This window comes from Nocardia sp. NPDC049935 (assembly GCF_055586645.1).
Window position 1 is genome coordinate 285062 of sequence record NZ_JBVJHV010000005.1, and the last position, 57671, is coordinate 342732.

Below are 57671 nucleotides of genomic sequence, written 5' to 3' on the forward strand. Positions count from 1 at the left end.
CACCCTCGGCCACCGGCTGCTCACCCTCGGCCACCGGCTGCTCACCCTCGGCCACCGGCTGCTCACCCTCGGCCACCGGCTGCTCACCCTCGGCCACCGGCTGCTCACCCTCGGCCTCGGGCTTACGGCCCTTGCCTTCGGAATCGAGCCTGTCGGGTGCGGGGTCCGCGGCCGGGTCGTTCTCGGCGACGGGGTCGGCGGGGTCGGGACCCGGTCCGTTTTCGGAGTCGGTATCGGAATCGGGATCCGCTTCGGGGCGGGCGGACTCGGGCCCGGTATCGGAGTCGGGGCCGGAATCATCCGGCGGCGAACCCGCGGGGTTGTCGTCGTCGCCGGGACCGTCCAGCATCTCGTGCCACCAGCGGGCCCGGTCCTCGGCCATCCGCGCGACCCAGTCGGCCAGCTCGGCGCGCTGCCCTGCCAGCCAGTTAGCCGGTTCCATATCGGCCAGGAACCGGGCGCTGTCGGCGTCCATGCGGGCCCGCCAGGCGGCTCGGTCCACCTGGGTCAGCCGGAGCCGGTCGAGGCGTTCGCGGGCGTAGCCGAGTTGCCGTTCCGCCTGTTCGGCCCGGAACCGCAGCAGTCCGTCATCGGGCCGGTCGGCCGCCTGCCGGCGCGCCCACGCCAGTTCGTCACGCGCCGCGTCGACGGCGATCTCGGCCCGGCGCAGTTCGATCCAGTCCATGAGTTCGGCATGCGAATTCGGCAGCTCGGGTCCGGGGTCGCCCGGATCTCCCGGCGCGGCCGGTGGCGGGCCGGGCGGAGTACCGCGCCCGTCTCCGCCGGCACCGGGCTCCGGTGTCCCGGAAGGGGTTCCCTGCTCCGCGGGCGCGGCCGGAGCCTCTTCCCCGGCGCCGAGGTTGCCGGGGCCCGCGGTGTCCGGGAGCTCCCCGCCATCTCCGGGGCCGGGAACCGGCGGTTCACCGGGTTCTGCCGGGCCGCCGGCACCGTTCTCCAGTTGCCCGTTCGCGGCAGACGGCATCCCCGGCCGCTCGGCCCGCGCGAACTCGTCGAACAGCCGTACCAGCGATCTGATCCGCTCGGCCCGATCCCGGACCTCGCGGCGCAGCCGGTCGAGTTCGGCGGCCAGTTCGCGGGGGTTCAGGCCTTCGTGGTTCTCGATCCGGCCGTCCCGATAGGCCTCGTAGATCTTGACGAAGGTCGCGTCGTCGGCGTCGGTGAGGTCGACACCGACCAGCCGGGCCCAGTCCCGGTTCGCGGTGGGCCGCTGATCCGGATCGTCGTCGGGAATCCGGTGGCTGTCGGGCCGGGCGGCGGCGTCGGCGACCGCGCGCGCGAAATCGTCGGCGCCGAAGGCCCGGACGGCTCCGGCGATGAGATCGCGCAACCCGCGCATCGCCTCGCGGTCGTGCATCGGGAAACGCCCGTCGGCGACGCGTGGGTCGGCGGTGCGGTCGCCGCGGGGGATATCGGCGAAGGGATCGATATCGAACAGGGCCTGCGCGAATTCGCCGAGGGCGTCACGCACCAGCTCGCTCCGGCCGTCGCGTTCGAGCCGCCGGATCACCTGGAACAGCTTCTTCGGGTCCAGGCCGCCGGGGTCCACGGCGAATACCCGGCGGCCGTTGGGTCCGTCGACGTATCCGGGCGGCAGCAGAGCCGCGATCCGGCGATCGACCCCGGCCCGCTCGGCGGCCCGCCGGCTGGACATCTTCTGCCCCAGCTCCTCGGAGACCAGTCGCCGGGCCAGCCGGTCACGCGCCGCGTCGACCGCGGCCGCGTCGATCTCGCGCAACCGTTTCGCGTAATCGGTGAGATCGCCGAAGCGCTGGGCGCGCAGGGCCCGGCGGCGGCCCCGATCGGCCAGACCGTCGGCGAGGGTCTCCGGTGTGAGCGTCCGCTCCGGCGCGTCCGGGTCCGGCACCAGGTCCAGGCCGAGACGCGTCGCGAGCCGACTGCGCGCATCGGTGAGTTCGTTGAAGAGTTCGATATCGGTGGCCGAGCGGATGAAATCGGCCAGCGCCTCGAGCTGCACCGCCCGGACCGCGTTGTCCAGCAGCAGGTCGGCCACGATCCGGTGCACGTTCTCCGGCGTCACATCGCCGGGCCCGAAGCCGAATTCGCGCAGCACCCCGGCGATCTCGGCGGCCACCTGCGGCAGCGGTCGCGGCGGTGGATCGCCGAGCGCGGCCCGATGGGCCTCCGGCGAGCCGATGACCTGACGCCACGAACCGTCCTCGTCCCGGACCAGCAGCACTTCGAGTTCGCGGCCCAGGATCGTCTCCCGCAGATACCGCATCGGGGGGATCGGCGCGGGATCGAGAACGGTGTCTCCGGTCCAGTCCTGCCGGACGGTCCGGTAGTCGAGAACCAGTTCCCCGGTATCGAGTCGGCGCTGCAGGGTGCGGTCGGCGGCGAGGGCGTCGGCCAGTACCTGGTCGCGGTCGCGCGGCCCGTCCACCACGACCAGCCGGTCCGGCTGCCCGTCCCCGCCCGGGATCCGCACGAGCTGCCGGCCGAGCAGATCACCCACCGGATCCCCGAGTTCGGGATCGGGCAGCGTCCGCCGGGCCAGGTCGACGAATTCGGCGACCCGTTGCGAGCGGGCCACGTTCTCGGCCCGCAACCGGTCGAGCAGGCGCTCCGGATCGTTCAGCAGATCCTCGAGCGAGAGGTCCCGCATGGCGGCCCAGCTCGCCAGTTCGTCGCGGATCTGGTCGCGCCGCAGCGCGTTCTCGAAGAACCGGCGCAGCCCTTGGTCGCGACCCAGTTCGTAGCCGTCACCCCACATGGGGAGCTGGTCGGCGCCGTTCTCCACCGGCAGCAGGCCGAGCAGGCCCGGTTCGTGCCCGAACGCGGCGAGTATTTCGAGCAGGAACCGGCCCATCGGGTTCTGGTCGATGAAGCTGACCTCGTCGAGGAACGGGACCGGCCTGCCGTCCGGGTCGGGGTCGGTGAACCGGCGTGAGCGCGGCCGCGGGCCGGGGTCGTCGAGATCGTCGTCGAAGAAGTCGTCGGGATCTTCTTCGGAGGGCCGGCGGGGCCCCTCGACTTCGTCCGGCGATACCGGGCGCGGCAGTCCCCGTTCGGTATCGGCCCCCGGCTCCGGGTCCCGCATGGTGTACGGGAGGTCCTGTTCGATGCGGTACCGCCGCAGCGCTCCGGCGAGTCCCTCGATGGCACCGGTGGCACGTGCCACCCGGTACTGCTGTTCGTCGATGACCCGGGCCAGCGTCTCCGGACTGTCGTCGGGCAGGTCGATATCGAGCAGCCGCCGGGCCGCGTCCAGCAGGCTCTCCCCGTCGACCGGCGGGCCGACCGGCAGGTCCGCGCCCCGCAGCGCCTGTTCCTCGGCCAATGCGTCGGCGAGCGCGTCGGCCTCGTCGCCGGAGATCACGCCGCGGTCGCGCAGCTCGTCGAGAATCCGCTGCTGCTGTGCGGGATCGGCGTCGGGACGGCCGGCCACCGTCAGCAGATCCCGCAGGGCCTGCCCGGCCGTGATCCGCCCCGAATCGAGATCGGCGAGCAACTGATCGCGCGCCGCGTCGAGCGTGCCGTCGGTGAGCCACGGCTGGTATTCCGCGCCGTCGCCCGGATGCAGCGGGAGGAATTCGCCGGCCGAATCGCGCATCCGTGCCGACAACCGGCCGAAGAGCGGGATGTGTTCGCGGTTGCTGATCCACACCGGTGTCTGCTGGGCGATCCGCAGCAGCGTGGGATCGGGTGGACCGGATTCCGGTGCGGGGCCGATCACCGGGTGGTCGGGATCGGGCGGAGGTGTGGCGGGCGGCGGTGGCGGAGCCGGATTCACCACATCGGGGATACCGGCGACTCCGTCGGCGATCGCCGCCTGCCCGCGACTGTCCCATCCGGACCCGGACGGGTACTTGACCTGCACCTCGCGTTCCGGCCACATCCGCCGGATCGCTTCCAGTTCCCGGCGCAGCGCGGCCAGCCGATCCGGTGTCGCGGAGGGAAGTTCGCCCTGCGGGACGAGCTGCCAGCGGTCCGGCCCGTCGGGCACCAGGTCGAACGCGATGCGCTCGCCGTCGATATCGATCTCGAGCGGCGGGATGATCGTATCGGGATCGACCGGACCGTCCTGCTCGCCGGGATCCTTGTTCTCGGGGCTGTCACCGTCCGGGTCCGGTGGGGGCGCCGTGGAATCCGGTGGCCCGGCCGGGGGTTTCTTCGCGCCGCCGCCCGCGCTCGCCTCGGGCCCGTCACGCGCCGGGTCCTCGTCGCCGGGTTTACGTCCGGCGTCCATGGCATGGCGAGATCCGTCCGGCGCGGGGCCGGTGGTCCGGGTCTGCTCGTCGGCGTGCCGGAGGAGCAGTTCGACCAGTTCCCGGATCGGAGTGATCGACGCCTGATCACGCGATGCCCGGTCGGTGCCGCCCATGATGTATTCGGCGAACGCCTCCGGCACCGCCTCGTGACCGCGCAGCAGACCGTCGTCGTCCAGGCTGTAGCCACTGAGCTGCCGCAGCCATTCGCCGAAGTTGCCGTCGGGAACCTCGGTGGCGCGCAGCAGCAGATGCCGTTCCGCGGTCTTGCTCGCCCGCATCCCGCCCGCGTAGTCGAGGGCGTGCCCGTATTCGTGCACGGCCATCGCGTATACCGGCCGCCGCAGCATGGTCGGCGAGAACTGATGGTTGTCCACCCCTCGGCGCACCTGTCCGACGAAATCGTCGACGCTGGTGGCGTGCCGATAGTTGAGGGTGATGTCCTCGGTGTAGATGGTGCCGGTCTCGCGGTCCAGAGCCGGACCGGCGTCGGCGAGCACACCCTCGGGCCGGTTACCGATACCGAGAGCGCGGATATCGGCCTGCGGGAACTCGCGGTACATATCGGTGATCGCCCGGGCGTATTCGCGCACGATCTCGGGATTCAGATCGGGAAGATCGAATCCGAACACCCGGAATTCGGGATTCCCGGTCGCCTCGCGCATCTGGTCGCGCAGCTTCTCCCCGACCTCTTCCGGACTCAGATCCGACCATTCGTCGCTGTCCGGTGCGCCGAGGAGCTCGGTATCGGACAGGTCCGGTCCGCCGTCGTCCGTATCGTCGCTGTCCGAAACCGGATCGTCGGTATCCGGATCGTCCACGGCCATCCGGCCCCGCTCCCCCGGATCGGGACCGTCCCCCGCCGGCGGTGTGCTCTCACCGGAGTCGTCGCGCGTACCGTCGGTCGGCAGCACTTCCTCCGGCCGGGTGCCGTAATCCGGGATGTCCCGTGGCCCGGTATCGTCCACGGCCGGTCCGTTCTCCGGCGGCGTGCCGTAGTCCGGATCCCGCGCGGGCTCGGCCGGTGGCGCCTCACCCAGCTGCGGGGGAACCGGTGCGGGCCGGTCGAGCACCCGCCACATCGCCTCGTACGCGGCGGTCTCCAGCCCGACGTTCGCGAACCGGATCTGGTCCAGGAACCGCCCGACCGCCGCGCGCGGCGAATTCCGGTCCGCCGCCCGGACCAAGAGATCGTGCAGGCGGACCATATGTGCGCCCGCACCGTCGCGGCCATGGGTCACGACCTGATCGAACGCCTCCTCCAGCGCCCACCCGTGGTCCAGTTCGCCGGAGGTGGTCTCGAAAACGTGCTCGCTGAACTCCGATTTCAACCAGTTGACGTAGCCTTCTTCGCTCGCGTCCCCGAGATTCCGGCTGGAATAGTGCACCCGCAGCGCGTTGTCGACCAGTTTGTGCACCGACTCCCGGCCGGTGATGTCCAGTGCGCGTGCCCACTGCTGTACCGCGTTCGTATACGCCGGCCGCGTCCGCGCACCCGAATCCGGCGCGTGGTAGTACTCGACGGATATCGGCGGCATCGCGAACGCGCCGATATCCTGCGCCGACCGGTCGTCGAACGTGATCACCGCCGGACGTCGCGTCCCGGCGCCCGAATCCGATTCGGGCAAGGTGATCGACAAGTGGTAGCCGTCCCCGAACCCGACGCGCTGGATATCGGCCATCGGATAGCGCCGGGCCATATCCGTCAACCCGCGGGCGATCTCGCGCACAACCGCCGGATGCAATCCGTCGCTGTCGAACCCGAACACCGCCAACTCCGGATTGCCCAGCGCTTCTCGCAGCTCGGCCTGCAGCTTGTCCCCCACCTCGGCGGGTGTGAGCGCGGACCACTCGTCGTTGCGGGGCGCGCCCAGCACCCACTCGGGATGGTCCATCATGACCACGCGACTCAGGTTCACGTCGGGATCGAAGCCACCGGCCCGCGCCTCGATACCGTCCTGGGCCACGAGCAGATCGTGCAGTAGGACGAAAGGCTCGCCTGCCTGGTCTCGGCCGCGAACCATGACCTCGGCGAACGCGTCGATCAGGATCGTATCCGGCTCCCAGCCGGTCCTGCGCCGCGAGACACTGGACGTCTCGAAGATGTCCACCGTGCTCTGCATCCAGTCGAGGAATGCCAGCCGGTGCTGGTCACCCAGCCTGTTGTACGAGTAGTGCTGCGCGAGGGCTTCCCCGACCGAACCTTCGGCGAGCCCGCCGGTGGTGCTGTTCATCACCTCGGCGAACGCACGCGCGGTGCCCCGGTAGGTCGAATGCGGATCGGTCCGGTCACCGGAATCGGCGCGACCGGAGTGCAACCGCAGTGTCCCGTCGACGGGCGCGATCGAGTCGCTTCGATATGAGGGTCCCGGAACTACTTCCACTCCGCGCAAGGCCACCCCCGGATGGCGCGCGGTCAGATCCGCTATCGCGCGGGCGAACTCGCGCACCTGCGCGATATCCACCGATTCCGGCGGACGGGCGGGGTAGCCGTCCATCACCCGGTGGGGCCGGGAGTCGGGTGCAGGCGCCCAGTCGAATCCGCGTACCTCGAAATCCGGGTTCCCGGTTACCGCACGAACATGGTCACGAAGCCTGTCGCCGATCTCCGCCAGTCCCAGCTCCGACCATTGGTCGGTGTCCGGGGTGCCGCGCAATCCGGCCGGATCGGTGTCCCCCGTGTCCTCACCGGGCCGCCCCGGTGAACCGGGCTCCGTTTCGCGGCCGCCGACGCCGGGTTCCAGGCCCAGATCACTCGGCCGCAGCAGGCCCGCCCCGGTATCGAACGCGTCGTAATAGTTGTCCAGCGCCTCCCGCAGCAACGCGCCGTAGATGATCCGTGCGGGTTCGGTGGCGTCGTCGCCGTTGAGGACCACATCCAGAACCGCGTCCGCCAGCATCTCCGTCCGGTTCAGTTCACCGTCGGCGGTGAAGCTGTAGCCGCCGAGCTGGTTCAGCCACACGCTGAACTCGTCCGGATCGAAGCCACCGGTCTTCTCCGTGTAGTACTCGATCAGCAGACGCTCGACCGATCCGAGGGCTTCCGAGCCGTCCGGGAAAACCTCGAGCCCCCGAGCTCGCATACCACCCGCGAAATCAAGCCCGTGGCCCAGTTCGTGAATCGTGGTGGCGAATGCGGGCCGCGCCGCCGAGTTACGCGGCGAATGCATGTTGTGCTCGGACCGCTGCCGCGACGCATAGAACTCCGCCGGGTTCCGTAGCAGCCGCTCGTTGAGCGTGATCGTATCGGTGACGTACCGGCCGATATCGCCGGCATCGAAGCCGTAGTGCGCGAGTCCCCGCACATGCTCCCTGTCGGTAACGGGAGCGATGCGCAGGTTGTGCAGTTCCAGCATCGGGAACCGCGACATCATCAGATCGACGGCACGGGCGATCTCGCGTACCAGCGGGAGATCCAGCGGCGGCACCGCGGGGTCGTCCGGATCGCTGAAGCCGCTGATCTCCCGGAGCGGATACCGCTCGCGGAGGGTGGCGACGATCTCGTCGAGACCCATATCCGACCATTCGTCGTCGATCTCGCCGGCGCGGTCGCGGAAACCCGGAGAATCGGCGCCGTCGCCCGATCTACCATCGGCGGGCGGAATCTCACCGTCCTCGCCGCCCAGGAACCCCGGTCCGTTGTCGCGGCCGCTGTCCTCGTCCCCGGCCGGCAACTGGTTCTCGTTCTGCCGGTCCCCTCCGAGGCCCATGCGGTCCATGAGGCGACCCATCCGCCCCCGGGGCCGTCCTTCGGCGGTGAGCGCGGCGGTGGGATCGTTCAGAACCCCCACGATCCGCTTGACCAGGGCTTCCCGCGTATCCGCGGTCATACCCTCGAAGTACCGGGACAGGACGTTCTGGCTGCCTTCGACACCGAGCGGCGGGGGAACCCGCCAGCCTCCGTGCCCGTCGGGCTCCAGTGACACCGCCAGATGCCCGGCGCCGTAGGGGAAGACCTCCAACCGGTGATGGTTCGGATGCATCCCGTCGCCGAAGACCACGGGAACCTGCCGGGTGTACACATTATGGGCGACATGGGCCGGATGTTCCGGAGGAAGGGACCGGCCCGAGGCCTCCATCCGCCGGTGACCGATCGACAGGAAATCGTCGCGCAGGTCACCGACCGTCCGGGGCCGATGGGTGTTGCGCTGGTCTTCTTTCGTATAGAAGGCGTCGGGACCGAGTTGCTTCAGCCAGTCGCCGAACCCGAGATCCACCTTCCCCTCGGCGCGGAAGCGCAGATAGTGGGCGAGCATCTGGTCCCGCTCGCCCAGCAGGTCGCGCCGGCGGTACGGCCCCTCGGCCGTCGCGCGATTGATGGGCGTGACGACCGGTTCGCCGTTCTCGTCCGCCGTCACCTGCTGATAGTCGAGTCCGTTGGGATGCTTCCAGATCACGTCGCTGTATTCGGGATGCAGCAGCCCGAGTTCGTGCAGCGCGTCGACGTGTTCGCCCGGCCGGGCATAGATCACCAGACGCGGGTGTGGATCGAGGACCCGCAGTACCCGGTCGGTGAGCCGCTCCGGGCGGTCACCCAGGCGCGCGGGCTGGGCGAAGCGGTCCAGTTCACGGTCGACCACCCGCCGCGGCAGATCCGGGTCGGGCTCCGATCCCGAGTTCCGTGCCCGCTCCGCGGGGCCGGCTTCGTGTCGCGCGAAGACTTCTTTCGGGTGCCCCCACGGCACGCCGCCACCCTCGGTGATCGCGCGCACGACATCCTGGGCGATCTCGGCGTCGGCGAGGCCGGTCTTGCGCAGGTAACGCTCCAGCGCCTCGACTCCGGCGCGCCGCGCGGCCTGGTCGGGAGATTCGTCTGCCCCGGTGCGCCGCTGGGCGCGGGCGAGTTCCTTGTCGAAGGCCTTCTTATAGGCGGTTTCGGCCGGGCCCTCCGGCACATACCGGCCGAGATCGCGCAGGGTCCGCAGGTCTTCGATCTCGTCGGCGAGGCGGCGGGCCCGGCGCGACCGATCCTCCGGTGTGTCCTCCGGAATCCGGCGCGGGGTCGGCGGTTCGGCGCCGTCGGCGGTCGAGATCCCGTGCGCGCGATCCCAGACTCCGGCGAAATGTTCCCCCAGTGGGACCCCGCCGACCAGCGGCCCCTGCGCGTCCAGGTGCGCCCGCACGGCCCGGAACCCGGCCCGGTGACCGGCGGAGTAGAACCAGCCGCGTTCACCGCCGAGCGTTCTGCGGGATCCGTAGGCGGATTCGGCGGTCCGGTATCCGTCGACGAACGCATCGGCGTAGATCCGGGCCAATGGATCTGCGGGAGCCGGTTTCGGCGGCCGGACCCGGAGATCGATCAAGTCCCGGAAGGCGAGCGCGTGGGCTTCCGCGACCCGGTCCAGCATCAAGGCGCTGTATTCGTCCCGAGACAGGTTGAGTCGCTCGGCGGCGGGGTCGGCGTCCGCGAACTGATCCGCCATCCGCGCGGCGTAGACGAGTTGCCGCGCGTGCTCGGCGGGTTTGTCACCGGGATGCAGAGTGAGAGTGCGGGTCACCGGGTCGTACCCGGACTCGGCGCCGAGGCGGGGCCGGGACCCCGGGGCACGGTGCACGTCGGCCTCCGGCCCGGAGCCGAGGACGATATCCACACCGTGCCGGTCGAGGGTCCGCTTCACCCAGCCCTCGGTGCCCGTGCCGCCGGTCCGCCACGCGGCTTCGTGCAGTTCGGTGAAGGCCTTCTTCGTGGCCTCGTCCGCGGCGCGCGACAGTTCGGACCCGTCCGGATCGACGCCGGCGCGCGGCGGCGCGGGTGTATCCGGGCCCGGCGCCGGCCGGTCGGCGCCGTGATCGCGCCCGACCGACACCACCCCGGATTCGTCGATATGGATCCGGATCCGCTCCGGTGGGGCGCCGTCGGCGCGCGCGGTGGCGTCGACGGTGTCCCGGGCGACCGTCGCCCGGATCTGCTCCAGCAGGCGGTCCCGCTCACCCGTCACCCGGGTGTGCTCTTCTGTCAGCCCTCCGAGCAGCCGGATATCGGCGGCGGTCGAGGGCAACGACGACAGCCCCGGTCGCGTCGCCAATTCATCGAGAAGCGCACGGTACGAGAGGTTTTCGTACTCCGGACCCAGAGCGAAGACCCGGCTTAGCGATTCCGCGGACCGCGCCCGGGCCGCATCGATACGACCCAGTTCGCGGGCCCGGTCCGCCTGCGCCCGGACCAGCCCCTCCACCTCGCGTGCCGCGGTCAGCGACGACGGAACGTATTCGTCCATATCCGGCGGCCGCGGCGGCGATCGCCGAGGATCCCCGTCCTGCGGGATGGAGCCGGGGTCCGGGATCAGCGGGGAATCGAACAACGGGTGCAGCATCAGCCGGGTCACGGCCTCGGTGACTGCGAATCGGTGCAGGAGTCCGGCATCCGCGTCCGGATCCAGGCGCTGGGTCAGCGCGTCCGGTCCACCGGCGGCCGCGATCTCCCTATCCGCCCGGTGCAACCGGTCGTCCAGACCGGACACCGACTCCACCGCCGCTTTCAGCGCTTCGACGCGTTCGGCGTGCTCGGCGACCCGGTCGGCCCGCATGGTCCGGTCGAGAAGCCGGTCGACCGTCCGGTCCGTATCCGCCGGAGTCGCCACGTCCCCGGGATCGACGCTCAGCGCCGCCAGCAGAGCATCGCGGTCGGCGACGGCAGCATCGCGGATCGCGGCGATCTCGTCCCGGCGCGCGGTGAGGCGGTCGGCCTCGGCTGCCCGGGTATCCGCTGGGACGCCGGTGGAGTCGTAGGGAACGCCGTCGGTGGCGTACCGGACCGCGGCGTCGTAGGCGTCGAGGTACGCGTCGTCGAGCAGGCGCCGGTATTCGGCATCGATCGGATCGGCCAGGCCGGGGGCGGAGATTTCGTACCCGGCCCGGCTCATATCCCGCCGGAACTCGGCCTGCCGGCCGAACGCCTCGCCCTCGACACGGGCCCAGGCGGCCGCGTGTTCGGTCCCGGACAGCTCCCGGATTCTGGAAGGTGTCACCTCCACCCGGCCCTGCAGGACGGCTTCGGCGAGCGTCGCCGCCCGGACCACCGCGGCCGCCTGCCCGATTTCGCCGCGTCCACCGGATCCGATGAACACCTCCATCGTCCGGCCGTCGAACTCGTCCGCGCGACCCGAATCGGTGCCCGGCTCCTCGAACCGGACGGTCGCCCCCGCCTCCCGCAGCACCCGGAGTGCGTGCCGGCCGACTTCACTGTGCGTGAGGACCTCCCGCACCTGCGCGGCCGCCGAATCGCGGGAGAACTGCCAGCCGTCGAGCCTGCCGTCCGGTGAGCGCGTCAGGTCCAAGGCGGTTCGGTCCGGCGCGGGCGCACCCCGGTCCGCGTCGTCTCCGGTCTCCGGGTCCGCATCGTTGTTCCGGCCGGCGTCGACTCCGGTCGGATCGGGTGGTCCCGGTCCTTGCGTCGCCGGGCCCGGGGTGCCGAGCTCGGGACTATCGAACCAGCCGAAAGTGGTCCGCGGCGTCTCTTCGGCCGACCCGACCAACAGGTCGTAGATGATCCGTACCGGGCTGTCGGGAGCGGGTGCCCCGGATCCGTCCGGGTCGAACCGGTTCATCGTCACGGCGAGGAAGGCTTCCGCCAGCGCCTCGGCGGGGTTGAGATGGGGGCTTCGGGGATGGAAGCTGTAGCCGCTGAGCGATTCCCGCAACCAGGTGAAATAGTCGTCGACGCTCGTGGCGTCCGGATGGCGCCGGAAGAACTCCCGCAGCAGGTGACCGTTGAGTTCACGACGCGCGGCGTGGTCGCCGGCGGCATCGAGGACATGGCCGAACTCGTGCACCGCGCGCGCATAGGCCGGACGGTGCCGTACCGCGTCGGGAAACCACTTGGTATCGGCGTTGTAGTCGGTGGCACGGCGGACCTCGGCGGGGTCACCGGCCATGAAGGCGTTGAACTCGATCGCGTCGGCACGCCGGACACCGCCGTCGAGTGTCCAGCGGGTGTGGCCGAACACGCCCATCCGCATCCCGCCCCGGAAACCCACCGAGTTCAGTTGCGCCGACGGGTGCGCGGTGAACATATCGACCAGCGCCCGGGCGTATTCGCGGGCCACCTCCGGATGTACTTCCGGCCGGTCGAACCCGTACACCTCGAAGCGAGGGTTACCGGTGATCGCGCGCAGTTCGTCCCGCAACCGCGCGCCGACCTCGTCCGCGGACAGGCCGGACCAGGCATCGTTGTCGGGGGCGCCGAGCAGTTCGGTATCCGACGGGCGATCGGCCCCGTCCACGATCGGCAGTTCCTGGGTATCGGCGCCGGACAGCGGCGGCGTGTCCTCCGTACGCGGTGCGGGCCGGGTGCTGTCCCGGTTCTCCCCTCCGCTCGTATTCGGCTCGTCCGCGCCGCCGAGATACCGGGGCCGGAGCAGGGGCGGTTCCGCACCCGAACCGTCGGGAACGAAATGCACGAGCAGATTGTGGATCAGCCTCGCCGCGTCATCGGGGTCGACCGGCCCGTCCGCTTCGTCCGGGCGGCGCATCGTCACATCCGCGAACGCCTCCGCCAACGCCTCCGCCGGGTCCAGTTCGCCGCCGTCCGGCGGGAAGCTGTACTTGCCGAGCGCGCGCCGCAACCAGGCATCGAAATCATCGTGCAGGTTGGCATCCGGATGGTGCATCCGGAAATGCTCCATGAGGTAGCGGTCGACGTATCTGGCCCGGAACCCGCCGGCGGCATCGAGGACATGCCCGAATTCGTGGACCGCCGTGGCGTAGGCGGGTCGGGCGCCCACCCCCTTCGGAAACCAGCCGGACGTCACGTCATGGTCCGCGTCGGCGCGGATCGCGGCCGGGTCGGTGGCATGGAGCACATTGAATTCGATCGACTCCGCGCGCCGGACACCGTTGTCCATCACATATCTGGTGTGACCGTATGTGCCGGGGTCGGCGTCCACGAATCCCACCGAATTCAGGTGTGCCGTGGGGTAGGCGCCGAACATATCGACCATAGCCCGCGCGTATTCGCGTACCACCTCCGGGTGCAGCTCCGGCCGGTCGAACCCGAAAACGTCGAAGTCGGGGTTTCCCGTGATCGCGCGCAACTCGTCGCGCAGCCGCGCACCGACCTCGGCGGGGTCCAGCGCGGACCAGACATCGTCGTCCGGTGCGCCCAGCAGATCGGCGTCGGAACGGGGGTCGAGCAGATCGTCGGGCGATTGCGCATCCGGCAGATCATCCGGTGACCGCGAGACTTCCGGATCCTGCCGGTCGCCCGGAGTCGGCCAGACCGGTCGATCGGCTCCCGGTTCCGGCTCCCGTCCCTGATCGCGGTTCGCGCCGTCCTCGGCGTGTCTTCCGACCCCGCCGATGGTGTCGATCGGGACGGGCTCGCCGTCGCGGGTGAGATCGAAGTGGCGCACCGTGATATCGCCGTTCACCGCGGTCCGCACCTGGTGGTACTCGATCTCCAGGGTTCCGTCGAGGTGGGCTGCCAGCAGATCGTCGCGGGCGCCGCGGAGCGCGCGACCCGCCTCGCTGTCCGGATCCACGCCGCGGGCGCGCATCTGTTCGGGGCTCTCGGTGAGCAGGGTGGCGAGATTCCGGTCCATGGCGAGGGTGCGCCGCAGATACTCCGGTGCGCCCTGCTGCGCGTCGGCGAGCCTCGATCCGCCCAGTGTCGAGCCGACGCCCTTGGCCTCTACCACCAGCAACTTCGGTGGCCGCCCGGGTATCAGGACCGCGACATCGACGACGTTCGCCGCGGTACTCCCACCCTCGAACGGTGTGAGCTGGACAGCGCCGGGATGCAGGGCCGGATCGAGCGCGTAGGCGAGACCGCCGATCTCACCGAGCCGCTGCGAGGTGACGACCTCCTGCCGGACCAGATCCCGGTACTGTTCGGCGCGCTCGTGCAGATCGTCGATCAGGGCCAGCCGCTCGGACCGCTCGCTGTCGGTGAGGCCCTCGTCGTGCTGGATCTGCTGCTCTTCGTAGGCGATCTCGTCGAGAATCTTGTTCGGTGTCAGATACCGCAGATCGGCCAGATCGAGCCGGGCGACGAGCCCCACCTCGACCGCCAGCGCCTGCAGATCCGCCGCGACCCGGTCGTGTTCGGCCTGCAGCGCCATCCGTTCGGCCGATACCGCCGCGAGATCGGCGGCCGCGTCGGGATCGACCGGCCGGTACGGCGCGGACTCGCCCGGCTGCGCCCGATACTGATAACCGCTGCCCTCGGCCAGCGGGTCCGGCACCCAGCCGTGCCGGTCCCGCAGGCGGAAATCGCTGTCCCGCCAGGTTCCGGGCGGGTCGTCACGATGATGCAGCCGCCCGTCGGAGTCGCGGTAGGTGGGATCACCGTCCTCGTCGGACCGATCGCGGCCGGAATCGGTCCCGGATTCCGGCGGTGCCCGCCGTCCGGCCTCCGCCTCGTCATCCCGGCGACCGGCACCCTCCTCATCGTCCCGACGACCGGCACCCTCCTCATCGTCGCGACGATCCTCGTCGTCTCCGCGACGCCCTTCGTTGTCGTCCGGCGAATCCTCGTCGGGCGTGGGCGGATCGGAATCATCGACCGGCAGGTCCGAGATCCGGGTCTTCGGTGTGCGCCGGGCGTTGTCCCAGTGCTCGTCCGCGTCGGCCCGGTGCCCGTCGGCCCTGCGATCGGCGTCGTCGGCGCGATCACGGAAGAGATCGGCGAGGGGCGAGGGACCGTCCTCGCCTGCCCGGTCCGCCATCGCGCGCAGGTACTGCGCACTCAGGCGATCCAGCCGGGACCGCAGATCGGCCGCCTCCGCGTCCCGGCGCGCTGTGTACTGTTCCTCGGATTCCCGGCGCTGCCGGTTCTCGTCGTAGTCGGACTGTCCGTGGCGCAGGTACTCCTCGGACGACGGCCGGACACGGCCGTCGTGGCCGGTGGGACGCAGGATGCGGCCGTTGCCGTCCAGCAGGGTCGCCGAGACCCGGCGTACCTCGGCGGGGGCGTCCGGCGGGAAGCCACGCCGGCGCGACGCCGCGGGATCGGAGATCTCGATGCGGTATTCGCCGGTGAGCGGGTCCATCCGCACTGTCATCGAATAGGCGTGCGCGCCGACACCGTGTTCGTCGGCCGCACCCGCGTATTCGTCGATCACGAACGCGCGCGGCCCCTTACCTGCCGCCACCAGCCGAGGATCGGTGCGCGCGGCCTGCCGCAGCAGTTCGTCGGCGACCCCCTGATGCCGGGCCCGGTCCGGGCCCTGGTCGGGGTAGTCGTAGAGGTTCCCGCCCAGGGCGTCCTGGATATCGGCACGCGACATGCCCTCTGGCCCGCTGGGCTCATCAGGCGGCCTGATCCGGTCGCTATCGGTCTCGGCCCGCAATTCCGCAAGGGTGAGCCGGGCGCATTCGCCGCGATTGTCCGGGTTCTGGGCGCCTTCCGGCTCGTCCGGGTTCCGGTCCGCGGAATCGTCCGGATCGTCGGGCCCGTCGGGATCATCCGGGTCGTCCGGTGAGCGGTCGGCGTCGTCGTCGCGGCCGGTTCGTGCCTCGTCGTCGCGACGGGTGGTCCGGGATTCCGGGTCCCGGTTGCTGCCGCGGGATTCGTTGTCCCGGCGCGAGGAGGAGGTATCGGCGGGATCGCCCACGGGTGTGGGCAGCGGCGGAACCACATCCTCGGGCCCGATCCGGCCGTCCCCGACATCGCCCGGCAGACGTGGTGCGGCCTGGTCGTCGGTCTGCCGGTTGTTCGCGCCCGGGGCCTCGGAATCGGTGCGCCCGGCCCGGATCCGATTCCCTTCGGTTCCCGGGTATGGCGCCCGGTCGGCGGCGCCGGCCCGGTCGCCCGGCCGCGCACGCGACCCGCCATCGGAACTCGCCGACGAGCGGGAGTCACCGGGGGTTCCGGCCTGTGTCCGCGAATCACCGCTTCCACCAGGGGCATTGGTGGCGCCCGGCGCCGCCGGGCTCGAACCGCCCGGCGCCGAACCGGGAACGGACGGCGCCGAGCCGGGAGTGCCCGGGGTGGCGGGCGGGGTGGCACCGGCCGGCGGCGTCGGGCCACCCGCCACCGGCCCGGTCGCCGGGGCGCCCACGATCGGTGTCGGCGAATCGGAGCGCGGGGTCGTGCCGGGCGAACCGTCCGTACCGGATTCGCGCTCGGCCGAGGTCCGGTCGGAGTTCTGCGCGCCCTCGTTCGCACCGTCCTGCCGGCCGGTGGGAACGTCCTGGCTCTCGGACCGGTCCCGGGGCGCGTCCGACTCGGAATCGGCGGCCGCGCCGGTGCGATCCTCCGACCCGTTCCGGTCCGTGGCCGCGGCGCCGGAGTCGGACTGTTCGCCGCCACCGCTGCGATCGGATCCCCCGCTCGAAGCATCCGAATCGGCCGTCGGAGAATCCGACCGGCTGCTGCCGGAATCGCTGTTGTTCGTGGTGTTTCCGGTATCCGGGTCCGACCGGCTCGAACCCTCTCCGGTCCCGGTCTCGCCGTCGGCCCCGGGGCCGTCCTGATTTCCGGCCGGAGAGGTGCCCGGTTCCCCCGAACTCTCCGGATCCGGCCCGTTGTCGCCGGCCGGGTCGTTCACTTCTCCGTTGCCCGAATTCGTATCCAGCCCGGGTGCGCCGTGGTGCCCGTTCACCTGGGAGCCGTCGTCACCCAGACCCGCCCCGGGGCCGTTCCCGTTCCGGGCCGGACTGCTGGTCTGGGTCCCGCCGTCGCCGCCCGGTCCGCCCGAACCGTCACCGCCGCCGGGAAGTCCGCCCACCCGGGTGCCGGGCCCGTTGACCACCTCGTTGATGCGATCCATGAACGAGCGGTCACCGAATTCGTTGCGATAGCCCTCGCTGAACTGGCCGATGCCCCGGTTGCTGTAGAAGTGGTTGGCGCCCACTTTGCTCACACCGGAGGCCAGGCCGTTGGTGGCGCCGGACACCAGCGCCAGCGGGCCGAACTGCTGGGGCAGCGTGGACATGGTCTGTTCCATCGCCTTGTCCCAGCCCTCGGCGGTGAAACCCTCCTGCGCCCAGATCACGGCGAACTGGGTCGGGATGGCCGCCATGGTGCCCGCCAGACCACCGGTGAAACCCGCGACGGTGCCGGTGATCGCGCCGTTGACGTAGTTGCGCAGCATGCCGCCGGTCTGGTTCTGCAGCGCGTTGCCGAGCACATCACCCACCGGACCCGCCGCCGCGCCGCCGGCGGCGGAACTGACCACGGTGACCGCGATCTGGCCGAGGTTGAAATCCGGGCGATGCCCCGCCTCGACCTGGTAGGCCTGGATGCCGACTTCCTGGATGGTGCCCAGAATCGTGTCGATCGCGACGTGGCGGAGCATGAAGCTCACGAATTTGTTCGCGACGATGCGGAAGATCGCCTGCATCACGCGCTGCCCCAGGATGCGCACCGCCACCCGGGTGATCGCGACCGCCGCGGCCTGCACCGCGGGCGCGGTGGGCGGGAAGATCCAGGCCGCCGCGATCTCCGCCGCCAGCAACACCAGCGACGAGATGTACATCAGCTTGGTGTATTCGATCTCGGTGCCGGTCTCGTACGCCGAATCACCGAGTTGCCGGAAGTAGCCCGCCAGCTTCGGGACGGATTGATCGCTGTCGGAACCGTCACCGGAGATGAGGCTGTCGAAAGCCGCGAGCATCTCCTCGACGCCGTCCCCCTCCGGATACGCGTACAGCGACGCGCCTTTCGCGGAGATGATGTCGGAGACGATGTCCTCGAGCGAATCGGCGGCGGTACGCCAGTCGCCGCCGAGCCCCCACATCTCGTCTTCGTTGCCCTCGGGCCATTCCACGCCCGCCAGCCAGGACAGATGCTGCAGCGGCCCCCAGAGCTCGATCATCGCGGGCTACCCGGGCTCACCAGCTGGAGTCGGTAACCGACCCGCCCCGGCCCTTGTCGGTGGGCGCCGGCGCCGCGCTGCCGTCCTCGAAATCCCTGCGGCCCTGGGTCGCCGGCCGCGAAGTCGACGCCGGGACAACCCCGGGGATCTCGATATCGGTCAGGCCGGCGACGAGATCGGTGAGCTTCGGCATCCGGGTGCGCTGGGTGTCCAGCGGCGCCATCAGGTCGGTCGTTCGCTCGGCCACCTCTTTGCACGCACGCTGGGCGGCCTCGATCACCGCTTTGGCGATCTCCGAATAGGTCAGCTCGTCGATATCGTCGGCGAATTTCACATCGACCACGGTGTTGTCCGCGTTGACGGTAACGGTGACCTTCTTACCGCGTGCCGTCGCGCTGGCGCTGAGTTCGGCGCGCTGCTGCTGGATGCGCGCGATCGTGCGCATCTGCTCCTGGACACCGTCCATGATCGCGGCCAGATCGGCCTTGGCTTCTTCGTTTGTCATCGTCGCGCCATTCCCCCGGATCAGCGGAGGCCGTCGCGGTTGCCGTCTTCCATATCCTGCAGATAGTCGGCGCTTTCGACCTGGCCGTCGTGGAACTGCCCCATGGTGCCGGAGACATTGCGGGCGCTGTCGATGAGATTCTTCTTCGACGGCACGTATCCGTTGCCGTCCTGACCGTTGGCGAAGGACTGCCCCAGCGAATCCCCGCCCCACGGTTCACCGCGACCGTCGATGCTCGCGGTGAGCGTGCCGATCACGCCGTTGATCTTGTCGCGGACCCCGCCGGTTTTCCCGGCCGCACGACGAAATGCCTCGTCGTTGTAATCGACTCTGTCGCCCATGATCCCACTCCTCCCGGGCCCTCCCGCGCCGGCGAACCTCATCCGCCGTCGACGATGGCAGCCGGGGAAGAATCCGGTATGACGCGGATATGAACAGGATCTACCCCGCCGGTTTCGAAAAGGAGATGCGATTCCTGCACCAGGGTACGGGTTTTGAGCAGCAGAGGTCGAGCGAGCGACATCGGCCCGCTGGGACAGATGAACTGTAGGCGCGAAACCACAGCCGCGCCACCATGCCGTTTCCCAATTTTGGGAAGTCGTTCACCCCGGGCGACTCGCGGCTACGGGCGGACGGCATGATCGGGAATCATGCGAGCTCTGCTACAGCGAGTGACCTCGGCCCGGGTGACCGTGGACGGCGAGATCGTCGGACGGATCGATCCCGCCCGCAGTGGAATCCGGCACGGACTGCTCGCGCTGGTCGGGGTCACCCATACCGATACCGAGGCGACCGCGCGGGCGATGGCCGAGAAGATCTGGCGGTTGCGCATTCTCGACGGGGAGCGCAGTGCCGCGGACCTGTCGGCCCCCATCCTGGTGGTCAGTCAGTTCACGCTCTACGCCGATACCCGGAAGGGGCGCCGGCCCTCGTGGTCGGCGGCCGCCCCCGGCGCGACCGCCGAACCTCTGGTCGACGCACTCTCCGGCGCACTGGCCGAACTCGGCGCCACCGTCGCCGGCGGCCGATTCGGGGCCCATATGGAGGTCGAACTCGTCAACGACGGCCCGGTCACCGTGCTTCTGGAACTGTGATCCGGCGCCGAGGGCCCCGCCCGCCGGATCGGCCGGTCGTCACGGACGCAGGGTGAGGATCCGCGGTCCGTCCTCGGTCACCGCGACCGTATGCTCCCAGTGCGCCGCCCGCGAGCCGTCGGTGGTGACGACCGTCCAGTCGTCGTCGAGCACCTTGGTGTCGGAGGTGCCCAGGGTCAGCATCGGCTCGATCGCCAGGACCGACCCCACCACCAGCCGCGGACCCTTACCGGGATCGCCCTCATTGGGCAGGAAGGGGTCGAGGTGCATCTCCCGGCCGATCCCGTGGCCGCCGTAACCGTCGACGATGCCGTAGGGCCGGCCGTGCTCGGTCTCCGCGGCGCGGGTACCGAGTTCGATCGCGTGCGAGACATCGGTGAGCCGGTTCTCCGGCAGCATCGCGGCGATACCGGCGACCATCGACTTCTCGGTGGCCTCGCTCAGCAGCCGGTCGGCCTCCGAGAGTTCGCCGACGCCGAATGTCCACGCCGAATCGCCGTGCCAGCCGTCCAGGATGGCGCCACAATCGATGGATACCAGGTCACCGGCGGCCAGCACCTCGTCCGGCGACGGGATACCGTGCACCACCCGGTCGTTGACCGAGGCGCAGATGGAGGCCGGGAAACCGTGGTAGCCCTTGAACGACGGGACCGCGCCCGCGTCCCGGATCACCTGTTCGGCGACCCGGTCCAGATCCAGGGTGCTGACCCCGGGCACGGCGGCCGCGCGGACCGCCACCAGCGCGCGTCCGACGATCGCACCCGCCGCGGCCATGGCGTCGAGCTCGCCGGCCGTGCGGAACGGCACCACCTTCTTGCTCTTACGACCGAAAACCATATCGGGTCAGCTCTCCCTCACCGATGGTGCGACGCCCGGCCCGGCAACCGAATCAACCGGTCGTGGCATTACGGCCCAGCGCCTCGAGGGCCCGGGTGTTGACCTCGTCGACCTCGCCGACACCGTCCACCGTGACGACCAGGCCGTCGTAGTAGTTCAGCAGCGGTTCGGTCTCGTCGCGATAGACGCGCAGCCGGGTCCGGATGGTGTCCTCGTTGTCGTCGGAGCGGCCCCGGGCCAGCATCCGTTCGACCACGGTGTCCTCGGAAACCACGAAGCACAGGACCGCGTCCAGTTCGCTGCCCAGTTCGTCCAGGATCTTGGCCAGCGCATCGGCCTGATCCACCGTGCGGGGATAACCGTCGAGGACGAATCCGCGCGAGGCGTCCGGCTCGCCCACCCGCGACCGGACCATACGGTTGGTCACATCGCTGGGCACCAGTTCACCGGCGTCCATGTACTGCTTCGCTTCGAGACCCAGCGGCGTCTGCTCGCCGATATTCGCGCGGAAGAGATCCCCGGTAGAGATATGTGGTACGCCCAGCTTCTCCGATAGCAGCACGGCTTGAGTGCCCTTGCCCGCTCCCGGCGGCCCGAGTAGTACAACTCTCACTTGAGGAACCCTTCGTAATTGCGATTCATGAGTTGGCTTTCGATCTGCTTCACGGTGTCCAGGCCGACGCTCACCATGATGAGCACTGCGGTACCACCGAACGGCAGATTCTGCGCGCCACCGCCGGAAGCTCCCATATCCAGGAACAGGTTCGGCAGTACGGCGACCAGACCGAGGTAGATGGAGCCGGGCAGGGTGATGCGGCTGAGCACATAGGTCAGATGATCGGCCGTCGGCTTACCGGGGCGGTAGCCCGGGATGAAGCCGCCGAACTTCTTCATCTCGTCGGCGCGTTCCTCCGGGTTGAAGGTGATGGCGACGTAGAAGTAGGTGAAGAAGACAATAAGTCCGAAGTAGATCGCGATGTACACCGGGTTACCGGGATTCACCAGATACTTCTGGATGATCTCCTGCCACCAGCTCGGATCCTCGGCCGTATTCGAGCCGGTGAGCTGGGCGATCAGGTTGGGCAGGTAGAGCAGGGACGAGGCGAAGATGACCGGGATGACGCCGGCCTGGTTCACCTTCAACGGCAGATAGGTCGAGGAGCCGCCGTACATCTTGCGGCCGACCACGCGTTTGGCATATTGCACCGGGATCCGGCGCTGGCCCTGCTCGACGAAGATGACGGCCACGATGATCGCGAAGGCCGCGACGCACACCAGCGCGAAGATCAGGCCGCCGCGGCTGTCGAGGATGTTCTTGCCCTCGCTGGGGATGCGGGCCGCGATACCGGCGAAGATCAGCAGCGACATACCGTTGCCGACGCCGCGTTCGGTGATCTGCTCGCCGAACCACATCACCAGCGCCGCGCCGGCGGTCATCACCAGCACGATGATGATCATGCCGAAGATGCTGGTGTCGGCGAGGATGTCCTGCTGGCAGCCCTGCAACAACTGCCCGCGCGCCGCGAGCGCCACCAGGCCGGTGGCCTGCAGGATCGCCAGCGCGACCGAGAGATAACGCGTGTACTGCGTCATCTTGGTCTGACCGGCCTGGCCCTCTTTGCGCAGTTCCTCGAAACGAGGGATCACCACGGTGAGCAACTGGATGATGATGCTCGCTGTGATGTAGGGCATGATGCCGATCGCGAACACCGACAGCTGCAGTAGCGCACCGCCGGAGAACAGGTTGATCAGCTGGTAGATACCGGCGGAATCACCGCCGGAGACCAGGTCGATGCACTCTTGCACCGCCTTGTAGTCGACGCCGGGCGACGGTAGCGCGGCACCGGCGCGGTACAGCGCCACAAGCCCCAGCGTGAAGAGAATCTTCCGCCGCAAGTCCGAGGTCCGGAAGGCCGTAACGAAGGCGGAAAGCACAGATCCTCCTGGCGAACGACATGGTCAGGCCATGGAATTTTTCAGCGTGTCCCGGTCGGAATCGCCGAACCCATGACGGGTCTTGGCAGACAACACTTGAACTCTAACAGTGGCGCCGGACGAGCCTGCACTCGTCCGGCGCGCTGTCGTCGATACTCCGAGCGTCAGCCCAGTTCGGTGGCGGTGCCACCGGCAGCGGTGATCTTCTCCTTGGCGGAGCCGGAGAACTTGTCCGCGCTGATCTGGACGGCGACGGAGATCTCGCCTTCGCCCAGCACCTTCACCAGCTGATTCTTGCGAACAGCACCCTTGGCGACGAGTTCGTCCTTGCCCACGGTGCCGCCCTCGGGGAACAGCTCCGCGATGGCGCCCACGTTCACGACCTGGTACTCGACCCGGAACGGGTTGGTGAAGCCCTTCAGCTTCGGCAGCCGCATGTGGAGGGGCATCTGCCCGCCCTCGAAGGCGGCCGGCACGTTCTTACGCGCCTTGGTGCCCTTGGTGCCGCGACCCGCGGTCTTACCCTTGGACCCCTCACCACGACCCACGCGGGTCTTATCGGTCTTCGCGCCCGGTGCCGGACGCAGGTGATGCAACTTGATGGTCATGTCAGACCTCCTCAACTGTTACGAGGTGGCGCACGACGTTGATCAGCCCGCGGTTCTGGGCATTGTCCGTACGGACCACCGACTTGCGGATACCCCGCAGGCCGAGGGTGCGCAGGCTGTCCCGCTGATTCTGCTTGGCGCCGATCGAACTCTTGATCTGGGTCACCTTGAGATCTGCCATCGTCAGACTCCTTGTCCGGCACGGGCACGCAGCATGCCCGCGGGAGCGACGTCCTCGAGCGGCAGACCACGGCGGGCCGCGACCTCTTCCGGACGCTGCAGCATCTTGAGCGCGGCAACGGTCGCGTGCACGACGTTGATCGCGTTGTCGCTACCGAGCGACTTGGCCAGGATGTCGTGGATGCCCGCGCATTCCAGCACCGCGCGCGCGGCGCCACCGGCGATCACACCGGTACCCGGGGACGCCGGGCGCAGCATGACCACACCGGCCGCCGCTTCGCCCTGCACCGGATGGGTGATGGTGGAGCCGATCATCGGGACGCGGAAGAAGCCCTTGCGCGCTTCCTCGACACCCTTCTGGATGGCCGCGGGAACTTCCTTGGCCTTGCCGTAGCCGACGCCCACGAGTCCGTTGCCGTCGCCGACGATGACCAGGGCGGTGAAGCTGAAGCGACGGCCACCCTTGACCACCTTGGAGACACGGTTGATCGCTACGACGCGCTCGAGCTGATTCTTCTCGGCCGCATCGTTACGACGGTCGCCGCCACCGCGGCGGTCGCCGCCACCCCGGCGGTTGTCGCGACCCCCGTCGGGGCCGCTCGAATTCTGTCCGGCGGGTCCGTTTCCGCCGTCACGCCGCTGACGTCCCGGCATCAGACGTTCCTTCCGTTCACACAGGTATGTGCAGTCATGTTGGTCATCAGAACTTCAGCCCGCCTTCCCGAGCGGCGTCGGCAAGCGCCGCGATCCGGCCGTGGTAGTCGTGGCCACCGCGGTCGAACACCACGGCCTCCACACCGGCGGCCTTGGCACGCTCGGCGATCAGCTCGCCGACCTTCTTGCCCTTGGCGGTCTTGTCGCCCTCGAGCGCCCGCACGTCGGCCTCGATGGTCGAGGCGGAAGCGAGGGTGTGACCGGCCGCGTCGTCGATCAGCTGCACGTGCAGGTGCCGCGAGGAGCGGTGCACGATCAGCCGGGGACGAGCGCTGGTGCCCTCGATCTTCTTGCGCAGGCGGAAATGGCGACGCGTCTTCGACAGCCGCCGGCGAGTGGAAGCGTCCTTGCCCAGCGGAATCCGCTTGGCCTTCTGATTCTCGGTTTGCGCCATGATCACTTACCCGTCTTTCCGACCTTGCGGCGAACGACCTCACCGGCGTAGCGGATGCCCTTGCCCTTGTACGGGTCGGGCTTGCGCAGTCCGTGGATGACCGCCGAGATCTGGCCGACCTTCTGCTTGTCGATCCCGGATACGGAGAATTTGGTGGGCGTCTCCACCGCGAACGTGATGCCCTCGGGCGCCTCGATCGGCACCGGATGGCTGTAGCCGAGGGCGAACTCGAGGTTGCTGCCCTTCTGCTGCACGCGGTAGCCGACGCCGAAGATTTCCATCTTCTTCTCGTAGCCCTTGGTGACGCCGGTGACCATATTGTCGACCAGCGTCCGGGTCAGGCCGTGCAGCGAACGGCTGCGCCGTTCGTCGTCGGGCCGGCTGAAGACCAGCCGGCCGTCCTCCTGCGCGACGGTGATCGGCTCGGCGACGGTCAGCGACAGCTGTCCCTTCGGGCCCTTCACCGCGATGTCCTGGCCGTTGATGGTCACCTCCACACCGGAGGGGAGCACCACGGGATCTTTACCGATACGCGACATTGTCCGTACCTCCCTTACCAGACGTAGGCGAGGACTTCCCCGCCCACTCGCTGCTGAGCCGCCTGACGGTCGGTGAGCAGGCCGGTCGACGTGGAGATGATCGCCACGCCGAGGCCGCCCAGGACCTTGGGCAGGTTGGTGGATTTCGCGTACACGCGCAGACCGGGCTTGGAGACGCGGCGCAGGCCCTGCAGGCTGCGTTCGCGGCTGGGGCCGTACTTGAGGTCGACGACGAGGTTCTTGCCCACGGTCGCGTCCTCGGTGCGGTAATCGGCGATGTAGCCCTCACGCTTCAGGATCTCGGCGATATTCGCCTTGAGCTTCGAATGCGGGGCCTTCACCTGATCGTGGTACGCCGAGTTGGCGTTGCGCAGACGCGTCAGGAAGTCTGCGATCGGATCGGTCATGGTCATAGTTCGACCTCGACACCTTTCTCGCCGCGGTTCCCATACAACACCCGCGCACAGGGCGTGAGTCGTGGGCCTACAGCAATTCGGCTGGTTCCGGACGGCAGTCGCCGCCGGATGAGTTCGTATCGCCCGGACCGTCCGCGCGGGACCGTCCACGGGCACAGAGGTGCCCTGGCAACCGGTCTAGTGTAGGAGGCGCCCCGCGCTCGGCAAAATCGGGGTCCCCGGCCTGTCGCCGGGCCCGGTCCCACGACGGCGACAGGGGCCCGAGCATCGGCTCGGACCCCTGCGCGGCAGTGCTCGGCGGGCTCACCAGGAACTCTTGTGGACCTCCGACAGTCCGGCGGGCGATTCCTCGATCTCCGGCACGGCGGTTCCGGCGGTCTCACCGGGGGCGTCGGCGCTCAGGCGCATATCGATGCCCTCGATATCCTTCTCCCCCACCCGCACCTGGGCGCTGGCCGGGGCGTACCCGGTGGCGACCACGGTGTAGGCGCCTTCGGCGAGGTTCCCGAAGACATAGGAGCCGTCCGCGCCGGTGGACTGCGTCTCGACCACATTGCCCAGCGAATCGGTGAGTGTGACCAGGGAGTGGGCCAGCGGGCGGCCCCCGCCGGTGACCACACCGGAGACCCGTACGCCCGGGCGCAGCAGCACTTCGACGCGTGCGGTGTCACGACCGGTGACCTGCACCGATACGGCGGTCGGATGGTAGCCGAAGGCGCTCACCGCCAGGGTGAACTCACCTTCCGGAAGACCACCGAGCTCGAAATACCCGGCCGGGTCGGAAACGCCCGCGGCCATCACCTCGCCGCGCAGATCCAGCGCGGTGACCGTGGCCCCGGTGACGGGTGTCCCGTCGCCGGTCCGCGCGACCGTGCCCTCCAGGCCGGCGAGGGTGCTGAGGGTGACGTCGTAGGACACCGGGTTGCTGCCGAGCACCGCGGTGGACGCGTCCGGACGCCGCCCTTCCGCGGAGGCGATCAGCACATAGGAGCCCGGTTCGGGCGCGGCCAGTTCGTAGAACCCGTCCGGCCCGGACAGCGCCCGGCTCAACTGCTGCCCCGCCGGCGAGATCAGGGTGAGCGTCGCACCCGTGACGGCGATACCCCGCCCGTCGTACACGCGCCCGAACAGCACCGATCCGCTACCGGCCGGCTGCGGGGCGGCGGCGCCGTTGGTCGCGGCCACGCCGTTGCGGGTCGCGGGAACCGCGGCCGGAGCTTCGGGCGCGGCATGCCGCGGTCCATGGGTGGCGTCGGCATCGTCGAGCACCCGTTCGGCCTCCACGGACAGACCCGCGGGTGCGGCCGGTACGGCCTCGGCCACGGCGTGCGCCTCGGTCCCGGCAGGCTCGGGCCGCGCTCCCGCCACCGCGGCAGCCGCGGCACGTTTGGCGGTGGGGATGGTCAGGGCGATCAGCGCGGCAGCCGCCGCGACACCACAGCCGATGAGGATGCCGACCTTGAACCCGTTCTCGGTCGGGACGCTGATCCCGCCCGCGAAAGTGGTGCTCATCTCGGCCAGCACGGCGCCGATCGCCGCGGAGGCGACCGACGTGCCGATGGATCGCATCAGGGTGTTGAAGCTGTTGGCCGCGGAAGTCTCGGACACCGGGACGGAGCTCATGATCAGTGCGGGCATGGCGCCATAGGCGAACCCGACACCGAGGCTGATCACGATCGCGCCGACCATGAGGCCCCAGGGCTCCCCCATCAGCGGCACGGATACGCCGTAACCCGCGGCGATGATGACCGCGCCGAAGATCAGCGTGACCTTGGGCCCGGCCAGCGCGGACAGTTTCGCGCTCAGCGGCGAGGCCAGCATCATCATCAGCCCGCCGGGCGCCATCCACAGGCCCATCGCGACCATCGACTGGCCGAGGCCGTAGCCGGTGGCCTCCGGCAGCTGCAGCAGCTGCGGGAAGACCAGCGCCTGCGAGAACATCGACATACCGATCACGATCGAGGCGGCGTTGGTGAGCAGCACCCGCGGCCGCGCCGTCACCCGCAGGTCGACCAGCGGGTCACGCATCCGCAGTTCCCACATGCCCCACACCAGCAGCACCACGACCGCGGCGACGAACAGCGAAATGGTGGTGACACTGGTCCAGCCCCAGCTCGCGCCCTTGGACACCGCGAGCAGCAGGCAGACCAGCGCGGCGCCCAGGCCGATCGCACCCAGGAAGTCGAACCGGCCGCGTTCGGCCCGGGGCGGGGTGGACGGCACCACCATGAAGATCAGCAGACCCGCGACCACGCCCAGCGCCGCGACGCCCCAGAACAGGTAGCGCCAGCTGCTGTACTCGACGACGGCCGCCGCCAGCGGCAGCCCCAGCGCGCCACCCACACCGAGGGAGGAGCTGATGAGCGCGATCCCGGAGCCGAGTTTGGCCGGCGGCAGCAGATCACGCAGCGCCGCGATCCCCACCGGGATCAGGCCCACGCCCATCCCCTGCAGGCCGCGGCCGATGAGCATCGGCCACAGCGACGAGGAGACGGCGCAGATCACCGAGCCGATGACCAGCGGCACCACCGATCCCACCAGGACCGGCCGCTTGCCGAGGAGATCACCCAGCCGGCCCGCGACCGGGGTGGTGACCGCGCTCGCCAGCAGGCTCGCGGTGACCACCCAGGTCGCGTTCGACGGTTCGGTGTCCAGGATTTCCGGCAGCTGCCCGAGCAACGGCATCACCAGGGTCTGCGTCAGCGACGCCACGATCCCGGCGAAAGCGAGCACCGCCAGTACCGCCGCGGGGCGGACGACGGGTTCGGTTTTGGTCACGAGCCTGCTCCTCAGCAAGAGTGAATTCAGTCGATGTGCATAATACACATAACATGCATGATGCAATCTAACCAATTCGGACAGCTCCCCGAGGTGGCGATCCCGGGCCATTGCCAGCACAATCTGTTCCCTGATGCCGACGGCCGGGGAGGACACGATGGATCAGGCGACAGGTGAGCCGTTCGGCCGCTACCGGTTGCTGGAGAAGATCGGCGAGGGCGGGATGGGCCAGGTGTTCCGCGCCCACGACACCGTGACCGACCGCACCGTCGCGATCAAGGTATTGCCCGCGCATCTCGGCGCCGATACCGGCTACCGGGAGCGCTTCCGCCGGGAAGCTCACGCCGCGGCCCGGCTACGGGAACCCCATATCGTGCCGATCCACGACTTCGGCGAAATCGACGGCCGCCTCTTCCTCGATATGCGGATCGTCGACGGTATCGATCTGAAGGCCGTCCTGGCCCGCACCGGGCCACTCGCCCCGGACCGCGCCGTGCGGATCGTCGAACAGATCGCGGCGGCCCTCGACGCCGCGCACGCCGACGGCGTGGTGCACCGCGATGTCAAACCCTCCAACATCCTGCTCACCGACCACGATTTCGCCTACCTCATCGATTTCGGAATCGCCCGGGCCACCTCCGATACCGGGATGACCACCGCCGGTACCACTATCGGCACCGTGGCGTATATGTCGCCGGAGCGATTCACGGCGGGCCGTGCCGATGCCCGCGCCGATGTCTACGCGCTCACCTGCGTCCTCTACGAATTCCTCATCGGGAGCACTCCATTCCCCGGCGACGCCATGGAACAGCAGATCGCCGCCCATCTCACCGCCGCGCCGCCCCGGCCCGGAGCGGCGCGACCCGAACTGCAGCCGTTCGACGCGGTCATCGCCGCCGGCATGAACAAGGATCCCGATCGCCGATATGCCACGGCACGAGACCTCGCGGCCGCCGCGCGACAGGCAGCCGAGCGTCTCACGGCCGGGCACCCACCTCACGCGGTCGTCGATCCGCAACCGGCCCGCTTTTCGCGAACCGCCGCCACCGCTGTCGCTCCGGTTTCGGCATCGGCCACCACCGAACGCCGATCGCCGCACCCATCAGTCGCGGATTACGCCGGATCGGAAGCCGTGGCCGCCGCGGCCCCGTTGGTCCCCACCAATATGCCGACCGGCGCGGGCCCATCACCGTCCGGCGCGAGCGCCGCCCGGGAAACCGCAACCCAGCCGCCCAGCCGATCGATCGCCGGTTACGCCCTCGTCGTACTCGCCCTCGTGCTCGTTGTCGTCGTCGCCGTCTCCATCACCCGCCACGACACCGAATCTCCCGGGTCCGAGATCACGGCCACGTTCGATATCGACCGCGCGGCATACGAGATCGCCGTGAACCCGGCCGATCACACCCTCTACCTCACCAACGCGACCGACGGCGCGGTGTCGGTGGTCGATACCGGCTCCCGCACGGTCACCGGGGTCCTCCAGACCGGAGAGAAGGTCGAACAGCTGGCGTTCGATCCGCGGTCGAACGTCCTGTACGCCGCAGGGGAGACCGAGGTCGCGTTCCTCGATCCCGGTACCCGGACCAACACCGCCGCCGTTCCGATACCCTGCCGGCCGACTTCCCTGGTTCCCGATTCCGAGGCCGAGGCCCTTTACGTCGTCTGCTCGGACAGCGTCACCGTCCTGGACAGCCGGGCCCGCACCGTGGTCGCGACGGTACCGATCGACGGCCGCTACAACACGAAGGCCGCCCTCGATCCGGCCCTCGGAGCCCTCTACCTGACCACCGACGACGGTCTGGCCGTTTTCGACACCCGCACGCGCACTTTCACCTCCCCGATCACCTTCGACGAGGATTCGCGCCCACTCGACCTCGCCGTCGACCCGGAAACCCATACGATCTGCGTCACCGAGACGACCACCCCCACCGGCAGCACCAGTGACGAACGCTCGGCAACGATCGTCGACGGCAGATCCCGCACGATCATCGGGGTCGTTCCGGTCGCGGGGAATGCGCTCGATGTGGCGATCGCCCCGACAACCCACACCGCCTACGTCGTCAACTACGACAACGTCGTCGCCATCGATCTCGGCACCCGCAGCGAAATCGCGGTGGTCGACCTGTTCTCGATGACCAGCAACTACACCCAGGACATCGCGGTTGACACCGCCACCGGCACTGCCTACATCACCCACGGCGATGCCGAGCGCACGCCCGTCACCGCGGTCGGCCGGGTGTCGTGACGGCGCCGCGTGGACATGCGGTCAGGCCGCGAAGCGCTCGGCCGCCGTACGTGCGGCGGTGATCTCCGCCGCGCGGCAGCCCAGGAGTCGCAGCACACCCTCGGCCACCCCCACGGCGACCCCGGCCACATCCCGTTCGCCCTCGGGGGGCCGGGACTGGATCACGCTCTCCACCAGTCCGCAGACCAGCCGGGTGGTCAATTCCTCGGAGCCGGCGCGGCGGCCGGTCCGGGTGATGAGGTCGCGGTAGGCGCTCCACAACTGGTCACGATGACCGCGAACTCCGGCGAAATGGTCACCGGTCACCTCGGGAAGCAGGAACAGGGCGCCCATATTGTGCGGGTCCTCCAGGAGCACCCGGACGTCGAGGTGGCAGAGCGCCCACAGTCCGGCTTCCGGCGGGAGATCCGCTTCCCGTAATCGCGCCGCGACCGTGAGCGCGGGCCGGACCGTCTGTTCCAGCAGGACGGTGAGTATTTCCTCTTTACCGCGGAAATGGTTGTACACCGACGCCTGCCGGATACCGGCCGCCTCGGCGATGGCCCGGGTGCTGGTGGCCGCGTAGCCGCGCCGCCCGAACAACCGCGCCGCCGCCGTGAGGACATCGGCGCGGGTATCGGAACCCGATCGCGAGGGCCCGCTGGCGCGTGGTCGCCCGACGCGGCGCTTCGGTGCTGTCACGGCTGTACTTCCCACCTCCGTCACCGTCCGATCCTCGCATACCGCCCAGGTCGCCGAAACGTGCTCGTAACCGGAGGCCCAGGGCGTTACCTACGGTGAACAGTGCGGTGACCCGCACGACTCGACCCTGCCGCGTAATTACTGTCAGTTGATCGTAATTACGGAAGGGTGCCGGCGATGACGACCGCGAGACCCGTGCCCGGATGGCCCCACCAGGCCCCGGCCACCGCGCGAATTCCCGGATCCGGTGAGCTCACCGGGGTCTGGCGGCGCACCTGCCTCGAATGGACCGACGGCACCCGCGACACCACCACGGCCGTGACCTGGCTGCAGGCGGGCGGGCACTACGCCGATCTCCGCCGACCCGCGGACCGGCCCGATTTCCGGGCCGTGTCCTGCCTGCGGGACCTGACCCGCCCGCACCTCGAATGGCTTTCCCGCCAGGAGGGTTTCGCCGGGACGCTCGCCACCGACCCCGCGGATCCGGCGGTCTTCACCTGGGCGCGCAGTGTGGATATCGAACCGTTCCACGCCGTCCCCGATACCGGGACGCTGCATATGGAGGCGGACACCCTGGTCGAACGCGGCCGCCTCCAGCCGTATCTCGAACGCTGGCAGCGCGACACACCGAGCGACGCACTACCGGCCGCCGCGCTGACGCTCGTCGAACGCGCCACGGGACGTCACGGCTTCCTGCTGCGCGCCGGCGCCGACTACGCCTACGTACGCGACCGGCCGCCCGTCCGGGACCACGGGCCCGACCTGCCCCGGGCCGTCGCCGCGGCGGACCGGAAGCGCGCCCAGGATCTGGTCGATATCGAGATCTCGATCGGCCGGACCCGCGACGGCTGGCCGATCACCCATTCCAGCCTGCCGTTCCGCGAGCACAGCCCGCTCGACGTGCGGCTCGACTCCGGCGCGGCCCTGCTGCACACCCGCGATATCAGCGCCTCCGGTGCGGCGATGGTCCGCGTCTGGACCGTCGCCGATGCCGACGGCGATCTCCGGAACTTCCCCCGATCCGGCAACGAAAGGCCCCGCATATGACCGGCACCACCGATTTCGCCGCCCTCCCCGTTATCGATATCGGCCCGCTGGTCCACGGCAGCGGCGACGACAAGGCGGCCGTCGCCGCGCGACTCGGCGACGCGGCCCGCACTGTCGGCTTCATGTACCTGACGGGAACCGGGATCGGGCAGCCGCTGATCGACGCGCTACAGGCGGCGGCCACCCGGTTCTTCGCGCTGCCGACGGCCGAGAAGATGGCCGTCTACATCGGAAATTCCACGAATCACCGCGGTTACGTCCCCGAGGGCGAGGAGGTATTCGCCGGCGGCGGAGTGGACAAGAAGGAGGCCTACGACCTCAGTTTCGATCTACCGGCCGACGATCCGCGCTACCTCGCCGGAAATCCCCTGCTGGGCCCCAATCAATGGCCCGACCTGCCCGGTTTCGCCGAGACGGTATCCGCCTACTATTCCGCGGTTTTCGAACTCGGCCGGATCGTGCTCCGCGGTTTCGCGCTGGCCCTGGGCAAACCGGAGACCTACTTCGACCACTACGTCACCGAACCCCCGTCGCAGCTGCGCCTGCTGCACTACCCGGAGGATCTCGACGCCGTCGACAGGCTGGGAATCGGCGCGCACACCGACTACGAATGCTTCACCATCCTGAAACCGACCGCCCCCGGGTTGGAGGTGCTCAACGGCGCCGGGGAATGGATCGACGCGCCACCCGTACCGGACGCGTTCGTCCTCAATATCGGCGACATGCTGGAGTTGTGGACCAACGGCGAATTCGTCGCCACCACCCATCGCGTCCGCAAGGTCACCAGTGAGCGGTATTCGTTTCCGCTGTTCTTCAGTGTCGACTACGACACCGTCGTCGAGCCGCTCCCGGAATTCGTCACCCCCCAACGCCCTGCCCGCCCACCGCTGATCGCGGGCGAACATCTGCACGCGCAGACCGCGCAGAGTTTCACCTATCTCCGCAACCGCCTCGCCGAAGGCGATCTCAGGCTGCCCGACGGCGCGCTGGCCCTGTCCTCGTTCGGCCATACCGCACGCCTTGGAGCCTGATCGCGATGTCCACCGAAACCACCACCGCCGCTGTAGCCGCCCCGCCCTCCGGACCACCGGTCACCGCACCCGACCCGCAGTTCTTCGCCGACCGGATGGGCCGGATCGAACGCTGCGGGATCGAATACATCCCCGAGGAAAACCGGAAATCCACACCCCGCAACCTGACCGCGATCCTGTTCGGCAGCAGTCTCGCGCTGAGCGTCATCATCATCGGGGCGTTCCCGGTGACCTTCGGGCTGAGTTTCGGGCAGGCCGCGACCTCCGTCGTCGCGGGCACGCTGCTGGGGGCGATCCTGCTGGCCCCCATGGGACTGATGGGTCCGCGTACCGGCACCAACAATCCCGTGGCGAGCGGCGCCTTCTTCGGCGTCGCGGGCCGGCTGATCGGTTCCCTGCTGGAGGCGACCGCGGCGCTCGCGTTCGCCGCACTCAGTATCTGGACCGGCGGTGACGCACTGGCGGGCGCCCTGGTCACGGTTTTCCATCTCGACGACACCACGGTGCCCCGGCTGATCGCCTACGCCGTACTCGCGGTGATCGTCACGGCCATCTCGGTGCTCGGCCACGCGAATCTGGTCGCCGCCCAGCGCTTCATGATCCCCACGGCGGGACTGTGCCTGCTGCTCGGATTGTTCGCCTACGGCGGCGATTTCGACCCGTCCTACACGGGGACCGGCGAGTACGCCTTCGGGTCGGCGACCGCCACCTGGATGGCATCGTTCCTGATCACCACCTCGACGATCTCCTCCCTGGGCCCCTATGCCGGGGACTGGACCCGCCATATCGCGCCACGGCTGCACAGCGACCGCGCGATCACCCTGGCGCTGTTCGTCGGCGCCCTGTGTATGGGCATCCCCATGCTGTGGGGCACCTTCACCGCGACCGCCGTACTGGGCGGCGGCGCGGTGACGGCCGAGGACCCCTACGTTCTCGGACTGGTCGCGGGTGCGCCGGCGTGGTTCGTCCCCGCCGTCCTGTATCTGGGTCTGGCCTCGGGCACCGCCCAGGCGGTGATCAACACCTACGGGACCGGACTCGACACTTCCTCGATCGTTCCCCGGCTGAACCGGGTCCAGGCGACCCTGGTCGCGTGCGGGGTATCGGCGGCGCTGGTTTATATCGGGCACTTCTATTCGGCGATCGTCGCGGGTATCAGCGTGTTCCTGCAGGTGCTCACGTGTTTCTCGCTGCCCTGGATCGTGATCGTCGCGATCGGTCACTTCTACCGCCGGGGTTACTACGACGTGGCGGCGCTGCAGGTGTTCAACCAGGGACGACGCGGCGGGATCTACTGGTTCACCGCCGGATTCAACCTGCGCGGGCTACTGGTCTGGATGGTGGCGGCGGCCGTCGGACTGCTGTGTTCGAGCAACGCGTGGTTCATCGGACCGGGCGCGCAGTTGTTCGGCGGTATAGACCTCGGGTTCCTCATCGCCGGAGTGCTCGCGGCCGTTCTGTATCCCCTCGCCCTCATCCGATATCCCGAATCGACGGAGGTGTTCGGCGCGCCGCGGTAGCGGAATCCACGGCCGGAAGCGGTGGTGCGGCGACCGGTCCGCCGCACCACCGCTTATTCCGTTCCCTCGCCCGCCGTGATCCAGCACCATGAGGCGGTGCCGTACACACTCGCCGACCTCCTGCCGTCCGTCGCCGCGTCCTTCGGATCGGATCGCCCCGGCCCGCTGGCGCTCGCCCCCAATCGCGATGTCGTGGTCCTGCTGATCGACGGACTGGGCGCCGGACTCCTGGCCCGGCACCGGGATACCGCGCCGACCCTGGCCGCGCGGATCACCGCCACCCTCGCCGCCGGGTTCCCGGCGACCACCGCGACCAGCCTCAGCAGCCTGGCCCTCGGCGCCCCCTGCGCCACCCACGGCATCATCGGCTACAGCTTCGCTCTACCCGATCCCGGCGGAATACGGCTGTTCAACGCGCTGCGCTGGCGATTCGATTCCGCGACCGGAGACGATGCCCGCGAGGACTTCCCGCCGGAAACCGCGCAGACCGGCACCAGCCTGCTCCAAGACCTCGCCGCGCGCGGCGTGGAGGTGCACTACGTCGTCCCGGAGTATCAGATTCGTTCCGGCCTGACCCGCGCCGCCTTCCGGGCCCCCGGCACCCTGCATCCGGCCGCCACGCTCGACGAAGTGCGCACCGGAATCCTCGAGGTCGCCCGGCATCCGGGAACCGGATCGCGATTCGCCTACGCCTATTTTCCCGATCTGGATTCCACCGGCCACCTGCACGGCCCCGAATCGCCCGAGGCGCTGGCGGTCCTGCGCGATATCGACGCCTTCGTGGCCGGCCTGCTCGCCGAACTACCGGATACCTGCACACTGCTGATCACCGGCGATCACGGAATGATCCACGCCGACACCGTCATCGATCTCGACGCGCGCACCGAGTTGCACCGCGATATCCGGCTGATCGCGGGTGAGGCGCGGGTGCGGCATATCTACCTGGAGCGTCCCGAGGCCGCGGCGGACGCCCTGGCCCGATGGACCGCCGGACTCGCGGGCGGCGCCCGCGTGGTGACCCGGGAACAGGCGCTCGACGAGCAGTGGTTCGGCCCGACCCCGCCCACCCCGGTGATCGCGTCCCGGATCGGCGACCTGCTGGCCGTCGCCGAGAACCGTACGGTGCTGGTACGGCCGGAGCACGAACCGCTGGAGTCGATGATGGTGGGTCATCACGGTGCGTGGACCGACGACGAACAGCTGGTCCCCCTCATCAGCTCGCACCGACCCTTGACCTGAACCATTATTCAGGTTTTAGCGTGACGGTATGCGAACAGAATCCACACCGGACACCGAACCCACGACCCTGCGACAGGTGTTCCCCGACCTGTGGGAGACCCGGGAGTTCGTGGTCCCCGGAGGCCCGCGCACCCACGCCTACCTCTGGACCCCGCCCACCGGCGGGAACATCCTCTTCTACTCCCCCGGCGACGACCGAGATTTCGATGCCCTGGCACAGCTCGGCGGTGTCACCCGCCAGTATCTCAGCCATCAGGACGAAGCCGGTCCGATGCTGCGCGCGGTCACCGGCCGCTTCGGCAGCCGCCTGCACGCGCCCGCGCCGGAAGCGGACGCGATCGGCGCGTTCGCCCCGATCGACGTCCCGCTCGACGGCCGGGCGGTGGACGACGCGGGCATCGACGTGATCCCGACACCCGGCCATTCCCCCGGCAGCACCAGCTATCTGGTTCCCGGTCACGGCGGCCGCACCTACCTGTTCACCGGCGACACCCTGCTGCGCTACGCCGACGGCGTCTGGCGCACGGGTTACATCCCGGGCTACAGCGATAAGGAGGGCCTGTACGCGGCCCTGGACATTTTCGCCGGGCTGACCCCGGATGTGGTGGTGTCCAGCGCCTTCGTCGACGGAGCCGCCGGAGTGCACCGGGTCGAGCCCGGTGCCTGGCCCACCCACCTGGACCAGGCCCGGGCCGGACTGGCATGACCCCGCCCCTCCCGGCCGGGCTCACGGCCGCGCGTGGGAATCCCGGTCCGGACGCGACTCCAGGATCGGCAGCGTGAAGCGTTGCAGCAGTTCGGTTTCGATCTCCGGATCGGCCGGCCACAACAGCAGGGACAGCACCGTGCGGATGAGCCAGGCGGCGGCGACCGGGTCGTCGCGCAGGCCGACGAACTCGGCGGCGATCTCCAGCAGGGCCGGCGAGGCGGCGAAAGTGGTGACGGCCCGCGCGCCGGGATCGGATTCGAGAAAGGCCATGAGCACCGGATCGGCGCGTATTTCCCGGATCGCGACGATGAGCACGGTGTGGACGCGGTCGGCGCCGGTCCGGTCGCTGACCGCCTCGTCGACGACGGCGGTGATACGGGTCGCGGCCCGCGCCATCACGGTCTCCCGCAGCCGCGTCTTACCGCCGGTGTGGCGGTAGACCGTCGCACGGGAGCAGTGCGCGCGCCGCGCCACCGCGTCGATATCGAAATGGTCGAACCCGTGCTGGGCGATCAGGTCCGCCGCCGCGGCGTAGATGTGATCGGCGGCGGTTTCGTGGCGGTCGGTGCCCAGCAGCCAGTCGATTGCCATATCTCAGTATGAGACGAAACCACTCTCCGGATACCGGAAACACACAGGTTGGACCCGGTCCATGAGACATACGCACGGCCGTCGCCGATCCATTTCGTATCGACATCGGTCGCAAGCCTTGCCGGAGGGGAGCCCGCTGGGCGAGCGTTGGGCTCATGCAGGATCTCGGTGACGCCGCGTCCACCGCGCCCCCGGCGCCGGTTTCCGCTTCGACCTGGGCCCGGCGCCGCACGCTGATCGTGTCCTGCCTGGCCGTATCCCTGGTGGTCGCCACCATGGCCGCGCTCTACACCGCGCTACCGGGGATCGCGGTGGACACCGGCGCCGGCCGCACCCAGGCGACCTGGATCATCGACAGCTACACCCTGGCGCTGGCCTGCTTGGTCCTGCCCGCGGGCGCCATCGGTGACCGGTACGGCCGCCGGCTGATGCTGATCATCGGGCTCATCGTGTTCTGCGCCGCCTCCGTCGTATGCCTGCTGACCTTGGACGTCGGCATGCTGATCGGCGCACGCATCGTCGCCGGTGTCGGCGCGGCGCTCGTCATGCCTTCGACGCTGTCGCTGATCACCGCCGGATTTCCGCCGGACGCGGTCGGGCGCGGGATCGGGTTCTGGGCCGGGTTCGCCGGCAGCGGCGGCCTGCTGGGCCTGGTCGGCTCGGGCGCGCTGCTGCAGTGGTGGTCCTGGCAGTCGGTGTTCATCGTCTTGACCGTGAGCGCCGCCCTGCTGGCCGCCGCCGCGTTCACCCTTCCCGAATCGCGCGGTAGCGACCGGCGGCGATTCGATCTGCCGGGAACCGTCGCCATCGTCGTCGCGATCGGGACGTTCGTCGCGGCGCTGATCGAGGTCGGCGAACGGGGCTGGACCGATCCGTTCATCCTCGGCGCGCTGGTGGTCACCGCGGCTGCCGCCACGGCGTTCGTACTGGTCGAACTGCGCTCCCGCAATCCCCTGCTGGATCTGCGGCTGTTCGCGCGCCGCGGATTCGCCTGCGGTTCGGCGTCGGTCACGGTGCAGTTCTTGATCACGTTCGGACTGTTCCTGGTGGTCGTGCAGTATCTGCAACTGGTCCTCGGCTACAGCCCGCTGAAGGCGGCGGTGGCCTGTCTGCCCATGGGTGCGGCCATCGTCGCCCTGGCCGGGGTCGCGCCGCTGCTTACCGCCCGTTTCGGACTCCGGCTCCCGACCACCGCGGGCCTGATACTGATCGGTGTGGCGCTGCTGCTCATGAGCCGCCAGACGCTGGACTCCGGTTATCCGAACCTGCTGGTGGCACTGTCGGTCTTGAGTATCGGACTGGGCCTGGCGGCCGCCCCGGCAACCATCGCGATCATGAGCGATACACCCGCCGAGAAGCACGGTGTCGCCGCGGCGGTCAACGACGCCACCCGCGAAATAGGCGCGGCGATCGGAATCGCGATCGCCGGAACCGTCCTCGGCTCCGGTTACCGGACCACCATCGCCCCCGTCCTGCCCCAACTCCCCGAACCGGCCCGCGAACCGGTGGCCGATTCGCTCGCCGCCACCCTCGAACTCGCCGAACGCGCCGGACCGCAGGCCCAGCCGCTGGTCGACCTCGCGCGGGCGGGTTTCGTCGAGGGTATGCAGCATACGACCCTCGTCATGGCCGCGATCAGCTTCGTCGGCGCGGTGGCTCTGGGCATCTGGGCACCGGGCCGGCCCCGCGGTTCCGAGCGCGCTTGAACGCCGGCGCGGTGCGACCGCCGGGTATCGCCGGCCGCACCGCGTCACGTGCGACGGATCAGCGAATCACCGTCACACTGACCCCGGGCGGTGCGGCCACCGGCTCGTCGATGATCACCCGCAGGGTGGAACCCGGGGCGATCGCGGCCCGTCCCGCGAATTCGGCGATGCTCGCCCCGAGGCGCTGTTTGGCCTCCGGCGTGAAGTTCGGCGGCAGCGCGCCCAGCACCGGCCCGAGGTTCAGGCCGGTGATCGCCCGAGCCTCGGCATCGGTCAGGTCCACCGTGACCGCTTTCGGCGACGGGGTCACCGCCAGCGCCGAAGCCGTACCGCTACCGAAAACGAGGCAGCCGAGCGGGGCGGCGAGGGCGATCAACGGGGTGAGAGGTCTCACGGAATTCATCTCCTGACTTCGTGGGATTCGTTTCTTCACTGGATGATCGGCGCCGGTACGACCGGCGCCGGCGGCGCCGAGGACTCGGGACGCCGTTTCTCGGACACGGGTCGGCCGTGTCGAGAGTCCGAGATGTTCCGGTGTCGAGGGGCTCCTCATCCGCCCGCGGGAAATCCACCGGGCGGGCGCGCAGAACTGTCCCCGGGTGCGGCAGCCGCAGCGGAGGCCACCGTGCACCGTGTACGCGCGGAGGATGCCGGAACTCACCGGAACCGGGAGATAGCCGGCGGCCGGGGCGGACGTTCCCGCTCCCGCCGCCGACCCGTCAGCGACGGGAGACGCAGAGGCGCAGTAACAACACCGATCCGGTGGCGGCGGCGCGGTAGCCGATGAGAGGCGGGCGAGGGCGCCGGTGCGCGGAGCCCGCCGCGCCCAGCAACAGGGCGGCCAGGAGCAGCGCCGCGACCCACAGGTGGTCCATTCGCGGGCGGACCGCCGGTGCGCGCAGGCACGCGTACGGGCAGTGCACCGCGTGCCCGTCCGATTGCCGCGGATCGGACGGCGCGATCGTCACCGCGCCATCCATTGCGGTCGGCAAAGCGACCGGCGAAACCTGCTGAACGTGAATCGATTCGGATCCGGAACTGTCACGGACCTCGAGTGTCAGCACGACCGCGGCGAGCACGAGCAGCAACACCTGCACCAGGCTCGGCCGCCGCGCCATACGAGTCACAGCCGCCGATACTAGGCGACGCCCGGAACATCCGGACATTCACCCCATTACCGGCACTGGGAACGAATCCGGCTCTGCCCCAATGAGACCCGGTCAGCGGCGGTCCGCCCGGGCGGGTGGCTCCGCGGGCCCGGCGGGAGCGCAGCTCGCGACCAGCCCCGCCACGGCACCGCGCAGCCGCCTCCGGATCTCCTCCTCGGCGCGGACGGTGAGTACGAGATGATGGAACATGCCGACCAGCGCCAGCGCCAGCCACTCGGGGTCCGCCGCGGCGCCGATTCGTCCGAGCCGCTGTTCGGCGGCGAGATAGTCGGCCGCCGCCGCCTCGATCGCCTCCAGCCCCGCCGTTTTGGCACCGAGGACCGCGTGGACCCGTTCGACGAGGTCCGGCCGCGCGACGAGAAGCCGGACGAACACCCACACCCGCGACGGCGGCGTCGAGAGGACCGCGTCGCACAGATTCGCCGCGATATCCCCGGTACCGGCCCGCTCGGGAAGCCCGGTCGCTCCCGCCGCGATGAGGAAGGCGCGGTCCACGGCGTAGTCGGCCAGGAAGTTTCCGAGATCGGCGAAATGCGCGTACAGCAACCCGGTGGCGACCCCGGCCTCCGCCGTGACCGCACGACCGCTGAGCCGGCCCGGCCCCTCGCGGACGATCACCCGTTCGGCGGCGGCGAACAGTTGCTGGCGGACTTCCGGTATGGCGACACCTCTGGGCACCCCTCCGAGTCTACGGAACTTGCCGCCAGTATGAGCATGTGCTCATACTAGAGTTTGAGCAACTGCTCATACTTGCCCGGACCCAAGGAGCGGACAGTGACGAACGACCGGACCCCCACCAGCACACCGGCACGAAAGGCGGTGGTGGCGGGCGCCGGGATCGCCGGCCTGGCCACCGCCCTGCGCCTGCACCGGTCGGGCTGGCAGGTACTCGTGGTGGAGCGATCCCCGGCCCGCCGGACAGGCGGCTATATGGTGAATCTGCTCGGCCGCGGCTACGACGCCGCCGACGAACTCGGCCTGCTACCCGATCTGCGCGACCGCGATCTGGGCCTGTTCACCTCGATCCTCGTCACGGCCGACGGCCGGCGGAAGTTCGCCGTCCCGGCGGCATTCGCCCAGGCGGCACTGGGCCCCCGCGCGCTCACCGTATTCCGGGGCGATCTGGAATCCGTGCTGTACGCGGCGGCGCGCGAGGTCGCCGATATCCGGTTCGGTACCACGGTGCGGGCGGTGGAACAGGACAGCGCCGAGGTGCGAATCGAGTTGAGCGACGGCACTTCCGAACGCGCGGACCTACTGGTCGGCGCCGACGGTGTGCACTCCGGAGTGCGCGACGCCGTCTTCGGACCCGAATCCCGATTCCGGGTCGACCTCCGGCACGTGGTCGGAGCGTTCCCGTTGACCCGGGTACCGCGGGGGATTCCGGAGAATTCGGGCACCACGTTCATCGGACCCCGGCGCACCGCGGCCGTGATCAACCTCGGACCGGGACGGTCCTCGGCCTTCTTCACCTACCGGGCCGCCGACCCCGCGGCCGAAATCGCCGCCGGACCGGTATCCGCCCTCACCGCGGCCTTCGGCGATGTGGGAGGCGGCGTGCCCGACGCCCTCGACCGGCTGACACAGGCTCCGGCGGCGGCCTACTTCGATTCGGTGAGCCAGGTGGTCGCGGACTCGTGGAGCCGGGGCCGGGTCGTACTACTGGGCGATGCGGCCTGGTGCGTCTCGCTGTTCGCCGGTCACGGCGCGGCCCTGGCCCTGGCCGGAGCCGGGGAACTCGGCACCGCGCTGGACGAGTACGCCGGTGATATCCCGGCGGCGCTCACGCACTGGGAGGCACGATTGCGGCCCGAGACCGCCAAGCGGCAGGCACTGGCCAGGCGCGGTATGAGCCAGTACGCCCCACCCACCCGGGCCCATATCCGGGCCCGGGATCTGATGATGCGCGCGATCACCCTCCCCGGAATACGCGGCCTGGCCGAACGATCCCTGCAGCGCGCGAACCGGTAATGGATATGAAACACCGGTGAAATTTTGTCTCGATAGTTTCCGGACGCTCGACCAGCTGATTCCGGAGGTACCCATGACCGATTTCCTCGCCCGCGACGCCGCCGAAACTCTCACGCGCGGCCTGGGCCGGCGCGGGTTCCTCCGGGCGGCGGCCGCGGTGGGTGCGGTCGGCGCGGCAGCGACCGCGACCGCCTGTTCCACCGGAAGCGGCGCCACCAACCCTGTTTCGACCTCCTCACCCGCCATACCGTTCAGCGGCGGCGTCCCGATCCTGCAGCCCGGCCAGGGCGATATCCCCGGCGACCACTACCTGCGCTCGGAAGTGGAACAGGTGCTGTGGGGTTATGTGCCCAACGTCCACAGCAAAGAAGTGCTGCGGATGAAATCCGGTGAGACGGTCACGATCGACGCGGTCTCGCACGAGGGCATCCTCGAGGATCAGGGCCGCGACCCCGTCGAGTATTTCGGAGCGAAGGGCGTGGCGAAAGGCGATGTGCTCGCGGACGCCGTCGCGATCGCCGAAGGCTACGACCGCACGCCCCGGGATTTCGACAAGGACGGCCCGCATATCGTCACCGGACCGGTGTTCGTCGAAGGCGCGCGCCCGGGTGATGTGCTGAAGATCGAAACCCTCGCCGCCGTCCCGCGGGTGCCCTACGGCGTCGTATCGAGCCGGCACGGTAAAGGCGCGCTGGCCCGGACCGCGAACGGCGAGGCCCCGGCCGGTATCTCGCTGGAGGAGGTGATGCCGCCGGTGGCCACGGATCGGCGCCACACCGGCGACCCGCGCGACTACGGCAATGTCTCCACCTTCACCGCCATCGAAGAAGGCCTGGGCGTCATGCCCTTCGGCGACGCGAAGGTGCGGTTCCCGCTGCGCCCGTTCATGGGCATGATGGGCGTGGCCTTCTCGCCCGATACCGACCCGAAAGCCGCGTCGGCCAACTCGATTCCCCCGACCCGCGGCGGCGGCAATATCGATATCCGCCTCCTGGGCGCCGGATCGGCCTTCTACCTGCCGGTTTTCGCCGAGGGCGCCCTGTTCTACGTCGGCGACCCCCATATGGCGATGGGCGACGGCGAAGCCGCGCTCACCGCGATGGAGGGGTCGCTGCGCGGTACGTTCCGGCTCACCGTCTGCAAACCGGGTTCCGGCGACGCACCCGAGATCGCGTACAAGTACCCGTTCGGTGAGACCGAGGAATCGTGGATCCCGATCGGCCTGTCCGATCCCGACGGATCACAGAACGGCCAGTCCAGCGATCTGAACGTGGCCATGCGCCGGGCGGTGGTCAACGCCCTCGACTTCCTGGAGCAGGAGAAGGGCATGGACCGGGCGACCGCGTACGCGTACCTCTCCGCCGCGGCCGATTTCACTGTTTCCCAGGTCGTGGACCGCACCGTCGGCGTCCACGGCCAGATCTACAAATCCCACTTCGCCTGACCGGTGCCCCGGCCGCGGAGTTCTTCCGCGGCCGGACAGGACAGCACCCGCGCCCCGGCGCCGACCTGCGTGTTCTATCCACCCTCTATACATGCATACCGAATGTATGTAACTATCGAGAGACCGACAGAGGGAGGAACAATGTCCGACCACAACCAACCCCGGCACGGCGCCATCGCCCATCTGAGCGGCGCGGATATCCGATACCGCGAAACCGGCGAAGGACCGCCGGTCGTCTTCGTCCACGGACTACTCGTCAACTCCGATCTGTGGCGGCATACCGTGCCACCGATCGCCGCGGCCGGATACCGCTGCCTCACCCCGGATTGGCCGCTCGGCTCCCATTCGATCCCGGCCCCCGGCGCCGATCTCACCCCCACCGGCGTCGCGGACCTGATCGCCGAATTCCTCGATCACCTCGACCTCACCGATGTCACGGTCGTCGCCAACGACACCGGCGGCGCCATCACCCAGATCCTGCTGACCCGCCGGCCGGAACGCATCGGCCGCGTGGTCCTCGCGGCGGTGGACTCCTACGAGAGCTTCCTGCCGCAGCCGTTCACCCTGCTACCGCAGGTCGCACGGGTACCGGGAGGGATACGGGTGATGACCGAACTGCTGCGGCCGCGGTCCCTGCACCGCCTCCCGTTCGTATTCGGCCGGCTGACCAAACGCCCGATCCCGCGCGAAACGGTCGACTCCTATCTGCGCCCCGGCATAGAGTCGGCGTCGATCCGGGCCGACCTGCGGCGATTCCTGCGCCACGCGCACCGCGGCTACACGCTGGACGCCGCCACCCGATTCGGTTCGGTCGGCGTGCCGGTACTCGTCGTCTGGGCCCGGGAGGACAAACTGTTCCCGGTCTCCTTCGCCGAGCGTCTGGTCCGCGATCTCCCGCACGCCACCCTGGAACTCGTCGACGACTCCTACACCCTGATCCCCGAAGACCGGCCCGAGTTGCTCGCCGAACGAATCCTGGAGTTCACTCGGCTGCATGCCACGCCGTAGCCAGGAGGACCGCTCCCGCACCACCCGGACCACGCTCGAGGAAACCGGCCGCCGCCTGTTCGCCGAGCGTGGGTTCGCGGGCACCTCCGCGGAACAATTGGTGTCCGAGGCCGGGGTCACGCGGGGCGCCCTGCAACACCACTACGGCGATAAGCGCGGACTCTTCCTCGCGGTCCTGGAACAGCTGGAAGTCGAGATCACCGCGGAAATAGCGCAGTCCCTGCGGGCGGCGCCCGCCGACGACATCCTCGTCGCGATGGCGTCCGGCCTGAACACCTTCCTGGGGATCTGCGAGCGACCGGAGTTCATCCGGATCGCGTTGTTCGACGCCCCGGCGGTCCTGGGCTGGCCGGCCTGGCGCGAACTCGAAGCCCGCCACGGCCTCGGCCTGATCACCACCGAACTGGAACGCGCCCGCGAGTCCGGCCTGATCACCGCCGATGCCGTACCGGTCCTGGCCCAGCTCCTGCTGAGCGCCGTCTCCGAAGCGGGCCTCATCGTCGCCCACGCCGAGGACAGGGAAACCGCCCGCGCCCAAACCCAGCAATCACTGCTACTTCTGGTCAGCGGGCTGCTTCGCACCTGAAACAACATTGCGAGCGCAGCCGTCGGCCGCGAAAGTGGTCCCATGCCCAGCTTCGCCGATTTCGACCGCCGCCACTACCGAACCGTCGATGTCGCAACCGGCTACGACGGTTGGGCGCCCACCTACGAGCAGACCGTCCTCGACCACATGGACCTGGCACTCCTGAACCGGCTGCGGCGGCCGAGCTGGACCGGAATCCGGCGGGCCGCCGATCTCGGCTGCGGTACCGGCCGTACCGCCGCCTGGCTCCGGCAGTACAGCGATGCCCCGATCGACGGAATCGATCTCAGCGAAGGAATGCTCGCCCGCGCGCGGGAACGGAACGTGCACGACACCGTGACGCGCGGCGATGTCCGCACGACCGGATTACCCACGGGGTCCTACGATCTCGTCATCTCCTCGCTGATCGACGAGCATCTCCCCGATCTGGCACCGTTCTACACCGAAGCCCGCCGCCTGATCGCCCCTGGCGGAATCTTCGTACTGGTCAGCTACCACCCGCAGTTCATGATGGTCACCGGCATGCCCACCCACTACACCGGCGACGACGGTGAACCACTCGCGATCTCCACCCACCTGCACACCCTCGGCGACCATGTGACCGCCGGGGTCACGGCCGGATGGCAGCTCGCCGAACTCACCGAATCCTCGATAGACGACACCTGGATCGCCGCCAAACCCACCTGGGTCGCGCTCCGGGGACACCCGTTCACCATGGCCTCGGTCTGGGTGTAGATCTACCGCCGGCCCAGCGGCTACGGCACTCGGCGGCGAGGCACCGGCCGCTCGGGAGGCGATATGCGCGTGTCACCCACGGGACTTGCCAGACGACGTTCCAAGGCGGTGAACGCGGCGATCACCTCGGGGCACTCGAAGGCCCGGTTACGGCGGCCGACGGTGCTGGAAGCACAAGAAGGACCCGAGCCGGGGCTCGGGTCCTTCTGTCGTATGAACTATCCGCCGGGCCGTGGCCCGCCGGGCTCAGCTCACCAGGAGCTCTTGTGCACGCCCGGCAGCTCGCCGCGGTGGGCCATCTCGCGCAGGCACACACGGCACAGGCCGAACTTGCGGTACACCGCGTGCGGCCGGCCGCAGCGCTGGCAGCGGGTGTAGGCGCGCACAGCGAACTTCGGCTTGCGGTTGGCCTTGTTGACCAGTGCTTTCTTGGCCATGTCTCAGTTCTCCTTGAACGGGAAGCCGAGGTGCTTCAGCAGGGCACGGCCTTCTTCGTTGTTGGTCGCGGTGGTGACAACGGTGATGTCCATACCACGCGGACGATCGATCTTGTCCACATCGATCTCGTGGAACATCGACTGCTCGCTCAGACCGAACGTGTAGTTGCCGTTGCCGTCGAACTGCTTGGGCGACAGACCACGGAAGTCGCGGATACGGGGCAGGGCGATCGAGACCAGGCGGTCCAGGAACTCCCACATCCGGTCGCCGCGCAGGGTGACCTTCGCGCCGATCGGCATACCCTCACGCAGTTTGAACTGCGCGATGGACTTGGTGGCCTTGCGGATCTGCGGCTTCTGGCCGGTGATCAGGGCCAGATCGTCGACCGCGCCGTTGATCAGCTTCGCGTCACGGGCGGCGTCGCCGACACCCATGTTCACCACGACCTTGACCACGCCGGGGATCTGCATGACGTTCGGGTAGTTGAACTCGTTGTTCAGCGCATCCTTGATCTCGGCACGGTAGCGCTGCTTGAGCCGGGGCTGCACTTTCTCGGAGGTGGTCATATCAGATGTCCTTCCCGTTCTTACGGGAGATCCGAACCCGCTTGCCGGTTTCTTCGTCGGTGCGGTAGCCGATACGGGTCGGGTTACCGTCCGAGTCGACGACCATCACGTTGGACACGTGAATGGGCGCTTCCTGGGTCACGATGCCGCCCGAGGAGGCGCCACGCAGGTTCGCGGAGTCCGCGACATGCTTCTTGATCCGGTTCACGCCCTCGACCAGGATCCGGTTGTCCTTCGGGAAGGCCTGGATGACCTTGCCCTTGGCGCCCTTGTCCTTGCCCGAGACGACGAGCACGGTATCGCCCTTGTGCACCTTCATGTCAGAGCACCTCCGGGGCCAGCGAAACGATCTTCATGAACTTCTTGTCGCGCAGCTCGCGCCCGACCGGGCCGAAGATGCGGGTGCCGCGCGGGTCGTTGTCCGCCTTGATGAGCACGGCGGCGTTCTCGTCGAAACGGATGTAGGAACCATCCGGACGGCGCCGTTCCTTGGTGGTGCGCACCACGACGGCCTTCACGACGTCACCCCGTTTGACGTTGCCGCCCGGGATGGCGTCTTTCACGGTGGCGACGATGACGTCGCCGATACCGGCATAGCGGCGCGACGAACCACCGAGAACGCGGATGCAGAGAATCTCCTTGGCACCCGTGTTGTCGGCGACGCGCAGCCGCGACTCCTGCTGAATCACTTCAGCCTCCTCGACCTGGACGATAAGCACGCCGGATTGCCGACCCGACGGGCATGGTCTGTCGCCATCCGAACGCGCGCCTACCAGCGGTTCTGCATGATCTCGACGATCAACCACCGGGGGTTCGCGGCCGAATCGCGGGCACCGGGCCCGCAGGCAACCGGTCAAGGATAGCGAATCCGCAGCTCGGACCATAATCCGGGGGGAGATGTGTCCCGGCGCGACGTGAGGGGGCGGCGCCGGTAGCCTCATGGGGCTGGTTCGCCTAGGAGAGGTGCGGGTCCCGCATCGGGGAGAGGTTTCGTATGAAATCGCCGGATCGTCCGTTCGTGCTCGGCCGCCGCTCGTTCCTGATCGCGCTGGGGCTGCTGCCCGCCGCGGGAGCGCTGGTGTCCTGCTCCGAGGACGAAGCGGTCAAGCTGGTCACCGTCGATATGGACGGTTCCGATCCGGCCGTACGCCCGCAGGACGATCTGTACCGGCACGTCAACGGCAAATGGCTGCGCGAGTACCGGCTGCCGCCCGACAAGACTTCCTTCGGCGCGTTCAGCGAGGCCAACGATCGCACCGAACTCCAGCTCAGGGAGATCATCGAGGGCATCCGGGACCCGGAGGACGGCACCGAGGCCCAGCACATCCGTGACCTCTACGACGCCCGGACGAATCTGGACGAGATCGAGAAGCTGGGCCTGACCCCGCTGGACTCGATGTTCGCCGAGATCGAGAACGCGAAGGACAAACCGGCCCTCGCCGAGGTGATGGGCCGGCTGCCGATCGGCGGGCTCATCGGTATCGGGGTGAGTATCGACCAGAAGAACTCCACCGCCTATATCGCCTCGATCGGGCAGTCCGGGCTCGGCCTGGGCGAGCAGTACTACCGCGACCCCCAGTTCGCCGAGCAACTCGCCGGATACCGCACCCTGCTGGAACGCCTGGCGAAGGGCGCCGATCTGCCCGATCCCGCCGGAACGGCCGACCGGCAGATGGCACTGGAGACCAGGATCGCCGCCGCGCACTGGAACAATGTGCGCAATCGCGACGCCGCCGCCACCTACAACGTGTTCGACTGGGACAAGGCCACGGCGCTGGCCCCGCAGTACGACTGGGAACCCTGGCTGAAGGGGATCACCGACCGCCCGAAGGACCTGTTCGCCAAGGTGGTGGTGAATCAGCCGTCCTACGTCACCGAGGCCGGCAAGATCTGGGCCGATACCGATATCGCGATCTGGCGCGACTATCTGAAGCTCGCGGTGATCAAGGCCTACGCACACGTCCTGCCCAAGGAGATCTCGGACGCGAATTTCGATTTCAACGGGCGGCTCATGTCGGGGCTGCAGCAGCGGCCCGAACTGTGGAAGAACGGCGTCGGCACGGTCGACAGCAATCTCGGCGAGCAGCTCGGCAAGCTGTATGTCGACAAACACTTCCCGCCCGAGGCCAAGGAACGCGTCCAGGTGATGGTCGACGATCTGATGGCCGCCTACCGGGAGAATTTCACCGCTTCGAACTGGATGTCGCCGGAGACCCGGCAGGCCTCGATCGAGAAACTCGACAAGATCGGCCTCAAACTGGGATATCCGGATAAATGGACCGACTACTCCGGCCTGAAGGTCACCCGCGGCAAGATCGTGGAATCGCTGCGCGCCATCAATGATTTCGAAGTGAAGCGCTCCTTCGACCGGCTGGGTACCGAGGTCGACAAATCGGAATGGAGCGCTTCGCCGCAGACGGTGAACGCCTACTACTCGGCCGTGACGAACGAGATCGTCTTCCCGGCCGCGTTCCTGCAGCCGCCGTTCTTCGACAAGGATGCCGAGATCGCGGTCAACTACGGCGGCGTCGGCGCGGTCATCGGGCACGAGATCGGCCACGGATTCGACGATCAGGGCTCGAAATTCGACGGTGACGGCAATCAGCGCGATTGGTGGACTCCCGCCGACCGTGCCGCCTTCGACGCGAAGTCGAAACAGCTGATCGACCAGTACAACGCGCTCGTCCCGGAGGGGCTGGCCCCCGAACAGCATGTCAACGGGGAGCTCACCGTCGGCGAGAACCTGGCCGATCTGCGCGGTCTGCAGATCGCACTGGCCGCCTACCGCCTGGCCGAGGAGCGGGCCGGGGTGACCGCCCCCGACTATCACACGATGTTCCTGTCCTATGCGCGCATCTGGCGGTCGAAGATGACCCCGGAGGTCACCGAGCGCCTGCTCGCGAGCGATACCCACGCCCCCGACGAGTTCCGGGTGAACCAGGTGGTCCGCAATATCGCGGAGTTCTACCGGACCTTCGGCGTCGTCGAAGCCGACGCGCTGTTCCTGCCGGAGGACCAGCGCGTCGGCCTGTGAGATCCCGGAGCAGGGAACGACGATCTCCGCGGTACCGGCGGGACCGTGAATCCGAGGACGCCGCGGGCGGCGTTCGTCCGGACACCGACGCACGCTACGGCCGGGCGGCCGTAGCGTGCGGACCCGATAATCGGCGGCAACGGAATCTGGGACATCCCCAACTTAGCTAAGCCTGTCCTATCCTTGACGGGCCGGCCGGTCTGCTGCGGGCGGCCCTGCTGAGGAGGAACTCGACCATGAACACAGCGCGAAAATCGCGGAGCCGGACCGGGGCCGCGCTCGTCACGCTCGCCGGGGCGCTCACCGTGGCGCTCACCGGCTGCGGCGCCTCCGATGCGGGGTCCGCCGCCGAGGGAGTCACCGTCACCCACGCGTACGGCGAAACCGTGGTCGAGGGCACGCCCACCACCATCGTGGCGCTGGGCAACCAGTGGCTCGATACCGTGCAGGCCTTCGGGATCGTGCCGGCGGGCCATATCGACAACGTCTCCGCCCTCACCGGCAGAACCGGTGCGTGGGAACCCGATTCGCTGAAACAGTCCCGGGCGCTCGACACCGGCGGCGATATCGCCGAGCAGGTCGCCGCGCTCGAACCGGATCTCATCCTGGCCGATCCGTTCCTGGCCGACAAGAACCGTTACGACCAGCTGTCCAAGATCGCGCCCACCCCGCCCGCGCTCAGCGACAAGGCCGGGGCGCCGTGGCCGGATCTGGTGACGACTCTCGGCAAGGTGCTGCACCGGGAGGACGACGCGGAACGGCTCGTCTCCGATGTCTGGGCGAAGGTCGACGCGCTCGGCGCCGCCAATCCCGGACTGCGCGGCAAAACCTTCCTGAGCACCTGGCTGGCGGGCCCGACCCAGCTCATGGTGCTCAACGACCCCGACGACGGTTCGGGCGCGCTGTTCACCCGGCTCGGTATGGCCGTTCCGGCCACCGTCCGGGATCTGCCCGCGCAGGGCGGCCGGGTGGCGCTGTCCCCGGAGCGGGCCGGGGAACTCACCGCGGATCTGCTCATCGCGGGATACTCGGCGGGCCAGGACTCCGCCTACCGGCAACTGCCCGGATACGGCGAGCTGCCCGCGGTTCGCAAGGGTTCCGTCGTCTTCCTCGACACCACCGATATCGGCGCCATCAACCAGCCGACCGTGCTCTCGCTGCCCTACATCCTGGACAAGATCGAGCCCGCGCTCGTCGCCGCGGCGAAATAACCACGACCGCCCGGATACCCGCCGCCCGGTGAGCCCGCATCGCTCACCGGGCGGCGCCGTCCGCCGCGCTCGGTCCGCTACGGCCGGAGCGCCTCCGTGGCGACCGCGGTCCGCGCGACCGCGGACCGGTCGTCGATATCGACACCGAATTCGCGCAGGCATATCGCCACCAGATGCGCCGCCAGTCCGCTCACCGTGGGTGCGCGGAACGGGGCCCGCATATCGATCTCGACGCCGAACTCCGCCCGGACCATCGAGATCAGCCGGGTCACCAGCAGCGAATGCCCACCCAGTTCGAAGAACGAATCGTCGGCGCCGATCCGGTCCCGTTCGAAGAGCCGGCCGAACAGTTCGGCGATTCGCCGCTCGGTGGGGGTCTGCGGCTCCCGGAACTCCCGGGCCGAGACGAACTCCGGGGTGGGCAGCGCCTGCCGGTCGAGCTTGCCGTGCGGGGTGAGCGGGATCCGGTCGATCACCGTGAACGTGGCGGGCACCATGTACTCGGGCAATCGGGCGGCGACCCGCTCGCGGAGGGCATCCACGTCGAGTTCGGCCCCGGGCACCGGTACGGGATAGGCGGCCAGGATCCGGCCCAGGACCGGATGCTCGGAGGCCACGACGACCGCGTGCGCCACATCGGGGTGATTGTTGAGCGCCGCCTCGACCTCACCCAGTTCGATCCGGTACCCGCGCACCTTGACCTGTTCGTCGGTGCGGCCGATGAATTCGACCACCCCGTCGGCCCCGCGACGGCCCAGGTCGCCGGTGCGGTACAGACGCCGGCCCGGCCGGAACGGATCGGCCACGAAACGTCCGGCGGTGAGCACGGGCCGGTTCAGGTAGCCACGCGCCAGCTGGTCACCGCCGAGGTAGATCTCGCCGACCACGCCGTTGGGCACCAACTGCAGGGCATCGTCGAGCAGATACAGGAAGACATTGCGGTTCGGCACCCCGATCGGCACGATCCCGGTGCCCTGCGGACCCTCCACCGGCATATGGGTGGCGCAGACCACCGCCTCGGTGGGCCCGTAGTGATTGCGCAGTTGCGCGTCGAACCGGGCCGTGAACCGATCGGCCACCTCGCCGGGCAGCGCCTCCCCGCCCACCGGCATATGCCGCAGCGTGGTCCAGTTGTTGATCTCGGGCACCATCAGGAAGGTGGCCAGCATGGACGGGACCATATGCAGCACCGACACCCCGTGCCGGCTGACCAGTCGGGCGATATAGGGAATATCGCGGTGGGCATCGGGTTTGGGGATCACCACCCGGGCCCCGGCGAACAGGGTCACGAAGATATCCATCAGGGAGGCGTCGAAGCTCACCGAGGTGGACTGCAGGACCCGGTCGTCGGCGTCGAGCTCCCATTCCGCGCTGAAGCCGGACAGATGATCGGCGATCGCCGCATGCGCGACCGCGACGCCTTTGGGCAGGCCGGTGGAGCCGGAGGTGTAGATGACGTAGGCGGTGTTCTCGGGGCGCAGCGGCGCGACCCGGTCGCGGTCGTCCGGATTCACGTCCGGCAACGATGCCGCCGCCGCGACGGCGTCGTCGTAGACGGTTTCGGTGAGCAGCAGTCGTGGGCGGGCATCATCCAGCAGGAAGTCGATCCGCTCGGCGGGATAACCCGCGTCGATCGGCAGATACGCCGCCCCCGACTTCAGGATCGCCCAGGCGGCGATCACGAAATCCACCGATGTGTCCACGGCCAGCGCCACGACATCCTCGGGACCGATTCCGGCGCCGATGAGCCAGTGCGCCAGCCTGTTCGCCCGCGTGTTGAGCTCGGCGTAGGTGAGCCGGCTGTCGTCGGAGACCAGCGCGATACGTTGCGGTGTCGCGGCGACCCTGGCCTCCAGCTGCGCCACCAGGGTGGTGTCGACCGGGTCGGCGAGCGAGCCGTGCGACAGGTCGAGGACCGCGGCGCGGTCATCGCCCAGGATGTCGATCTCCGACATCCGGCGGCCGGGATCGTCCACCACGGTGGCGAGGAGCTGCAGATAGTGGTCGAGCAACTGGCCGACGGTGTCCCGGTCGAGATGCCCCAGCCGGTAGGTCGCTTCGATCGTGGTGGCCGGGTCGTCGTCGACGACGGTCAGCTCCAGTTCCTCCTGGGCCACCGCACTGCCGAAAGGTAGTAGAGCAGAGCGGATGCCGGGCAGATCGAATTCCCCCACCGCCGCCCGCTGCCCGAAACTGAGCTGGACCAGCTGCACCAGCCCGTCGCGCCCGGCCGCCCGGCGCGGTCCTACCGCTCGTACGACCCGGTCGATGCCCAGACCCCGATGCGTGAAGGCACCGTCGCAGGCGTGCACGGCGGATCGGAGGTAGTCCGCGAAGGTCGCGTCGCGTTCGGGAGTGGACCGGACGATCACCGTGTTCCCGAAATATCCGATCGGTGCCCGCACGGCACCGGCGGGCCGGTTGCTCACCGGGATCGTGACCAGGAAGTCCCCGGCCGCGGTATAGCGCTGGACGAGAGCCTGGAACCCGGCCAGCAGAACCGTGAACGTCGTGGCCGAGAACTCGGCGCCGACCGCGTGGATCCGGTCCAGCAACGCGTCCGGGATGGTGCGGGTCAGCGTCTCGGCGGCACTGCCCGAACCGGGCGCGCCCGGACGGCCGGGCAGTTCGAGCCGGCTGGGCAGCGGGGTCAGTACCCGGTGCCAGTACTCCAGATCGGCGGCATCGGAGCCGGCGTCGCGCGGAGACGCGGCGGCGAGATCGGCGTACTGCGTGGCGGGTTCGGGCAGCTCGTCACCCCGGTAGGCGGCGCTCACCTCGGCGAGGAACACGGGCCACGACTCGTCGTCCCAGGCGATCTGGTGCGCCGTCAGGATCAGGACGTGGTAGCCGGCACCGATGCGGACCAGGGTCGCACGCAGCGGGTATTCCCGGGCCAGGTCGAACGGGCGCGCGAATTCGCGGCGTGCCAGCACCTCCACCCGCCGATCCCGGGCCGGGGCGGGATGATCGGAGAGATCGTGTTCCTGCCAATCGATTTCGCGATCGCTGCGCGAAACCTGGTACGGCTCACCCGATTCGTCGACGTGATACGTGGTGCGCAGGATGTCATGGCGGGCGACGACCGCGGCGAGGGCGGCCCGCAGACCGGCGGTATCCAGTACACCGCTGAACTTGTGCGCCGCACAGACATTCAGCGTGGTCTCCCCGGGATCGAGACGCTGGACGAACCACATACGACGCTGGGCATCGGAGAGTGGGCGGCGGTACTCGGGAAGATCGTCTGCCATGGCTGTCCTTCGGAATCGCTGCCTACGTTGCTGTCGAGGGAGTTCGAGTGCCGCCGGGCGCCCGTACCGCCCGGCCCGGGCGGAGCCGGCGCGGGCCGGGGACGCTGCCCGTCCGGCCGGATACCGGCGTGCGGACCGACAGCGGATCGGGCGAACAGAGCTTCACTCCAGCGCGGCAGCCGTCGCGGTGGCGCCGCCGGGTGTCAGGCGAAAACGAGCCGGCCCTCCGACGTCCACGTACCCCGTTCGCCGGTGCGGAACAGCCGGCCGCCGGGTTCCAGCGGATCGGGTACGAAGGAGTCGCTCGTGCCCGCGGTACCGACCGCGGCGCCCCCGACGTACACATCACCGATGACGCCCGGCGCCACCGGGCGCAGATCCCGGCCCAGTACCTGGACCCGGGCGCCGGGAATGGGCCGGGTGCGGCCGGTGCCGTCGAAGCAGCCCCTGGTCACGGCACCCGCGTATCCGTCCGTGGTGAAGGCGAAGGTGGCCAGCGACCGCGGTGCGAGGTCGCGCAACCGGCCGGGGAGGTCGGGGGCGGTCGCGGTGCCGGTGATATCCCAGCGGCAGACGGTGGGCAGCGCGGCGGCCGCGGCGGCGATACCGGTGACGGTCGCGAGCGTGCCGGTCACATGGGTGATGCCGTGGTGTTCGATGAGCCGGGCGAGCGCACCCGGGTCGGACCGTTCGTGTTCGTCGGCGATGACCAGGGCCGCGCCGTCGGCGAGGGCCGACAGCAGTTCCACGGCCACCCCCACGTCACTCCAGTCGGCGGCGTAGAGCCGCACGTCGGCGGTGCCGAGGGCACGGTCGGCGCGGACGCTCTTACGTTCGGCGGCCACCGACCGGCGGTCGGCGACCGCGACGGCCAGCGCGGCGACCGGGATGCGCGGCGCGAAGCGATGGGGGCCGGCGAGCACACCGCGACCGGCGGCGTCGCCGAGCAATCCGCCGAGCAGCCGGATCAGCCGGTCGACCGGGGTGCCGACCGGCACCCGGTCGGGGCGCGCGAGCACCTGGAAAAGGGTTCCGTAGGTGAGGGTTTCGGCGCCGAACCGGATGGCGGTACGGCTCTCCGGTACGGATCGGCCGCAGCGCATCAGGTAGGCGATACCGGGCACCGGGGACAATTCCACACCGGTGGTCCATTCCTCCGGAATCCGGATGGGCGAGGACGACGGAGCCTCCGCCGAGGCCGGTTCGCCGATTCGTTCCGGTTCCAGCAGTGTTGTCGGCATAACACGGACTCCTGCGTCGCGGGTACAGCGTATGGTCGAGAGGAATCGGGACTCCCGCACTCCGTCACGGCCATTGGGGAAACCTTAGCATAGGGTAACCTAACCGCGGCTTCGACCTGTCGCAGCCGATCAGCCAGACGATCCGAGGGAGCCGAACCCAGATGAACCAGACCGGGACCCCGTACGTCCTAGCCCGGGAACTGCGCGATATCTCCGAGGAGGTCCGCGCCGCACCGGCACCGCTGGTCCCGTGGTTTCCCGAGCCCTTCACACTGCGTGCCGTGGACGCCGGCGGCGACGACCCGGCCACCATCGCGGGCTGGATGTCGCGCCCGCATCTGGTGCAGACCTGGGAACAGGACTGGCCGGTCGAGCGCTGGCACCGGCACCTGACCGCACAGCTCACCGGCACCTATTCGCTGCCCTGTGTGCTGAGCCTCGACTTCGCCGGTGTGGACCGTCCCGAGCTGGGTGTACGCGATATCGCCTACGTCGAGCTGTACCGGCCGGCCAAGGACGAGATCGCCCGGCTCTACGACGCCGCCCCCACCGATATCGGATTCCATATCGCGACGGCCGACCCCGACCTCACGGGTAAGGGAGTCGTCTCCCGCTGGATGGGATTACTCGGCGAGGCAGTCTGGGATCAGGACCCGGACTGCCGCCGCCTGCTCTGCGAACCCGACTACCGCAACCCCCGGATGCGGCGCGCACTGCTGAAGAACGGCTGGACCGAACTGGGCGAATTCGATATCCGCCCGACCCGCCGGATCGCGCTGCACGTACTGCCCCGCACCCCCGACGACGCTCCCGCCCTGCGGGCCGAACCCGGCGCCCCGAAGGCCGGCTAGCGCGCGGCCGAACCGTTGCGGATCCGCGCGCCGCCCGCGCGGTTCCGCTCCGGTTCGGGGCCCAGCACCCGGTCCGAGAGCTGGCCCAGGCAGCTGAGATTCGGGAAACCCGGCCCCTGCGCCAGCCCGGCGAGATTGGGCAGATACAGCTTGGTGTCCAGACCGGTGACCGCGAGGTCGTAGCCGATGGCCGATTCGAGACGCTGCTGTGTGATCGGCCCGCCGAGCGCCAGTTCGACCAGATCCGCGGCATCGGTGTCGAACAGGTCCAGGAACCACAGCGGATGTCCGCCGGTCGCGTCCACCACCAGATCGAAGGCATGCACCCGGTCGGGCCGGTTCTCGTTGCGCAGCGTGAGCGCGACCCCGCCGTCCTGATCGGCGACCTGCACCACGCGGCCCTGTAGGTGATGCACGCGGGCGTCCCCGAGCAGGTTCTCCTGGACCCGCACCGAGAACACGCCGCGATCGGTGCGCCGCACCACATCCCGGCGTTCTTCGATACTCAGACCGTTCCATTTGGCCGGATCGCTGAACAGGGAGTTCTCGAAATAGCTCTCGCCCCGGGTGTAGATGGTCGCCGCCGGGGAGATCACCGAGACCGTCAGCACCTCGTGGCGGACCAGTTCGTCCATGGCCGAGGCGGCGGTCTCCCCGCCGCCGATCACCGCGGCGCGGGAGGACACCGGCAGTTTCCGGCGCCCGACCAGATCCCAGAAGTCGGCGATACTCAGCATCTTCGGATGGTCGGCCAGCGCCCGGCGGCTGTTGCCGGGGCCGGTGATCATCAGCCGTTCCGCCTCGATCTCGGTCGCGAGGCCGTCGGCGTCGACCACGGTCACCGCCCAGCCGTCCGCGCCCGCCGCCACGGTGCGGACCGCGCCGGAGACGAGTTCGAAATCCGCCTTCTCCGCGACCCACTGCAGATATCGCGCCCAGAGGTGATGCTGCGGGCTGGGCCGGCCCCGGTCGACCCATTCGGCGTAGGTGCCGCGTTCGACCATGAACGCGGTCCAGCTGAAGGCCAGCATGGCCTCGTCGATCTCACGGCTGCGCCCGCGTGCCCAGGTGGAGTGGTACGGGAAGCCGATATCCTTCTCCGGGCTGGTGCCGAGCCGGTGCTGACCGTTGGTCCAGCCCCCACTGGGCAGCCAGTTGCCGCCCACGGCATGGGCTTCCACCACGGTGATATCCGGAGCGGGCAAACCCAGCCGGCGCAGTACGTGCGCTTTCGCGGCCACGGCCATCGCCTTGGGGCCCGCGCCCAGCACCACGAGTCGATTCACCGGAACTCCCATCTCTCGCTACACGCCGGCCGGAGCGCTCACCCGTTCGCCCGACCCGGCGTGCCGGGGAGAGCCTCGGCCACCGAATCACCTTACCTATATTTGCA

41 protein-coding genes and 1 pseudogene are annotated in these 57671 nt (G+C 69.2%); 16 read left to right on the top strand and 26 right to left on the bottom strand.

Annotation, left to right across the window (positions count from 1 at the left end; genetic code table 11):
• The 3 genes from ACZ6SF_RS21165 to ACZ6SF_RS21175 form a co-directional block, all read right to left on the bottom strand.
• Positions 1-18004, bottom strand: an 18004-nt coding sequence (locus ACZ6SF_RS21165) for a WXG100-like domain-containing protein (RefSeq protein WP_466063876.1), incomplete at its 3' end; no start/stop codon positions are given.
• 16 nt (positions 18005-18020) lie between these two features.
• Complete coding sequence (locus ACZ6SF_RS21170; protein WP_466063877.1) at positions 18021-18509, bottom strand: YbaB/EbfC family nucleoid-associated protein; 489 nt, start codon at positions 18507-18509, stop codon at positions 18021-18023.
• Between the two features lie 20 nt (positions 18510-18529).
• A complete protein-coding gene (locus ACZ6SF_RS21175; protein ID WP_466063878.1) occupies positions 18530-18850 on the bottom strand; it encodes a WXG100 family type VII secretion target in 321 nt (106 codons plus the stop codon).
• A 309-nt stretch (positions 18851-19159) separates the two neighbouring features.
• Here ACZ6SF_RS21175 and dtd point away from each other — a divergent pair, with 309 nt between their 5' ends.
• A complete protein-coding gene (gene dtd, locus ACZ6SF_RS21180) occupies positions 19160-19603 on the top strand; it encodes a D-aminoacyl-tRNA deacylase (protein ID WP_466063879.1) in 444 nt (147 codons plus the stop codon).
• Between the two features lie 39 nt (positions 19604-19642).
• Here dtd and map read toward each other — a convergent pair whose 3' ends face one another.
• The 11 genes and pseudogenes from map to ACZ6SF_RS21235 form a co-directional block, all read right to left on the bottom strand.
• On the bottom strand, positions 19643-20440 hold the full coding sequence (map, locus tag ACZ6SF_RS21185) for a type I methionyl aminopeptidase (RefSeq protein WP_466063880.1): 798 nt from the start codon (positions 20438-20440) through the stop codon (positions 19643-19645).
• A 52-nt stretch (positions 20441-20492) separates the two neighbouring features.
• The gene (locus ACZ6SF_RS21190) at positions 20493-21053 is read right to left on the bottom strand and encodes an adenylate kinase (protein ID WP_450002799.1); all 561 of its coding nucleotides are present in this window, start codon (positions 21051-21053) and stop codon (positions 20493-20495) included.
• Positions 21050-22375, bottom strand: a complete 1326-nt coding sequence (gene secY / locus ACZ6SF_RS21195; protein ID WP_466063881.1) for a preprotein translocase subunit SecY — start codon at positions 22373-22375, stop codon at positions 21050-21052. The genes ACZ6SF_RS21190 and secY overlap by 4 nt, the downstream gene beginning before the upstream one ends.
• 164 nt (positions 22376-22539) lie before the next feature.
• The gene (gene rplO / locus ACZ6SF_RS21200) at positions 22540-22983 is read right to left on the bottom strand and encodes a 50S ribosomal protein L15 (protein WP_466063882.1); all 444 of its coding nucleotides are present in this window, start codon (positions 22981-22983) and stop codon (positions 22540-22542) included.
• Between the two features lies 1 nt (position 22984).
• On the bottom strand, positions 22985-23164 hold the full coding sequence (gene rpmD, locus ACZ6SF_RS21205; protein WP_466063883.1) for a 50S ribosomal protein L30: 180 nt from the start codon (positions 23162-23164) through the stop codon (positions 22985-22987).
• A gap of 2 nt (positions 23165-23166) precedes the next feature.
• Entirely contained in the window at positions 23167-23817 is a 651-nt protein-coding gene (rpsE, locus tag ACZ6SF_RS21210) for a 30S ribosomal protein S5 (protein ID WP_466063884.1), read from the bottom strand.
• Positions 23818-23863: 46 nt separating this feature from the next.
• Positions 23864-24271 carry a 50S ribosomal protein L18 gene (gene rplR, locus ACZ6SF_RS21215; protein WP_357422114.1) on the bottom strand — a complete coding sequence of 136 codons (408 nt, stop codon included), beginning with the start codon at positions 24269-24271 and terminating at the stop codon, positions 23864-23866.
• 2 nt (positions 24272-24273) lie between these two features.
• Positions 24274-24810 carry a 50S ribosomal protein L6 gene (rplF, locus tag ACZ6SF_RS21220; RefSeq protein WP_466063885.1) on the bottom strand — a complete coding sequence of 179 codons (537 nt, stop codon included), beginning with the start codon at positions 24808-24810 and terminating at the stop codon, positions 24274-24276.
• 14 nt (positions 24811-24824) lie between these two features.
• The gene (gene rpsH, locus ACZ6SF_RS21225) at positions 24825-25223 is read right to left on the bottom strand and encodes a 30S ribosomal protein S8 (RefSeq protein ID WP_357422112.1); all 399 of its coding nucleotides are present in this window, start codon (positions 25221-25223) and stop codon (positions 24825-24827) included.
• A gap of 306 nt (positions 25224-25529) precedes the next feature.
• Positions 25530-26594 carry an MSCRAMM family protein gene (locus ACZ6SF_RS21230; RefSeq protein ID WP_466064083.1) on the bottom strand — a complete coding sequence of 355 codons (1065 nt, stop codon included), beginning with the start codon at positions 26592-26594 and terminating at the stop codon, positions 25530-25532.
• Positions 26571-28004, bottom strand: a pseudogene (locus tag ACZ6SF_RS21235) (MFS transporter); the annotation flags it as partial. The pseudogene ACZ6SF_RS21235 and the gene ACZ6SF_RS21230, both read right to left, overlap by 24 nt.
• A gap of 157 nt (positions 28005-28161) precedes the next feature.
• Between ACZ6SF_RS21235 and ACZ6SF_RS21240 the strand changes: the two are divergent.
• The gene (locus ACZ6SF_RS21240; protein ID WP_466063886.1) at positions 28162-30249 is read left to right on the top strand and encodes a serine/threonine-protein kinase; all 2088 of its coding nucleotides are present in this window, start codon (positions 28162-28164) and stop codon (positions 30247-30249) included.
• A 21-nt stretch (positions 30250-30270) separates the two neighbouring features.
• On the opposite strand, the gene ACZ6SF_RS21245 is transcribed toward ACZ6SF_RS21240, so the two are convergent.
• The gene (locus tag ACZ6SF_RS21245) at positions 30271-30930 is read right to left on the bottom strand and encodes a TetR/AcrR family transcriptional regulator (protein WP_466063887.1); all 660 of its coding nucleotides are present in this window, start codon (positions 30928-30930) and stop codon (positions 30271-30273) included.
• A 177-nt stretch (positions 30931-31107) separates the two neighbouring features.
• On the opposite strand from ACZ6SF_RS21245, the gene ACZ6SF_RS21250 reads away from it, so the two are divergent.
• The 5 genes from ACZ6SF_RS21250 to ACZ6SF_RS21270 all read left to right on the top strand — a co-directional run bounded on the left by ACZ6SF_RS21250 (position 31108) and on the right by ACZ6SF_RS21270 (position 36473).
• Positions 31108-31977, top strand: coding sequence for a hypothetical protein (locus ACZ6SF_RS21250; protein ID WP_466063888.1), 870 nt, complete (start codon positions 31108-31110; stop codon positions 31975-31977).
• Positions 31974-33008 carry an isopenicillin N synthase family dioxygenase gene (locus ACZ6SF_RS21255; protein ID WP_466063889.1) on the top strand — a complete coding sequence of 345 codons (1035 nt, stop codon included), beginning with the start codon at positions 31974-31976 and terminating at the stop codon, positions 33006-33008. The genes ACZ6SF_RS21250 and ACZ6SF_RS21255 overlap by 4 nt, the downstream gene beginning before the upstream one ends.
• 5 nt (positions 33009-33013) lie before the next feature.
• A complete protein-coding gene (locus ACZ6SF_RS21260; RefSeq protein ID WP_466063890.1) occupies positions 33014-34528 on the top strand; it encodes a purine-cytosine permease family protein in 1515 nt (504 codons plus the stop codon).
• Between the two features lie 96 nt (positions 34529-34624).
• Positions 34625-35767 carry an alkaline phosphatase family protein gene (locus tag ACZ6SF_RS21265; RefSeq protein WP_466063891.1) on the top strand — a complete coding sequence of 381 codons (1143 nt, stop codon included), beginning with the start codon at positions 34625-34627 and terminating at the stop codon, positions 35765-35767.
• A gap of 67 nt (positions 35768-35834) precedes the next feature.
• Positions 35835-36473 carry an MBL fold metallo-hydrolase gene (locus ACZ6SF_RS21270; RefSeq protein WP_466064084.1) on the top strand — a complete coding sequence of 213 codons (639 nt, stop codon included), beginning with the start codon at positions 35835-35837 and terminating at the stop codon, positions 36471-36473.
• Between the two features lie 21 nt (positions 36474-36494).
• Here ACZ6SF_RS21270 and ACZ6SF_RS21275 read toward each other — a convergent pair whose 3' ends face one another.
• Entirely contained in the window at positions 36495-37067 is a 573-nt protein-coding gene (locus tag ACZ6SF_RS21275) for a TetR/AcrR family transcriptional regulator (protein WP_466063892.1), read from the bottom strand.
• Positions 37068-37222: 155 nt separating this feature from the next.
• Here ACZ6SF_RS21275 and ACZ6SF_RS21280 point away from each other — a divergent pair, with 155 nt between their 5' ends.
• The gene (locus ACZ6SF_RS21280) at positions 37223-38773 is read left to right on the top strand and encodes an MFS transporter (RefSeq protein ID WP_466063893.1); all 1551 of its coding nucleotides are present in this window, start codon (positions 37223-37225) and stop codon (positions 38771-38773) included.
• A 58-nt stretch (positions 38774-38831) separates the two neighbouring features.
• Here ACZ6SF_RS21280 and ACZ6SF_RS21285 read toward each other — a convergent pair whose 3' ends face one another.
• The 3 genes from ACZ6SF_RS21285 to ACZ6SF_RS21295 form a co-directional block, all read right to left on the bottom strand.
• Positions 38832-39167: a hypothetical protein gene (locus tag ACZ6SF_RS21285; protein ID WP_466063894.1), complete on the bottom strand. Its 336-nt coding sequence runs from the start codon at positions 39165-39167 to the stop codon at positions 38832-38834.
• 325 nt (positions 39168-39492) lie between these two features.
• Positions 39493-39900: a hypothetical protein gene (locus tag ACZ6SF_RS21290; protein ID WP_466063895.1), complete on the bottom strand. Its 408-nt coding sequence runs from the start codon at positions 39898-39900 to the stop codon at positions 39493-39495.
• Between the two features lie 93 nt (positions 39901-39993).
• Positions 39994-40620 carry a TetR family transcriptional regulator gene (locus ACZ6SF_RS21295; protein WP_466063896.1) on the bottom strand — a complete coding sequence of 209 codons (627 nt, stop codon included), beginning with the start codon at positions 40618-40620 and terminating at the stop codon, positions 39994-39996.
• A gap of 96 nt (positions 40621-40716) precedes the next feature.
• Between ACZ6SF_RS21295 and ACZ6SF_RS21300 the strand changes: the two genes are divergently transcribed.
• The 5 genes from ACZ6SF_RS21300 (at position 40717) to ACZ6SF_RS21320 (ending at position 45686) form a co-directional block, all read left to right on the top strand.
• Entirely contained in the window at positions 40717-41913 is a 1197-nt protein-coding gene (locus tag ACZ6SF_RS21300) for an FAD-dependent oxidoreductase (RefSeq protein WP_466063897.1), read from the top strand.
• A 73-nt stretch (positions 41914-41986) separates the two neighbouring features.
• The gene (locus ACZ6SF_RS21305) at positions 41987-43357 is read left to right on the top strand and encodes an acetamidase/formamidase family protein (RefSeq protein ID WP_466063898.1); all 1371 of its coding nucleotides are present in this window, start codon (positions 41987-41989) and stop codon (positions 43355-43357) included.
• A 141-nt stretch (positions 43358-43498) separates the two neighbouring features.
• Positions 43499-44365: an alpha/beta fold hydrolase gene (locus tag ACZ6SF_RS21310; protein WP_466063899.1), complete on the top strand. Its 867-nt coding sequence runs from the start codon at positions 43499-43501 to the stop codon at positions 44363-44365.
• Positions 44352-44951, top strand: coding sequence for a TetR/AcrR family transcriptional regulator (locus tag ACZ6SF_RS21315; RefSeq protein ID WP_466063900.1), 600 nt, complete (start codon positions 44352-44354; stop codon positions 44949-44951). The genes ACZ6SF_RS21310 and ACZ6SF_RS21315 overlap by 14 nt, the downstream gene beginning before the upstream one ends.
• Before the next feature lie 42 nt (positions 44952-44993).
• Complete coding sequence (locus ACZ6SF_RS21320; RefSeq protein WP_466063901.1) at positions 44994-45686, top strand: class I SAM-dependent DNA methyltransferase; 693 nt, start codon at positions 44994-44996, stop codon at positions 45684-45686.
• A 251-nt stretch (positions 45687-45937) separates the two neighbouring features.
• Here the strand turns inward: ACZ6SF_RS21320 and ACZ6SF_RS21325 are convergent, their stop codons facing one another.
• The 4 genes from ACZ6SF_RS21325 to rplN are packed head-to-tail and all read right to left on the bottom strand — an operon-like array spanning position 45938 to position 47379.
• On the bottom strand, positions 45938-46123 hold the full coding sequence (locus ACZ6SF_RS21325; protein WP_014349101.1) for a type Z 30S ribosomal protein S14: 186 nt from the start codon (positions 46121-46123) through the stop codon (positions 45938-45940).
• Positions 46124-46126: 3 nt separating this feature from the next.
• Positions 46127-46690, bottom strand: coding sequence for a 50S ribosomal protein L5 (gene rplE / locus ACZ6SF_RS21330; RefSeq protein ID WP_466063902.1), 564 nt, complete (start codon positions 46688-46690; stop codon positions 46127-46129).
• Position 46691: 1 nt separating this feature from the next.
• The gene (gene rplX, locus ACZ6SF_RS21335; protein ID WP_355239036.1) at positions 46692-47009 is read right to left on the bottom strand and encodes a 50S ribosomal protein L24; all 318 of its coding nucleotides are present in this window, start codon (positions 47007-47009) and stop codon (positions 46692-46694) included.
• 1 nt (position 47010) lies between these two features.
• Positions 47011-47379 carry a 50S ribosomal protein L14 gene (rplN, locus tag ACZ6SF_RS21340; RefSeq protein ID WP_014349098.1) on the bottom strand — a complete coding sequence of 123 codons (369 nt, stop codon included), beginning with the start codon at positions 47377-47379 and terminating at the stop codon, positions 47011-47013.
• Positions 47380-47684: 305 nt separating this feature from the next.
• Between rplN and ACZ6SF_RS21345 the strand changes: the two genes are divergently transcribed.
• Complete coding sequence (locus tag ACZ6SF_RS21345) at positions 47685-49724, top strand: M13 family metallopeptidase (RefSeq protein WP_466063903.1); 2040 nt, start codon at positions 47685-47687, stop codon at positions 49722-49724.
• A gap of 236 nt (positions 49725-49960) precedes the next feature.
• Positions 49961-50935: an ABC transporter substrate-binding protein gene (locus ACZ6SF_RS21350; RefSeq protein WP_466063904.1), complete on the top strand. Its 975-nt coding sequence runs from the start codon at positions 49961-49963 to the stop codon at positions 50933-50935.
• Positions 50936-51012: 77 nt separating this feature from the next.
• On the opposite strand, the gene ACZ6SF_RS21355 is transcribed toward ACZ6SF_RS21350, so the two are convergent.
• Together ACZ6SF_RS21355 and ACZ6SF_RS21360 are read right to left on the bottom strand one after the other, a co-directional pair.
• On the bottom strand, positions 51013-54186 hold the full coding sequence (locus ACZ6SF_RS21355) for a non-ribosomal peptide synthetase (protein WP_466063905.1): 3174 nt from the start codon (positions 54184-54186) through the stop codon (positions 51013-51015).
• A gap of 203 nt (positions 54187-54389) precedes the next feature.
• Positions 54390-55427, bottom strand: coding sequence for an AMP-binding protein (locus tag ACZ6SF_RS21360; RefSeq protein ID WP_466063906.1), 1038 nt, complete (start codon positions 55425-55427; stop codon positions 54390-54392).
• Between the two features lie 161 nt (positions 55428-55588).
• On the opposite strand from ACZ6SF_RS21360, the gene ACZ6SF_RS21365 reads away from it, so the two are divergent.
• Positions 55589-56278, top strand: coding sequence for a GNAT family N-acetyltransferase (locus tag ACZ6SF_RS21365; RefSeq protein ID WP_466063907.1), 690 nt, complete (start codon positions 55589-55591; stop codon positions 56276-56278).
• On the opposite strand, the gene ACZ6SF_RS21370 is transcribed toward ACZ6SF_RS21365, so the two are convergent.
• Positions 56275-57576 (bottom strand): SidA/IucD/PvdA family monooxygenase, encoded by a 1302-nt coding sequence (locus ACZ6SF_RS21370; RefSeq protein ID WP_466063908.1) that lies wholly within the window; start codon positions 57574-57576, stop codon positions 56275-56277. The two genes, ACZ6SF_RS21365 and ACZ6SF_RS21370, sit on opposite strands and share 4 nt — an antisense overlap.
• Positions 57577-57671 lie beyond the last annotated feature (95 nt).

Excerpts from the sequence above, each read along its gene's own strand:
- ACZ6SF_RS21170 (WP_466063877.1), bottom strand. The coding sequence starts at position 18,509 with ATGACAAACGAAGAAGCCAAGGCCGATCTGGCCGCGATCATGGACGGT.
- ACZ6SF_RS21175 (WP_466063878.1), bottom strand. The coding sequence starts at position 18,850 with ATGGGCGACAGAGTCGATTACAACGACGAGGCATTTCGTCGTGCGGCC.
- dtd (WP_466063879.1), top strand. The coding sequence starts at position 19,160 with ATGCGAGCTCTGCTACAGCGAGTGACCTCGGCCCGGGTGACCGTGGAC.
- map (WP_466063880.1), bottom strand. The coding sequence starts at position 20,440 with ATGGTTTTCGGTCGTAAGAGCAAGAAGGTGGTGCCGTTCCGCACGGCC.
- rplO (WP_466063882.1), bottom strand. The coding sequence starts at position 22,983 with ATGACCATCAAGTTGCATCACCTGCGTCCGGCACCGGGCGCGAAGACC.
- rpmD (WP_466063883.1), bottom strand. The coding sequence starts at position 23,164 with ATGGCAGATCTCAAGGTGACCCAGATCAAGAGTTCGATCGGCGCCAAG.
- rpsE (WP_466063884.1), bottom strand. The coding sequence starts at position 23,817 with ATGCCGGGACGTCAGCGGCGTGACGGCGGAAACGGACCCGCCGGACAG.
- rplR (WP_357422114.1), bottom strand. The coding sequence starts at position 24,271 with ATGGCGCAAACCGAGAATCAGAAGGCCAAGCGGATTCCGCTGGGCAAG.
- rplF (WP_466063885.1), bottom strand. The coding sequence starts at position 24,810 with ATGTCGCGTATCGGTAAAGATCCCGTGGTGCTCCCCTCCGGTGTGGAG.
- rpsH (WP_357422112.1), bottom strand. The coding sequence starts at position 25,223 with ATGACCATGACCGATCCGATCGCAGACTTCCTGACGCGTCTGCGCAAC.
- ACZ6SF_RS21240 (WP_466063886.1), top strand. The coding sequence starts at position 28,162 with ATGGATCAGGCGACAGGTGAGCCGTTCGGCCGCTACCGGTTGCTGGAG.
- ACZ6SF_RS21250 (WP_466063888.1), top strand. The coding sequence starts at position 31,108 with ATGACGACCGCGAGACCCGTGCCCGGATGGCCCCACCAGGCCCCGGCC.
- ACZ6SF_RS21255 (WP_466063889.1), top strand. The coding sequence starts at position 31,974 with ATGACCGGCACCACCGATTTCGCCGCCCTCCCCGTTATCGATATCGGC.
- ACZ6SF_RS21260 (WP_466063890.1), top strand. The coding sequence starts at position 33,014 with ATGTCCACCGAAACCACCACCGCCGCTGTAGCCGCCCCGCCCTCCGGA.
- ACZ6SF_RS21275 (WP_466063892.1), bottom strand. The coding sequence starts at position 37,067 with ATGGCAATCGACTGGCTGCTGGGCACCGACCGCCACGAAACCGCCGCC.
- ACZ6SF_RS21280 (WP_466063893.1), top strand. The coding sequence starts at position 37,223 with ATGCAGGATCTCGGTGACGCCGCGTCCACCGCGCCCCCGGCGCCGGTT.
- ACZ6SF_RS21305 (WP_466063898.1), top strand. The coding sequence starts at position 41,987 with ATGACCGATTTCCTCGCCCGCGACGCCGCCGAAACTCTCACGCGCGGC.
- ACZ6SF_RS21310 (WP_466063899.1), top strand. The coding sequence starts at position 43,499 with ATGTCCGACCACAACCAACCCCGGCACGGCGCCATCGCCCATCTGAGC.
- ACZ6SF_RS21315 (WP_466063900.1), top strand. The coding sequence starts at position 44,352 with ATGCCACGCCGTAGCCAGGAGGACCGCTCCCGCACCACCCGGACCACG.
- ACZ6SF_RS21320 (WP_466063901.1), top strand. The coding sequence starts at position 44,994 with ATGCCCAGCTTCGCCGATTTCGACCGCCGCCACTACCGAACCGTCGAT.
- ACZ6SF_RS21325 (WP_014349101.1), bottom strand. The coding sequence starts at position 46,123 with ATGGCCAAGAAAGCACTGGTCAACAAGGCCAACCGCAAGCCGAAGTTC.
- rplE (WP_466063902.1), bottom strand. The coding sequence starts at position 46,690 with ATGACCACCTCCGAGAAAGTGCAGCCCCGGCTCAAGCAGCGCTACCGT.
- rplX (WP_355239036.1), bottom strand. The coding sequence starts at position 47,009 with ATGAAGGTGCACAAGGGCGATACCGTGCTCGTCGTCTCGGGCAAGGAC.
- ACZ6SF_RS21345 (WP_466063903.1), top strand. The coding sequence starts at position 47,685 with ATGAAATCGCCGGATCGTCCGTTCGTGCTCGGCCGCCGCTCGTTCCTG.
- ACZ6SF_RS21350 (WP_466063904.1), top strand. The coding sequence starts at position 49,961 with ATGAACACAGCGCGAAAATCGCGGAGCCGGACCGGGGCCGCGCTCGTC.
- ACZ6SF_RS21355 (WP_466063905.1), bottom strand. The coding sequence starts at position 54,186 with ATGGCAGACGATCTTCCCGAGTACCGCCGCCCACTCTCCGATGCCCAG.
- ACZ6SF_RS21360 (WP_466063906.1), bottom strand. The coding sequence starts at position 55,427 with ATGCCGACAACACTGCTGGAACCGGAACGAATCGGCGAACCGGCCTCG.
- ACZ6SF_RS21365 (WP_466063907.1), top strand. The coding sequence starts at position 55,589 with ATGAACCAGACCGGGACCCCGTACGTCCTAGCCCGGGAACTGCGCGAT.
- ACZ6SF_RS21370 (WP_466063908.1), bottom strand. The coding sequence starts at position 57,576 with ATGGGAGTTCCGGTGAATCGACTCGTGGTGCTGGGCGCGGGCCCCAAG.